Source organism: Streptomyces sp. NPDC050549 (assembly GCF_040655035.1).
Taxonomy (GTDB): domain Bacteria; phylum Actinomycetota; class Actinomycetes; order Streptomycetales; family Streptomycetaceae; genus Streptomyces.
Genome location: NZ_JBFAJD010000041.1, coordinates 1 through 57,207 on the forward strand (window position 1 = coordinate 1; position 57,207 = coordinate 57,207).

48 protein-coding genes (1 of these 48 only partly in view) are annotated in these 57,207 nt (G+C 70.9%); 23 read left to right on the forward strand and 25 right to left on the reverse strand.

The features are described 5' to 3' along the window. Positions 1-116 precede the first annotated feature (116 nt). Complete coding sequence (locus AB0I51_RS39195; RefSeq protein WP_362983157.1) at positions 117-467, reverse strand: PRC-barrel domain containing protein; 351 nt, start codon at positions 465-467, stop codon at positions 117-119. Positions 468-719: 252 nt separating this feature from the next. On the opposite strand from AB0I51_RS39195, the gene AB0I51_RS39200 reads away from it, so the two are divergent. After that, entirely contained in the window at positions 720-2,303 is a 1,584-nt protein-coding gene (locus AB0I51_RS39200; protein WP_362983158.1) for an FMN-binding glutamate synthase family protein, read from the forward strand. Positions 2,304-2,858: 555 nt separating this feature from the next. Here the strand turns inward: AB0I51_RS39200 and AB0I51_RS39205 are convergent. Beyond that, positions 2,859-4,136 carry a multidrug effflux MFS transporter gene (locus tag AB0I51_RS39205; RefSeq protein ID WP_362983159.1) on the reverse strand — a complete coding sequence of 426 codons (1,278 nt, stop codon included), beginning with the start codon at positions 4,134-4,136 and terminating at the stop codon, positions 2,859-2,861. Positions 4,137-4,234: 98 nt separating this feature from the next. Here AB0I51_RS39205 and AB0I51_RS39210 point away from each other — a divergent pair, with 98 nt between their 5' ends. After that, positions 4,235-4,729, forward strand: a complete 495-nt coding sequence (locus tag AB0I51_RS39210; RefSeq protein ID WP_362983160.1) for a MarR family transcriptional regulator — start codon at positions 4,235-4,237, stop codon at positions 4,727-4,729. A 28-nt stretch (positions 4,730-4,757) separates the two neighbouring features. Here AB0I51_RS39210 and AB0I51_RS39215 read toward each other — a convergent pair whose 3' ends face one another. Further along, positions 4,758-5,933, reverse strand: coding sequence for a cytochrome P450 (locus AB0I51_RS39215; protein ID WP_362983161.1), 1,176 nt, complete (start codon positions 5,931-5,933; stop codon positions 4,758-4,760). A 517-nt stretch (positions 5,934-6,450) separates the two neighbouring features. Between AB0I51_RS39215 and AB0I51_RS39220 the strand changes: the two genes are divergently transcribed. Both AB0I51_RS39220 and AB0I51_RS39225 read left to right on the forward strand, forming a co-directional pair. Further along, positions 6,451-8,994 (forward strand): SpoIIE family protein phosphatase, encoded by a 2,544-nt coding sequence (locus AB0I51_RS39220; RefSeq protein ID WP_362983162.1) that lies wholly within the window; start codon positions 6,451-6,453, stop codon positions 8,992-8,994. Between the two features lie 76 nt (positions 8,995-9,070). Next, on the forward strand, positions 9,071-11,797 hold the full coding sequence (locus AB0I51_RS39225) for a SpoIIE family protein phosphatase (protein WP_362983163.1): 2,727 nt from the start codon (positions 9,071-9,073) through the stop codon (positions 11,795-11,797). A gap of 3 nt (positions 11,798-11,800) precedes the next feature. Here AB0I51_RS39225 and AB0I51_RS39230 read toward each other — a convergent pair whose 3' ends face one another. From AB0I51_RS39230 to AB0I51_RS39240, 3 genes are all read right to left on the reverse strand, one after another. Beyond that, positions 11,801-12,190 (reverse strand): hypothetical protein, encoded by a 390-nt coding sequence (locus tag AB0I51_RS39230; protein WP_362983164.1) that lies wholly within the window; start codon positions 12,188-12,190, stop codon positions 11,801-11,803. Between the two features lie 61 nt (positions 12,191-12,251). Continuing rightward, complete coding sequence (locus AB0I51_RS39235; protein ID WP_362983165.1) at positions 12,252-13,739, reverse strand: esterase; 1,488 nt, start codon at positions 13,737-13,739, stop codon at positions 12,252-12,254. 125 nt (positions 13,740-13,864) lie between these two features. Next, the gene (locus AB0I51_RS39240; RefSeq protein WP_362983166.1) at positions 13,865-15,700 is read right to left on the reverse strand and encodes a glycoside hydrolase family 15 protein; all 1,836 of its coding nucleotides are present in this window, start codon (positions 15,698-15,700) and stop codon (positions 13,865-13,867) included. A 153-nt stretch (positions 15,701-15,853) separates the two neighbouring features. Here AB0I51_RS39240 and AB0I51_RS39245 point away from each other — a divergent pair, with 153 nt between their 5' ends. The 4 genes from AB0I51_RS39245 to AB0I51_RS39260 all read left to right on the forward strand — a co-directional run bounded on the left by AB0I51_RS39245 (position 15,854) and on the right by AB0I51_RS39260 (position 20,192). Beyond that, on the forward strand, positions 15,854-16,051 hold the full coding sequence (locus AB0I51_RS39245; RefSeq protein ID WP_362983167.1) for a hypothetical protein: 198 nt from the start codon (positions 15,854-15,856) through the stop codon (positions 16,049-16,051). A gap of 69 nt (positions 16,052-16,120) precedes the next feature. Continuing rightward, positions 16,121-17,524 (forward strand): Si-specific NAD(P)(+) transhydrogenase, encoded by a 1,404-nt coding sequence (gene sthA / locus AB0I51_RS39250; RefSeq protein ID WP_362983168.1) that lies wholly within the window; start codon positions 16,121-16,123, stop codon positions 17,522-17,524. Positions 17,525-17,749: 225 nt separating this feature from the next. Further along, positions 17,750-19,222, forward strand: coding sequence for an APC family permease (locus AB0I51_RS39255; RefSeq protein ID WP_362983169.1), 1,473 nt, complete (start codon positions 17,750-17,752; stop codon positions 19,220-19,222). Between the two features lie 10 nt (positions 19,223-19,232). Further along, a complete protein-coding gene (locus AB0I51_RS39260) occupies positions 19,233-20,192 on the forward strand; it encodes a hypothetical protein (RefSeq protein ID WP_362983170.1) in 960 nt (319 codons plus the stop codon). A gap of 4 nt (positions 20,193-20,196) precedes the next feature. On the opposite strand, the gene AB0I51_RS39265 is transcribed toward AB0I51_RS39260, so the two are convergent. The 3 genes from AB0I51_RS39265 to efeU form a co-directional block, all read right to left on the reverse strand. Continuing rightward, positions 20,197-21,360, reverse strand: coding sequence for a HoxN/HupN/NixA family nickel/cobalt transporter (locus AB0I51_RS39265; protein ID WP_362983171.1), 1,164 nt, complete (start codon positions 21,358-21,360; stop codon positions 20,197-20,199). Positions 21,361-21,494: 134 nt separating this feature from the next. Next, the gene (efeB, locus tag AB0I51_RS39270) at positions 21,495-22,766 is read right to left on the reverse strand and encodes an iron uptake transporter deferrochelatase/peroxidase subunit (RefSeq protein ID WP_362983172.1); all 1,272 of its coding nucleotides are present in this window, start codon (positions 22,764-22,766) and stop codon (positions 21,495-21,497) included. A 50-nt stretch (positions 22,767-22,816) separates the two neighbouring features. Continuing rightward, complete coding sequence (efeU, locus tag AB0I51_RS39275) at positions 22,817-24,841, reverse strand: iron uptake transporter permease EfeU (RefSeq protein ID WP_362983232.1); 2,025 nt, start codon at positions 24,839-24,841, stop codon at positions 22,817-22,819. Positions 24,842-25,037: 196 nt separating this feature from the next. Between efeU and AB0I51_RS39280 the strand changes: the two genes are divergently transcribed. The 3 genes from AB0I51_RS39280 to AB0I51_RS39290 are packed head-to-tail and all read left to right on the forward strand — an operon-like array spanning position 25,038 to position 27,015. After that, on the forward strand, positions 25,038-25,706 hold the full coding sequence (locus AB0I51_RS39280) for a DedA family protein (protein WP_362983173.1): 669 nt from the start codon (positions 25,038-25,040) through the stop codon (positions 25,704-25,706). Continuing rightward, entirely contained in the window at positions 25,706-26,308 is a 603-nt protein-coding gene (locus AB0I51_RS39285; protein WP_362983233.1) for a phosphatase PAP2 family protein, read from the forward strand. The genes AB0I51_RS39280 and AB0I51_RS39285 overlap by 1 nt, the downstream gene beginning before the upstream one ends. After that, a complete protein-coding gene (locus AB0I51_RS39290; RefSeq protein ID WP_362983174.1) occupies positions 26,305-27,015 on the forward strand; it encodes a phosphatase PAP2 family protein in 711 nt (236 codons plus the stop codon). The genes AB0I51_RS39285 and AB0I51_RS39290 overlap by 4 nt, the downstream gene beginning before the upstream one ends. Before the next feature lie 192 nt (positions 27,016-27,207). Here the strand turns inward: AB0I51_RS39290 and AB0I51_RS39295 are convergent, their stop codons facing one another. From AB0I51_RS39295 to AB0I51_RS39315, 5 genes are all read right to left on the reverse strand, one after another. Further along, the gene (locus AB0I51_RS39295; RefSeq protein WP_362983175.1) at positions 27,208-29,319 is read right to left on the reverse strand and encodes a glycoside hydrolase family 36 protein; all 2,112 of its coding nucleotides are present in this window, start codon (positions 29,317-29,319) and stop codon (positions 27,208-27,210) included. Between the two features lie 32 nt (positions 29,320-29,351). Beyond that, entirely contained in the window at positions 29,352-30,206 is an 855-nt protein-coding gene (prcB, locus tag AB0I51_RS39300) for a proteasome subunit beta (protein WP_362983176.1), read from the reverse strand. Between the two features lie 73 nt (positions 30,207-30,279). Further along, positions 30,280-31,233, reverse strand: coding sequence for a lysylphosphatidylglycerol synthase domain-containing protein (locus tag AB0I51_RS39305; RefSeq protein ID WP_362983177.1), 954 nt, complete (start codon positions 31,231-31,233; stop codon positions 30,280-30,282). Continuing rightward, positions 31,230-32,729, reverse strand: coding sequence for a hypothetical protein (locus tag AB0I51_RS39310; RefSeq protein WP_362983178.1), 1,500 nt, complete (start codon positions 32,727-32,729; stop codon positions 31,230-31,232). Before AB0I51_RS39310 ends, AB0I51_RS39305 begins: the two co-directional genes overlap by 4 nt. Before the next feature lie 296 nt (positions 32,730-33,025). Next, the gene (locus tag AB0I51_RS39315) at positions 33,026-33,433 is read right to left on the reverse strand and encodes a hypothetical protein (protein ID WP_362983179.1); all 408 of its coding nucleotides are present in this window, start codon (positions 33,431-33,433) and stop codon (positions 33,026-33,028) included. Positions 33,434-33,656: 223 nt separating this feature from the next. On the opposite strand from AB0I51_RS39315, the gene AB0I51_RS39320 reads away from it, so the two are divergent. After that, entirely contained in the window at positions 33,657-34,040 is a 384-nt protein-coding gene (locus AB0I51_RS39320; protein ID WP_362983180.1) for a BlaI/MecI/CopY family transcriptional regulator, read from the forward strand. Further along, a complete protein-coding gene (locus AB0I51_RS39325; RefSeq protein ID WP_362983181.1) occupies positions 34,037-34,930 on the forward strand; it encodes a M48 family metalloprotease in 894 nt (297 codons plus the stop codon). Before AB0I51_RS39320 ends, AB0I51_RS39325 begins: the two co-directional genes overlap by 4 nt. Positions 34,931-34,950: 20 nt before the next feature. Here the strand turns inward: AB0I51_RS39325 and AB0I51_RS39330 are convergent, their stop codons facing one another. Then, the gene (locus AB0I51_RS39330; RefSeq protein WP_362983182.1) at positions 34,951-35,736 is read right to left on the reverse strand and encodes a LysR substrate-binding domain-containing protein; all 786 of its coding nucleotides are present in this window, start codon (positions 35,734-35,736) and stop codon (positions 34,951-34,953) included. A 58-nt stretch (positions 35,737-35,794) separates the two neighbouring features. Here AB0I51_RS39330 and AB0I51_RS39335 point away from each other — a divergent pair, with 58 nt between their 5' ends. From AB0I51_RS39335 to AB0I51_RS39345, 3 genes are read left to right on the forward strand one after another with little or no spacing between them, the layout of a single operon-like run. After that, a complete protein-coding gene (locus AB0I51_RS39335) occupies positions 35,795-36,178 on the forward strand; it encodes a DUF5997 family protein (protein ID WP_362983183.1) in 384 nt (127 codons plus the stop codon). A gap of 39 nt (positions 36,179-36,217) precedes the next feature. Beyond that, positions 36,218-36,448, forward strand: a complete 231-nt coding sequence (locus tag AB0I51_RS39340; protein WP_362983184.1) for a hypothetical protein — start codon at positions 36,218-36,220, stop codon at positions 36,446-36,448. Further along, positions 36,388-36,975, forward strand: coding sequence for a GntR family transcriptional regulator (locus AB0I51_RS39345; protein WP_362983185.1), 588 nt, complete (start codon positions 36,388-36,390; stop codon positions 36,973-36,975). Before AB0I51_RS39340 ends, AB0I51_RS39345 begins: the two co-directional genes overlap by 61 nt. Positions 36,976-37,542: 567 nt before the next feature. On the opposite strand, the gene AB0I51_RS39350 is transcribed toward AB0I51_RS39345, so the two are convergent. Then, complete coding sequence (locus AB0I51_RS39350; protein WP_362983234.1) at positions 37,543-38,121, reverse strand: TetR/AcrR family transcriptional regulator; 579 nt, start codon at positions 38,119-38,121, stop codon at positions 37,543-37,545. A 245-nt stretch (positions 38,122-38,366) separates the two neighbouring features. Between AB0I51_RS39350 and AB0I51_RS39355 the strand changes: the two genes are divergently transcribed. Continuing rightward, positions 38,367-39,242 (forward strand): LLM class flavin-dependent oxidoreductase, encoded by an 876-nt coding sequence (locus AB0I51_RS39355; RefSeq protein WP_362983186.1) that lies wholly within the window; start codon positions 38,367-38,369, stop codon positions 39,240-39,242. A gap of 42 nt (positions 39,243-39,284) precedes the next feature. Here AB0I51_RS39355 and AB0I51_RS39360 read toward each other — a convergent pair whose 3' ends face one another. Then, the gene (locus tag AB0I51_RS39360; RefSeq protein WP_362983187.1) at positions 39,285-39,680 is read right to left on the reverse strand and encodes an SgcJ/EcaC family oxidoreductase; all 396 of its coding nucleotides are present in this window, start codon (positions 39,678-39,680) and stop codon (positions 39,285-39,287) included. A 112-nt stretch (positions 39,681-39,792) separates the two neighbouring features. Here AB0I51_RS39360 and AB0I51_RS39365 point away from each other — a divergent pair, with 112 nt between their 5' ends. Beyond that, positions 39,793-40,458, forward strand: a complete 666-nt coding sequence (locus AB0I51_RS39365) for a nucleoside/nucleotide kinase family protein (RefSeq protein WP_362983188.1) — start codon at positions 39,793-39,795, stop codon at positions 40,456-40,458. Positions 40,459-40,462: 4 nt separating this feature from the next. Here AB0I51_RS39365 and AB0I51_RS39370 read toward each other — a convergent pair whose 3' ends face one another. The 6 genes from AB0I51_RS39370 to AB0I51_RS39395 form a co-directional block, all read right to left on the reverse strand. Next, positions 40,463-42,298 carry a hypothetical protein gene (locus AB0I51_RS39370; protein WP_362983189.1) on the reverse strand — a complete coding sequence of 612 codons (1,836 nt, stop codon included), beginning with the start codon at positions 42,296-42,298 and terminating at the stop codon, positions 40,463-40,465. Positions 42,299-42,349: 51 nt separating this feature from the next. After that, positions 42,350-44,068 carry a hypothetical protein gene (locus AB0I51_RS39375; RefSeq protein WP_362983190.1) on the reverse strand — a complete coding sequence of 573 codons (1,719 nt, stop codon included), beginning with the start codon at positions 44,066-44,068 and terminating at the stop codon, positions 42,350-42,352. Positions 44,069-44,070: 2 nt separating this feature from the next. Further along, a complete protein-coding gene (locus tag AB0I51_RS39380; RefSeq protein WP_362983191.1) occupies positions 44,071-44,973 on the reverse strand; it encodes a carbohydrate ABC transporter permease in 903 nt (300 codons plus the stop codon). Continuing rightward, entirely contained in the window at positions 44,970-45,884 is a 915-nt protein-coding gene (locus AB0I51_RS39385; RefSeq protein WP_362983192.1) for a sugar ABC transporter permease, read from the reverse strand. The genes AB0I51_RS39380 and AB0I51_RS39385 overlap by 4 nt, the downstream gene beginning before the upstream one ends. Positions 45,885-46,009: 125 nt before the next feature. Beyond that, positions 46,010-47,332, reverse strand: a complete 1,323-nt coding sequence (locus AB0I51_RS39390; RefSeq protein ID WP_362983193.1) for an extracellular solute-binding protein — start codon at positions 47,330-47,332, stop codon at positions 46,010-46,012. Positions 47,333-47,606: 274 nt separating this feature from the next. Next, positions 47,607-48,749: an ROK family protein gene (locus tag AB0I51_RS39395; RefSeq protein ID WP_362983194.1), complete on the reverse strand. Its 1,143-nt coding sequence runs from the start codon at positions 48,747-48,749 to the stop codon at positions 47,607-47,609. A 295-nt stretch (positions 48,750-49,044) separates the two neighbouring features. On the opposite strand from AB0I51_RS39395, the gene AB0I51_RS39400 reads away from it, so the two are divergent. From AB0I51_RS39400 to AB0I51_RS39420, 5 genes are all read left to right on the forward strand, one after another. Continuing rightward, positions 49,045-49,944 carry a BadF/BadG/BcrA/BcrD ATPase family protein gene (locus AB0I51_RS39400; RefSeq protein ID WP_362983195.1) on the forward strand — a complete coding sequence of 300 codons (900 nt, stop codon included), beginning with the start codon at positions 49,045-49,047 and terminating at the stop codon, positions 49,942-49,944. Positions 49,945-50,163: 219 nt separating this feature from the next. Next, the gene (locus AB0I51_RS39405; protein ID WP_362983196.1) at positions 50,164-52,092 is read left to right on the forward strand and encodes a phosphatase PAP2 family protein; all 1,929 of its coding nucleotides are present in this window, start codon (positions 50,164-50,166) and stop codon (positions 52,090-52,092) included. Between the two features lie 92 nt (positions 52,093-52,184). Then, positions 52,185-53,909 carry a phospholipid carrier-dependent glycosyltransferase gene (locus AB0I51_RS39410; protein ID WP_362983197.1) on the forward strand — a complete coding sequence of 575 codons (1,725 nt, stop codon included), beginning with the start codon at positions 52,185-52,187 and terminating at the stop codon, positions 53,907-53,909. Between the two features lie 67 nt (positions 53,910-53,976). After that, positions 53,977-54,897 carry a MurR/RpiR family transcriptional regulator gene (locus AB0I51_RS39415; protein ID WP_362983198.1) on the forward strand — a complete coding sequence of 307 codons (921 nt, stop codon included), beginning with the start codon at positions 53,977-53,979 and terminating at the stop codon, positions 54,895-54,897. Between the two features lie 413 nt (positions 54,898-55,310). Then, the gene (locus tag AB0I51_RS39420; protein ID WP_019067862.1) at positions 55,311-55,685 is read left to right on the forward strand and encodes a hypothetical protein; all 375 of its coding nucleotides are present in this window, start codon (positions 55,311-55,313) and stop codon (positions 55,683-55,685) included. 227 nt (positions 55,686-55,912) lie between these two features. Here AB0I51_RS39420 and AB0I51_RS39425 read toward each other — a convergent pair whose 3' ends face one another. Next, entirely contained in the window at positions 55,913-56,563 is a 651-nt protein-coding gene (locus AB0I51_RS39425) for a peptidoglycan-binding protein (RefSeq protein WP_362983199.1), read from the reverse strand. A 78-nt stretch (positions 56,564-56,641) separates the two neighbouring features. Then, positions 56,642-57,207, reverse strand: the 3' portion of a protein-coding gene (locus AB0I51_RS39430) for a hypothetical protein (RefSeq protein WP_362983200.1). 271 nt of this gene lie beyond the right edge of the window; only the last 566 of its 837 coding nucleotides appear in the window; its start codon lies beyond the right edge, outside the window — the gene reads right to left on this strand; it ends in the stop codon at positions 56,642-56,644.

Genomic DNA, 57,207 nt, shown 5'->3' on the forward strand with positions numbered 1-57,207 from the left:
GACGTGGCGGAGCGGACGGTCCACGTCGGCCGCACCAAGGACGAGATCAAGAACTCCCCCGAGTTCGACAAGGACAAGCACGCCGGTGCCCGCCCCTCTGTGCCACTGAGCGACGGTCAGGCTCGGTGGTCTCCGTAGTAGCCACCGACCTGCTCGTGGTAGCCGGCGTCACCGATGTGCTTGTCCTTGTCGAACTCGGGGGAGTTCTTGATCTCGTCCTTGGTGCGGCCGACGTGGACCGTCCGCTCCGCCACGTCGACGGACGAGATGACACCGGCCGGGAGCAGCACCTGCTTGCCGAAGATCCACACTCCGGTGTCGACGACGATGTACGCGGCTCCGACATCCTCGGAGTGCTTGTCGACCTTGCCGATCGAGCCGTCGCTCGCCTCGACCTTGAACCCGGTCAGGTCCATCCCGGGCTGGTGGCCGGACTCGGCCTGGTAACCCCACATATTGTCCGTCATACAAAAACCTCCCCTTGCAATGCGTGAATACCGAGGAAGCCCGTCCGGTATTTCGGTGGGCGACCCTCGGCAGGTCGGGTGCCCATCGTTTTCCGTCCCACACCTCCATCCATTCATTGATGGCGTTCCTCGCGCCATCGAATACCGGGGCAGGACAAGTACAAAAATCAACATAACCGCGTTGCCGGCGCGGAATGCCCGGTCGGCGCGGTCGGTCCGCATGAGACAGGCCAAGCGGGTTACTCGGGGGACGTGCTGAGAACCGGAATCGTCGCGGTGGTCGTGAGTGCCGCACTCGCAGTTGTCGTTGTTGCCGTGGCGGTATCGCCCTGGTGGTGGGTGGCCGCCGTGCCACTGGCCGCGCTCGGCGTGATCGGTGTGTGGGACCTGACCCAGCGGCGGCACTCGGTGCTGCGCAACTACCCGGTGATCGGGCACGCCCGCTTCCTGCTGGAGCGCATCCGTCCCGAGCTCCAGCAGTACTTCGTGGAGCGGAACTTCGACGGCCGGCCCTTCGACCGGGACATCCGCAGCATCGTCTACGAACGGGCCAAGGGCACCGCCGCCGAGGAACCGTTCGGCACCGAACGCGACGTGTACCAGGCGGGATACGAGTACCTGGTGCCCTCGATGGCTCCCCGTCCGGTGCCCGAACACCCGCCGCGCGTACGGATCGGAGGCCCGGACTGCACCCGGCCGTACGACATGGCACTGCTGAACGTCTCCGCGATGAGCTTCGGCTCACTGTCCGCCAACGCCGTCCTGGCGCTCAACCAGGGCGCCGCGGCGGGCGGTTTCGCGCACGACACCGGTGAGGGCGGGCTGTCGGAGTACCACCTGCGCCCGGGCGGTGACCTGGTCTGGGAGATCGGCACCGGCTACTTCGGCTGCCGGACCCGCGACGGGGACTTCGATGCCGGGGAGTTCGCCGAGAAGGCGTCGGGGGAGAGCGTCAAATGTGTGTCGCTGAAGCTGTCGCAGGGTGCCAAACCCGGGATCGGGGGCGTACTGCCCGGGGCCAAGGTCAACGCTGAGATCGCCCGGGTGCGGGACGTCCCCGAGGGAGAGACGGTCGTCTCACCGCCGTACCACCGGGTCTTCTCCACGCCCCGTGAACTGGTCCGCTTCATCGCGCGGATGCGGGAGCTGTCCGGCGGCAAGCCGGCCGGTTTCAAGCTGTGCGTCGGGTCGCGGCGCCAGTTCCTGGCCGTGTGCAAGGCGATGATCGAGGAGGGCACCGCGCCGGACTTCATCATCGTCGACGGCGCGGAGGGCGGCACGGGTGCCGCCCCGCTCGAATTCGCCGACCACATCGGCACACCGCTCACCGAGGGCCTGATGACCGTGCACAATGCACTGGTCGGCGCGGGCCTGCGGGACCGGATCCGGATCGGCGCGAGCGGCAAGATCGCCACCGGAGCCGACCTGGTCAAACGTCTGATCCAGGGCGCCGACTACGGCAACGCGGCCCGCGCCATGATGTTCGCGGTCGGGTGCATCCAGGCCCAGCGCTGCCACACCAACACCTGCCCCGTCGGTGTCACCACCCAGGACCCGCGACGGGCCCGTGCGCTGGACGTCGGCGACAAGGCCGCGCGCGTACGTCGTCTCCAGGAGGCCACCGTCGGCAGCGCCCTCCAGATCATGGCCTCCATGGGAGTTACCGACCCCGCCCAGCTCCACCCGCACATGCTGCGGCGGCGCATCGACCCGCAGACCGTGCGCTCCTACGACGTGCTGTACGAGTGGCTCTCCCCCGGCCAGCTGCTGGTCGAGCCGCCCGCCGACTGGGCGGCCGACTGGAAGGCCGCCGACCCCGACCACTTCACCACCTGAGTGGACAGCCGCCGCGCTCCGAAATGTGAATTCGTGCACCGGAAATGGCCACGCCCGCCCGGGATCCGAGAAATGCGATCCGGGGCGGGCTGTGGTCATGGCTGACCGTGCGGTACAAGAGGCACGGGTCAGCGACGACGCAGCATCATGACGACAGCGACGATGACAATGATGAGGACGACAGTACCCAGGCCTATGTACACGATTTTCTCTTTCCGTCGGGGAGCGGCACCCACCGGCACCGCACAAACCCGAGTGCCCCCGACAAAGCATTTCAGGCCGCCCAGGTGAATCTGTTGCGCAGGATTCGGCTCGGCACGCGCCGCACCCCGGGTCCACGCCTCCACTCCACTGGCTCGTCCGACGCCGCTGTGGCGCGCACAACGGCTGGGGCGTCGGGGCGGTGTTCGGGGGCAGGCGGTGTGCGATGGGTGAATTCCCGGCCCTGTTGTCCGCCTTGTGCTTCGGTGCCACGCACTTCGTCAACGGCCTGCCGTCCCGGCGGATCCACGGGACGACCGTCGCCCTCCATGCCGGACGATCCGGTGACCGTCGCTACCCAGTTGCCGCCGGTTCCCCCAGCCCCTCCCACGGCCTGGCCAGCCCCACCAGCGCAACTCCCGCCGCCGCCACCGCGATCAGCATGATCACCGCCATCGGCAGCGAGCTGTCCTCACCGAACAGTCCGACCAGGGGCGCGGCGAGGGCGCCGAACAGGAACTGGAGGCCGCCGAGGAGGGCGGAGGCCGCGCCGGGGGCGGTGCGGCCGAGGGTCTGGCCGATGCTGAGGGCCGACGGGAAGACCATGCCGATGCCGCCGGCCGTGACGAACAGGCTGATCCAGGTGCCGGCGAGGGTCTCCCCCACGGTCAGCACCAGTACGACCTGCGTGAGCGCACCCAGCGCGGCGACGCCGACCGCCGCCATGAGCAGGGTGTTCAGCCGTACTCGTCCGGCGAGTCGGGAGAAGGCCGCGCCGGCGATCAGCATGGCGACGGCGTTGCTGGCGAAGATGAGGGAGTACGTCGTGGCCGACACCCCGTGCAGGTTCTCGAAGACGAAGCTGGAGCCGCTGATGTAGGCGAACAGCGCCGCCGAGACGAAGGCGAGGACGAGCACGCACCCCATGAAGGTGCGGCGGCCGAGCAGCGCGCCCATCGCGCGGAAGGTGTTCGTGATACCGCCGGTGTGCCGTCGCTCCGGCGGCAGGGTCTCCGGGACCTTGCGCAGGACGCCCAGCAGCAACAGCCCGCCCATCGCGGTCAGTACGACGAACACCGCGCGCCAGGTCGACACGGCCAGGATCGCCCCGCCGAGGACCGGTGCGACGACCGGTGCGACGCCCATGATCTGGGAGAGCACCGCGAAGTAGCGCGGAAGTTCGGCGCCGTGGAAGCGGTCGGTGAGCACGGCGCGGGCCAGCACCATGCCGGCCGCGCCCGCCAGTCCCTGGAGGAACCGGGCGCCGGCGAGCAGACCGACGTTGGGGGCGAGGGCGCAGGCGACGGAGAAGACCGTGAACGCCGCCGTCCCGGACAGCAGCAGCCCGCGGCGGCCGAGGCTGTCGCTCACGGGGCCGATGAGCAGCTGTCCCACGACGAGTCCGGCCAGGAACGCGGTCATCGTCAGCTGTACGGCCGAGCTGCTCGCGCCGAGCGCGTCCCCCATGGCGGGGAACCCGGGGACGTACTTGTCGGTCGCGAGCGGGGCGACCGCGGTCAGCGCGGCGAGGACGGCGACCAGGGCTACGGCGGCGCGCCGGGAAGGGTCGCTGGAGTCGGCCGGTGCCGCGGGGTGCGCGGCGGCTGGACGGAAGGGGGACGGCGATACCATGACCGTAACGGTAACTGATGGTTCACCGGTTAACAATGACAGATCCCTGCAGCCCCGACCGAAGTCCCTGAAGTCCCGGAAGCGAGAACAAGAGCCGCATGTCGCCCTCCCCCGCCGACGTCCGCGCACAGTGGACCGAGCACAACCCCGGCCTCGACACCTCCCCCATGGAGCTGATCGGCCTGCTCAAGCACGCCACCGGGCTCCTGAACCGGGCGGTGGAACCCCTCTACGCGGGAGCCGCGCTCACCGCCCCAGAGGTCGACATGCTGATCCCCCTGCGCCATGCCACCGAACCGGTGATCGCCCGCCGGCTCGCCGAGCGGCTGGGCCTGTCCCGTGCGGGGGTCAGCAAGGCCCTGGGCAAGCTGGAGAAGCGCGGCCTCATCGCCCGCACCCCGAATCCGGCCGACCGGCGGGCCGCGCTGGTGACCATCACCCCGGCCGGAGCCAAGGCCGTGGACGAACTGTTCCCCCGCCAACTCGCCGCCGAAGTACAGCTGTTGGCGGGCCTGGGCGAGGACCGGGGCCGGGTGCTGAACGCGCTGGAGCGCCTGGTGGAGGTCATGGAGCGTCAAGTAGGCAGCGACTGAAGGGCTCCTGACGCTCCGTCACTCCCTTTCAGGTCGCGCTGTCCCACCGCACATGAAGCGTCGGCGGCTTGCGGAAGACCAGCCCCTGCGGGGCCGTCGGGTGGTCCGGGTCGAGGCGCAGGGACGGGAGGCGGTCGAGCAGGTGACGGAGGGCGATACGGGTCTCCAGGCGGGCGAGGTGCGCGGCGAGGCAGTAGTGCGGGCCGTGGGCGAAGGCGAGTTGGAGACGGGCGTTCTCCCGGCGGACGTCGAAGCGGTCGGGGTCGGGGAAGACCGCCGGATCACGGTTGGCGCCGGCGAGCGAGACCGTGACCAGGTCGCCCTCACGGATCGTGGCCGGGCCGAGGACGGTGTCCCGGGTGGCGTAGCGATCCACGACGGCCGCGCCGGGTTCGAGGCGCAGCGATTCCTCGATCGCGCCGTCGAGCAGCCCCATGTCGGCGCGGACGCGGGCGAGTTGGTCGGGGTGGCGAAGCAGGTGCAGCAGCGCGTTGGTGATCATCGCTTCGGTGGTCTCGATGCCCCCGAACATCAACACGGCGGCGTTGGAGGCGACTTCGGGCACCGTCAGCTGCCCGGCGGCCGAGACCAGGAGTGAGGCTCCGCCCCGGTCGGCGACGGTGGCCTCGACGGCCGCGCGCAGTTCCGCGTAGGCGGCCGTACCGGCGGCTCCCGCCGCGTGTCCGGCGGTGATGTCCGAGACCGACCGCACGATGGCGTCGTACCAGGAGAGCACGGTGGACGGGGTGGTGCCGGTCAGTCCGAGCGCCTCGGTCACGACGGCGACCGCCAGCGGACCGGCGAAGGCGCGGCGCAGTTCGCCGGCGCCCGCCGGTCGCAGCACGGTGACGAGCCGGTCGGTCTCCCGCTCGATGAACGAGGCGAAGCCGTCCCGTACTTCGCGCGGCCGGAAGGGCGCGGTGAAGGGTTCGCGGTGGCGGGTGTGCCGCTCCCCGTCGAGGGACAGCATGCTCGGGCCGACGACCTGGGCGGTAGAGAAGCGGGGGTCGTCCACCGTGAAGGTGGCCGCGTCCCGCATCACGCCGAGCGCGAGGTCGCGCCGGGTCACCAGCCAGCCGTCCAACTCGGGCAGCCAGGACACGGGTTCGCTCTCGCGGAGCCGCGCCAGCCGTGGATGCGGGTCGCGGGCGAGTTCGGCGAGCGTCGTCCCGGCGCCGAGCGGGTAGGCGGCGACCGTACTCATCACGCTCCAGGTCGGGGCGGAGGGAAACTGGCCATGGCCGAGGCTAACAATTCGGGCGCGACCGCCCGCGGGTGGGGCCGCCCGACGGGACGGCCGTAACCGCATGGCACGTACTGGTCACCGTGTGTCGCGACGTCCCGTCCGTCGCCGCCGACGAATGCGGGCAACAGATCGAATTCGCCCCGCGAGAGGCGGAGTTTGCGCCATCCTGAACGCCACGAGACGCGGACCCGGTCACAGAAGCACGTCGGGCCTCAACTCCCCTGTCACAACCGCCCACTCACGCCCTGATCCGGCTCCCTCGGCCCGACCCGACGACACCGCACCGCACCCGGCTCCCGCCACCGAAACCGACACCGACACTTGAGTCACTCTTGATCACTTCATCAGACACCGACGGACCGGCGATACCCGTGCCTCTCCAGCCCATCCCGTCCGCCCAGGTGACCCCAGCCGCGTCCTGGCGCATTCTTGCTGTGTCACCCACCCGGCGCCACAGGGACGAGGTAGAGCCCCGATGACTGGGAGTGCCCAGCGCGAGAAGGGGACGCCCGGACGGCTCGCCGAGCTGCTCATCGACGCCTCGACGGAGGCGATCGACGCGGCCGGCGGCCACTCCGGGGGCGTCTACCTGCGGTCGAGCACGCCCGGACTGCTGCGCCTCGCCGTGCTGGCGGGGCTGCCCGGGCCGCTGTTCCGCCCCTGGAACCGGCTGAGCGTCGACAACAAGTTCCCCGTCGCGGACGCCTACCGGCTCGGCGTCCAGGTGGTCCTGCCGAACGCCGCGGAGTGCATGCGCCGCTACCCCCAGTTCGCCGCCAGTCTGCCCTTCCAGTTCGGCTCGCAGTACGTGCCGGTCATGAGCGGGTCGACGACGTACGGCGTGCTCACCGTGTTGCGGCCGTCCGCCGCGGACACCACCGAGGTGCTGTCCGGCCTCGACCACATGACCCGGCTGGCCGAGGAGCTGGGCGCGGCGCTGCGGGACCTGGAGGACGAGCACAAGGACGAGGACGGGCCGTGCGTCGCCTGGGACGGCGAGCCGGTGTGCGTCCGGACGGCGGCCACCCATCGCCCCGAGGGCCGGATGGCCCGGTTCTCCTGGGACCCGGCGACGGCCGTCGTGACCGGGGACGGGGCTCTGCACACCCTGCTGGGCGTCGAGCCCGGCCAGTCCCCGGGAACCGCCCGGGCCATGGCGGACGCCCTCGCCCCGGGCGACACGTACCAGGTCATGGCGGCGCTGCGCGCGACGGCCGCCGGGAAACCCCCGCCGCTGCCCCTGCGGGTGCGGGCGGCGGACGGCTCGCCCCGGCTGCTGGACCTGTGGACGCCCGCCACCGGGCCCGTCCCGCCCGCCGGCGGACACCCGGTCAGCGGTGTCGTCCTGGACCCGGGCCCCGCGCCGGTCGCCGACAGCGCAGCCGATCTGCTGCCCGACGGCGTGTTCTGTCTGGACCGGCTGGGACTGGTCACCTACGCCAATCCACGCGCCGCCCAGCTGCTGGGCACCCCGCGCGAGGAGCTGCTCGGCCGCCCGCTGTGGGAGGGCGTGCCCTGGCTGAACCAGATCGGCTGCGAGGACCAGCTGCGCGGCGCCCTGCTGTCGCTGGGGCCGGTGCACTTCCACGTCCGGCGTCCGGAGGGGCAGACGCAGCCGCCGGAGCCGTACGAGGGTGACTGGCTCGCGCTGGCGGTCCATCCTGGCCACGACCAGCTGACCTGCACGGTTGCGCCGTCCACCCGAGTGTCGGGCCCGCCGATCCCGCTGGTGCCGGTGCACCCCGAGGGAGCCGAGGCCCCGGGGAACGGTGTCACCTCGCTCGCCCCGCTGTACCGGCCGATCGTGCTCGCCATCGCGCTGACGGAGGCCGTCACCGCCCGCCAGGTGTCGGCGGTGGTGATGAAGGAGCTGCTGCCCGCGTTCGGCGGCCGGCGGCTGGCGATCTACCTGCTGCAGGAACGGCATCTCTACCTGGCCTGGGAGACCGGCTTCCCGCAGGGCTTCCTCGCCCCCTTCGACGGGGTCGGGCTCGACGCCCGGCTGCCCGGCGTCGAGACCCTCACCACCGGGCGCCCGCTCTTCTTCGACTCCATGCAGCAGCTCGCGGAGGCCTATCCGGGCATCCCGCTGGACGCGGAGGTGGGGGCCCGCGCGTTCCTGCCGCTGATCGCGTCCGGGCGCCCGGTCGGCTCGGCCATCCTGGGCTTCGACCGGGCCCGCAGCTTCAGCTCCGAGGAGCGCGCGGTGCTGACCGCCCTCGCCGGGCTGATCGCCCACGCGATGGAGAAGGCCCAGCGCTACGACTCGGAGGCCGCCCTCGCCCGCGGCCTCCAGCAGGCCCTGCTCCCCCGCCGGCTGTCGGCCCACCCGCAGGTGGAGACCGCCGGCCGCTATCTGCCGGGCACGCAGGGCATGGAGGTGGGCGGCGACTGGTACGACGTCGTCGAGTCCGGCGACGGTCTGGCCCTGGTGATCGGCGATGTCCAGGGGCACGGTGTCCAGGCCGCCGCCACCATGGGTCAACTCCGCAGCGCAGTAAGGGCGTTCGCCCTCGGCGACCGGCCGCCCGACGAGGTGATGAGCGGCACCAACCATCTGCTCATCGACCTCGACCCCGGCCAGTTCGCGAGCTGCTGCTACCTCCGTCTCGACCCGGCGAGCGGACTGGTCCAGGTCGCCAGGGCCGGGCATCCACCGCCGCTGATCCGTACCCCGGACGGCCGCACCCGGGTCTGGGACATTCCCGGGGGCGTAGTACTCGGGGTGGACCCGCACGCCCAGTACCCCGTGACGGAACTCCAGCTGGAGCCCGACTCCATCCTGGCGCTCTACACCGACGGCCTCGTCGAGCGGCCCGGTGTCGACATCGACGACGGCATCGCGGCTCTGCGCGTCGCCCTCGCGAAGGCGGGCGGGCCCGCCGCACGGCCGGGCGGGCGTTCCCTCGCCGGGGTCGCCGACCGGCTCACCACGGCCGCCCGGCACGCGGCCGACCGCCCCGACGACATCGCACTGCTGCTCGCGGCCAGGCGCGCCAAGCCCGGCAGGCACCCTTGATCCCGGTTGGGCCCCGGCCTGCCACCGGGTGTGACGCCCCTCGCCTCCTGAGGTCGGGCAGTGTAGACATGGGCACATGGTCCGCCTGACGGGTCGGCCAAGGGCCCGGTCGACCCACCGCCCCGACGGTCTGCGCGCGCAGCGCCCGTACGACCGTGCCCGTCGGGCGCGCGAACACCGGCACCGGCGGACCGGTCTGGCCGACCGCAGCGTCGCCGGGCAGGTGTTCGTGCTGCAGCTGGTGATCGTGCTGCTGCTGGTCGTGTCGGCCGTGGTGGCGCAGGTCCTCCAGGTGCGGCACGACAGCACCCAGGAGGCCCGCAACCGGTCGGTGGCCGTCGCCGAGACCTTCGCCAACGCGCCGGGCACGGTCGCGGCCCTGCACAGCGCGAACCCCACGGCGATCCTCCAGCCGCGCGCCGAGGCCGCGCGCAAGGCGTCCAAGGTCGACTTCATCGTGGTGATGAACACCGACGGGATCCGCTACACCCACCCCAAACCGGACCGCATCGGCAAGAAGTTCGTCGGGGACATCGCGCCCGCGCTGGCCGGTCACGTCGTCACCGAGGAGATCATCGGCACCATCGGACCGCTGGTGCAGGCCGTGGTGCCGGTCAAGGACTCCGGCGGCAAGGTCGTCGGTCTGGTGTCGGCCGGGGTGACGAAGGCGAACGTCGGCGGCGCCGCCGACCAGCAGCTGCCGCTCCTGCTGACCGCCGCGGGGGTGGCGCTCGCCCTCGCCCTCGGTGGCACGGCCCTGGTCACCAGACGCCTCCAGCACCAGACCCACGGCCTGGGCCCGCACGAGATGACCCGGATGTACGAGCACCACGACGCCGTGCTGCACGCCGTGCGGGAGGGCGTGATCATCGTCAGCGGTGAGGGCCGGCTGCTGCTCGCCAACGACGAGGCACGCCAGCTCCTCGACCTCCCCGAGAACGGCGAGGGACGCCTGGTGCTCGACCTCGGGCTCGACGCCGAGATGACCGCCCTGCTGGCCTCCGCGCGGGTCGCGACCGACGAGGTGCACCGCGTCGGCGGCCGGCTCCTCGCCGTCAACCAGCGCCCCACCGACCTGGAGGGCGGCCCGCCCGGCAGCGTCACGACCCTCCGCGACTCCACCGAACTGCGCGCCCTCTCCGGCCGCGCCGAGATCGCCCGCGAACGCCTCAACATGCTCTACGACGCCGGAGTGGGCATCGGCACCAGCCTGGACGTCACCCGCACCGCCGAGGAACTCGCCGAACTGGCCGTGCCCCGCTTCGCGGACTTCGTCACGGTCGACCTCTACGACGCCGTCCTGAGCGGCGAAGAGCCCCAGCCCGGCACCGAACTGCGCCGCACGGCGTACAGCGGGGTCAGGGACGACGCGCCGCTCTACCCGGTCGGCAAGCAGATCCAGTTCGTGGACTCCGCCCCGCAGGCGCGCAGCCTCGACACCGGTGACGCCGTCGTCGAACCCCGGCTCGGCGAGGCACCCGGCTGGCTCACCCAGGATCCGGAGCGCACCGCGCAGGTCGTGGAGTACGGCATCCACTCGCTGATCACCGTGCCGCTGCGGGCCGGGGCGCTGATCCTGGGCGTGGTCAACTTCTGGCGCTCCGACAAGCCCGAGCCCTTCGACTCGGAGGAGCTGGCCCTCGCCGAGGAACTGGTCGCCCGCGCCGCCGTGTCCATCGACAACGCCCGCCGCTACACCCGCGAGCACGGCATGGCGGTGACCCTTCAGCGCAGCCTGCTGCCCCGTCGGCTGCCCGAGCAGACCGCGCTCGACGTCGCCTACCGCTATCTGCCCGCGAAGGCCGGGGTGGGCGGCGACTGGTTCGACGTACTGCCCCTGTCCGGCGCCCGGGTCGCGCTGGTCGTGGGCGATGTCGTCGGCCACGGCCTGCACGCGGCGGCCACCATGGGACGGCTGCGCACCGCGGTCCTGAACTTCTCCGCGCTGGACCTGCCGCCGGACGAACTCCTCGGTCTGCTGGACGAGTTGGTCGGCCGCATCGACCAGGACGAGACGACCGAGGACAGTGTCGCCCCGGTCACCGGAGCGACCTGCCTCTACGCCATCTACGACCCGGTGTCCCTGCGCTGCACCGTCGCCCGCGCCGGCCATCCGCCGCCGGCGCTGATCCGCCCGGACGGCACCGTCGAGTTCCCCGACGTCCCCGCCGGTCCGCCGCTCGGTCTCGGCGGACTCCCTTTCGAGACCGCCGAGTTGAAGCTCGACGAGGGCAGCCGGCTGGTCCTCTACACGGACGGACTGGTCGAGGACCGGGAGCGCGACATCGACGTGGGCCTGGAGATGCTGCGCACGGCACTCACCCGGGCCGGCGACTCGCCCGAGGACACCTGCCGGGCCGTCCTCGACTCGGAGCTCTCCGTACGGCCGAGCGACGACATCGCCCTGATCGTCGCCCGCACCCGCGCCCTCGGCGCCGACCGGATCGCCGAATGGCAGGTGCCGTCCGACCCCGCGGCCGTCTCCGACATGCGCGCCTCGGTCACCCGCCAACTCACCCACTGGGGCCTGGACGAGCTCACGTTCACCACCGAACTCATCCTCAGCGAACTGGTCACCAACGCCATCCGCTACGGCAACGACCCCGTCCGCGTCCGCCTGTTGCGCGACCGCACCCTGATCTGCGAGGTCTACGACGGCAGCACCACCTCGCCCCACCTCCGCTACGCGGCGATGACCGACGAGGGCGGGCGGGGCCTGTTCCTGGTGGCCCAGCTCTCCGAACGCTGGGGCACCCGGTACACCCCGGCGGGCAAGGTGATCTGGGCCGAACAGGCGTTGTGAGTCCTACACCTCGCCGAGACTCGGCGCCATCACGTCGAAGTCGTTCACGAAGACGGCGATGAGCAGCGGCTCGCAAGCCGCCTCGTACTCCAGGATCCGGGACGAGGGGTTGACCGCCAGCGCCTCGCGCCACCAGGTGGGTTCGCGTGTCCTGGTGCGGCGCAGCCCGGCCGGCAGGGCGACCTCGACACCACGCGGCGCGGGCGTCCAGGTCAACAGGCCGTCCGCGCCCTTCGCGAGCCGTCCGGGTCGCCAACGGCCTTCCCTCTCGGGCCACTTCAGCATGCAGACGGGTCCTCGTCCGGACGTCACGGCCCGGCGCGGTCGCATCCTGCGCGTGATCCGGTCGGTGACGAAGCCGCCCAGCACGAGGACCACCAGTGCCACCACCATGCGCACATCCAACCAGGTCGGAAGCGGCGCCCGCACCGACCGCGGGCGCCGTCACGCTCCCCTACTCGTCGATCGCCGCCCCGAACCGGGCGGCCTTCGCCGCGCCGCCGAGGTCCGCGGCGCCGTACAGCGAAGAGCCTTCCGCGAGCAGGCCGCCCGGGCCCGCAGGCAGCAACCACACATAGCCGTCACCGGAGTTCTCGCCCGGTGCGGAGGCGACGAGTTCGGCGCGGCCGTCACGGTTCGTGTCGGCCAGGCGGACCTGGGAGCCCCAGGCGTCGTCGGCCTCGGCGGTGCCGGGGATGTTCGCGGTGTTCTGGTCGAAGGACTGGGCGCCGGTCGCGGTCAGGCCCTCGTGCGAACCGCGCAACAGCCACACCGCGCCCGCGTCCTGGACGGTGCCGATGTCCTCACCGGGCGCGCCGACGGCCACGTCCGCGTAGCCGTCGCCGTCCACGTCGCCCACGGACAGGTCGTTGCCCCAGGCGTCGCCGTGCTCCGAAGTGCCGGGCACGCCCGGGGAGTTCTGCGACCACCAGTCCGCGGGGCCGGCGGGGCCTTCCGAACTGCCGTAGTAGACGGCGATCTTGCCGCCGTCGTCGCCCTCGGCCTTGTCGTCGGCGCTGCTGAGCTGGCCCAGCACCAGGTCGTCGTAGCCGTCGTGGTTGATGTCGCCGGAGGCGGTGCCGAGGCCGCCGTTGAGGTCCTGACGGTAGGTCAGCGAGGTCTCGCCGCCCGCGTAGAGGGCCGACCAGCCCTGCTGGTAGTCGTCGTCGGGGCTGTAGCCCGAGATGACCAGGTCGGCGAAGCCGTTGCGGTCGTAGTCGCCGGTGGTGAGGTAGGCGGGCTGGAGGCGGTGGCCGCCGGGGTGGGTGGTCGTGTTCAGGGCGCCCATCGTGTGCAGGATGCCGGTGTGGTAGGTGAAGATCTGGGCGCCGTTGTCGTCGAGTACGGCCATCTCGTCGGTGTCGGTCGCCCCGGTGAAGCGGGCCGCCGCCACGGACTGGCCGAACCGGGCGCCGGCGGTGGGCGTGGCGGAGGTGAAGGAGTCGTTCGTCTCGGCTCCGAGGCCCGCCTTGGAGCCGTAGAGGACGGTGACGCGGCCCGCGTTCTCGACGGTGCCCTCGTCCTCGCCGGGCGCGCCGATGATCGCGTCGTCGTAGCCGTCGCCGTCCACGTCGCCGGTGGCGATCGCCTGGCCGAAGGAGTCGTAGGTCTCCGAGGTGCCGGGGACGCCGGGCGTGGACTGGCTGATGACGGCCGTACGGCCCTTGGGGACCGTGTTGTTGGTGGCGATGCCGTTCGGGGCGCCGTACTGCACGGTGACGTATCCGGCGCCCTCCTTGCCGTCGACGGTGCCCGACGGGGCGCCGATCAGGACGTCGTCGTAGCCGTCCCCGTTGAAGTCGCTGTTGCGGTCGACGGCGCTGGTGCCGCCCGGGACGCCCGCGTAGCTGGCCGGCGCGGCGACGATGCCGGCGCCGGCCAGGAGCAGGAAGGTCGCGGACGCGACGGCGGCGGAGACCTTCTTGCGTGACACGTTCGTCATGATGTGTTCCCCCGTGAGTCAAATCTGTTGCGGTCAACGGGTTCGACACGGGACATGGCGCGGGAGTTGTGGTGCCTCGGTGTGCTGTGACACCTCGGTGACAACTGTTGCGTGGCACAGACGGATCAGCCGAGCGCCCGGTCCAGGTTGAACGCGGCGCTGATCAGGGCGAGATGGGTGAACGCCTGGGGGAAGTTGCCCTGTTGCTCGCCGGTGCGGCCGATCTCCTCGGCGTACAGGCCGAGATGGTTGGCGTAGGTGAGCATCTTCTCGAAGGCGAGCCGGGCCTCGTCGACGCGGCCCGCCCGGACCAGGGCCTCGACGTACCAGAAGGAGCAGATCGAGAACGTGCCCTCGTCGCCGCGGAGTCCGTCGGGGCTGGCCTGCGGGTTGTAGCGGTAGACGAGCGAGTCGGAGACCAGTTCCTCGGTCAACGCGTCCAGTGTGGAGAGCCACTTGGGGTCGGTGGGCGCGATGAACTTCGCCAGCGGCATCATCAGCAGCGCGGCGTCGAGGACGTCGCTGCCCTCGTACTGGACGAAGGCCTGACGGGTCTCGGACCAGCCGCGGTCCATGATGCGGCGGTAGATGGTGTCGCGGCAGCCGCCCCAGTACGGCAGGTTGGCGGGGAGTCCGCGACGGCTGGCGAGGCGGATGGCGCGTTCGATCGCCACCCAGCACATCAGCCGTGAGTACAGGAAGTTCTTGCGGCCGCCGCGGGTCTCCCAGACGCCCTCGTCGGGCTGGTCCCAGTGGACGCAGACCCAGTCGACCAGGGCGCACACGTCGTCCCACTGGGCGCTGGAGATGGGCTCGGCCCACTTGTCGTAGAGGTAGATGGAGTCGATGAGGGCGCCGTAGATGTCGAGTTGGAGCTGGTCGGCGGCGGCGTTGCCGACGCGGACCGGGGCGGACTTCTGGTGGCCCTCCAGGTGGGGCAGTTCGCGTTCGGTGAGTTCGGTGCGGCCGTCGATGCCGTACATGATCTGGAGCGGGCCGGAGGGGTTGCCGTCGCCGGGGCTGATGTAGCGGGACACGAACTGCATGAACGCCTTCGCCTCGCCGGTGAAGCCGAGGCGCAGCAGCGCGTAGACGCAGAAGGCGGCGTCGCGGATCCAGACGTAGCGGTAGTCCCAGTTGCGCTCGCCGCCGAGCTGTTCGGGGAGGCTGGTGGTGGGGGCGGCGACGATCGCGCCGGTGGGGGCGTAGGTCAGCAGCTTGAGGGTGAGGGCGGAGCGGTGGACCATCTCGCGCCAGCGGCCCCGGTAGCGGGACTGGGACAGCCAGCGCCGCCAGTACGCGACGGTCGAGTTGAACTCGTCCTCGGCCTCCGTGCGGGCGCAGCCCCGGGGTGTGACGTCGCCGTCGACCTGGTCGAGGGCGAACACCTCGGACTCGCCCTCGTCGAGTTTGAAGTCGGCCCACACGTCGACCTCGTCGCACTCCAGGGGCACGGTGGCGGTGAGCGCGAGGGATTTCTCGGCGGACTCGAAGAGGGCCACGTCGCCGAGCATCCGCGCGGTGTGCGGGCTGGCGCCGTAGTCGAACCTGGGCGCGACCCTGGTCCGGAACGGGACCGAGCCGCGCACGCACACCACGCGGCGGATCAGGCGGTGCCGGGCCGCCTCGTCCGACTCCCCGGTCACCGGCATGAAGTCCTGGACCTCGCCGACGCCGTCCTCGGTGAAGAACCTGGTGATCAGGACGTTGGTGTCGGGGAAGTAGAACTGCTTGGTGCGGGCGGGTACGGCCGCGGCGAGCTCGAAGGAGCCGCCGCGCTCCGCGTCCAGGATCGCGGCGAAGACGCTGGGGGCGTCGAAGGACGGGCAGCAGTACCAGTCGATCGTGCCGTTGGTGCCCACCAGGGCCACGCTCCGCAGATCGCCGATCAGTCCGTGCTCGGCGATGGGCAGATATCCGGGTCCGGTGGGGGTGTCCTGGTGGGACGGGATGTCGACCATCGCGGCAGCCTCCCTGGTTCGGGCCCGCGCGGGCCATGTCCAGCTTAGGTTCAGGTTCTCCGTCGGCCACTCTTCCGGATGCACACTGGAGTCGGGCACGGAATCGTGGGAGTGGGACCAACGGCACGTGCCCGGTCTCGACGAGGAGGCACCATGTCGACAGCGCGACCCCATGAAGGCTCCGAACGCGCCACTCCGGATGCCCTGCTGCACACCCGCACCGGTACCGAGGTGGCCCCGGAGGACCTGGTCCTGGCCACCGGCCGGGACGTCACGCCCGCGAACCTGGAGTGGGCCAGGCGGAAGATCGAGGCGGAGGGGGCGGCCGCGCTGGACAAACTGCTCCCCTAGCCGTCTCCCCGGCACCTGGTTGCCCGTTCACCCTTTCGGAGAGGGTGCTCCGGCTGACAGACTCCGGAGGTGCCCGACTTCGACATGCTTGTGATCGGTTCAGGACCGGGTGGCCAGAAGGCCGCCATCGCCGCGGCCAAGCTCGGCCGCCGGGTCGCCGTCGTCGACCGCCCGAACATGGTGGGCGGCGTCTCCATCCACACCGGGACCATCCCCTCCAAGACCCTGCGCGAGGCGGTGCTGTATCTCACCGGCCTCACCCAGCGCGATCTGTACGGGCAGAGTTACCGCCTGAAGGACGACATCACCGTCGGCGACCTCACCGCGCGGACGCAGCACGTGGTCAGCCGTGAAGTGGACGTCATCCGCAACCAGTTGTCCCGCAACCAGGTCTCGCTGTTCGCCGGCACGGGCCGCTTCGTCGACCCGCACACCATCGCGCTGACCGAAGTCACCGGCCACGAACGGCTGTTGTCCGCGGAGAACATCATCATCGCCACCGGTACGCGCCCCGCGCGGCCGGACACCGTCGAGTTCGACGGGCAGACCATCATGGACTCGGACAACGTCCTGGACCTGCCCAAGGTCCCGCGGTCCATGGTCATCGTGGGGGCCGGTGTCATCGGCATGGAGTACGCCTCCATGTTCGCCGCCCTCGGCAGCAAGATCACCGTGGTCGAGAAGCGCGCCGGCATGCTGGACTTCTGCGACCTGGAGGTCATCGAGTCGCTCAAGTACCACCTGCGGGACCTCGCCGTGACCTTCCGCTTCGGGGAGACCGTGGCCGCAGTCGAGCGGCACACCAACGGCACGCTGACGGTCCTGGAGAGCGGCAAGAAGATCCCGGCCGACGCGGTGATGTACTCCGCGGGCCGGCAGGGCCTGACCGACGAACTCGACCTGGACAAGGCCGGGTTGTCCGCCGACCGGCGCGGCCGGATCGACGTCGACGAGAACTACCGCACCGCGGTCCCGCACATCTACGCCGTCGGCGACGTCATCGGCTTCCCGGCGCTCGCGGCGACCTCGATGGAACAGGGCCGTACGGCCGCGTACCACGCCTGCGGTGAGCCGGTGCACCGGATCGACGACCGGCAGCCGATCGGCATCTACACCATTCCGGAGATCAGCTTCATCGGGAAGACGGAGGATCAACTCACCGAGGAGTGCGTGCCCTTCGAGGTCGGTATCTCCCGCTACCGCGAACTCGCGCGCGGCCAGATCATCGGCGACTCGCACGGCATGCTGAAGCTGCTGGTCTCCCCCACCGACCGCACCCTGCTCGGCGTGCACTGCTTCGGCACCGGTGCGACGGAGCTCATTCACATCGGCCAGTCGGTGATGGGCTGCGGCGGAACGGTCGACTATCTCGTGGACGCGGTCTTCAACTACCCGACGCTGGCGGAGTCCTACAAGGTCGCCGCCCTCGACGCGACGAACAAACTGCGGCAGATCGACCGACTCGGCGACTGATCGTTCACAGGAGATTACTCGCTGGTCAATCTTGAAAGGTCAAGAGCTACGGCTATCATCACACCCACACACGGTGTGACCGTCCGCCGACGCAGCGGTTAAGCGGTATCCACCATTCCCTATCTGTTGTTCCGACCGGCCACTCGACCCGAGGCCACCCCTCTCCGGGTCCGGGGCCGGTCCGCTCAACTCCGCACGTCGTGCAAGACGGAAAGCAGCGCATCCATGAGCAACAACAGGGGCAGAGGGCTGCAGGCCAACGCCCTCGGTACGTTCGACACCGTGGTGATGGCCGTGGCGGGCAGCGCCCCGGCGTACTCGATCGCGGCGACCACCGCGGTCCTGGTCGGCGCGGTGGGCCTGGCCAGTCCGGCCGCCCTCCTCTACTGCGCGATACCCATGCTGGGCATCGCGCTGGCCTTCAGCTACCTCGGCCGCATCGACGTGAACGCGGGCGCCAGTTACTCCTGGGTGGGGCGCACCCTGCACCCCTTTCTGGGCTTCATCAGCGGCTGGGCGCTGGTGATCTCCGCCACCATCTTCATGGTCGCCGGGTCACTGCCCGCCGGGTCGATGACCCTCTCCCTCTTCGACCAGGGCCTCGCCGACAACACGGCGTTGTCGACGGTCGTCGGCGCGGCCTGGTTCGTGATCATGCTGCTCGTGGTGCTCGGCGGCGCCCGGCTCACCGTCCGGGCCCAGCTCGTCATGTCCGGTGTCGAGCTGGGGATCCTCGCGCTGTTCGCGGCACTCGCCATCGTCCACACCGACAACGCCCGCGTCTTCGACTGGTCCTGGCTGGGCCTCAGCCACTTCGACGGAGTGTCCGGCTTCGCGTCGGGCGCGCTCATCGCCGCGTTCTACTACTGGGGCTGGGACGTCACCAGCAACCTCAGCGAGGAGACCCGCAACAGCCGTCGTACGACCGGACTCGCGGGTCTGATCGGTGTCGGCATCGTGTTCCTGCTGTTCGAGGTGTTCACCATCGCGGTGAACGTCATCCTGTCCTCGCGGCAGATCGAGAGCAACGACGCGAATGTGCTGGCCGTGCTCGGTGACGAGATCTGGCCGGGCTGGGGCGGCAAGCTGCTGATCGTTTCGGTGATGCTGTCCACCATCGCGACCCTGGAGACCACGCTCATCCAGGTCACGCGGTCGCTGTTCGCGATGGGCCGCGACCGTACGATGCCGGCCGCGCTGGGCCGGGTGCACCGCACCTGGAACACGCCCTGGGTGGCGATCGTCGTGGTCGGCGGGGTGGCGCTGGCGATGTTCATCGCCTCCAACGCGCTCGGTTCGGTGGGCGAGATCCTCGCCGACGCGATCTCGGCGATAGGCCTTCAGATCGCCGTGTACTACGGTCTGGCGGGCCTCGCGGTGGTCGTCGCCTACCGCAAGATGCTCTTCAAGTCGGCAGGGAACTTCCTCTTCGGCGGGCTGTGGCCGCTGTTCGGCGCCCTGTTCATGTTCTGGATCTTCGTCGAGTCGCTGAGCAGCCTGAGCACCGCCGCGATCGCCATCGGCATCGGCGGACTGGCCGTGGGCCTGATCCCGATGCTCTGGTACTGGAAGCAGGGCAGCGACTACTACCGGCCCTCGCGGCTCGACGCCACGCACACCGTGGAGACGGACTACGTCCCCGACGACTTCGTGCCCGAACAGTCCCGGGTCCACCAGGGTCTCCCGACGGACTTCTGAGGGGCACCCGATGGCGCGAGACCGTTTCACCCCCGACTTCGATCCCGACTGCGGGGACGCGCCCCTCAGTTCAGCCCGGCACGACATCGTCATCGGCCGCTGGCAGGGGCTGCGGGACCTGCTGCGGAACACCGGTGCGCACTGGCTCGCCCGCGGCCACCGCGTCCGGATGCTCGCACAGGCCTGCGCGAGCAGTTCGACGGTGGAGTCGTGGCTGGCCGCCGAACCCGGCAGCGGCGACGCGCTCACGCTGCGGGCGGCCACGGAGACCGCCCGGGCCTTCAACCTGGCCATCGCGGCGGGCCGGGGCGTGCCCATCGACCGCAACCGTATCGACACCGCCGTCATGGCCTGCCTCCAGGCCGCGGAGATCTATCCGGACGACCCCACACCGTGGATCTCCCTGATCTCCGTCGCCCGCCTCTACCCCGCGGGCGTACGGCGGCAGGAACTCGCCCGCTGGTGGGACGAGTTGCACCGGCGCGACCCCTACAGCGTCGAGGGCCACCTCCAGGTCCTCCACTACTACTCCTCCCGCTGGCACGGCAGCCACGGCCTGATGTACGACTTCGCCCGCGACGCGGCGGGCGTGGCACCACCCGGCTGCCCACTGCCGGTACTGGTGCAGTACGCGCGGGTCGAGGAGTACCGCTACGTCCTCGACGCCGCCAAGGGCCAACAGGCCGCGGTGGGCCTCGGCCAGCACTGGACGCACGACGGCGCCGTCAGCGACGTACGCCGGACCTGGCAGCGCTGGATCGCGGCCCGGGAGGAAGGCGCGATCCCGCCCGGCGAACTTCGCGACCTCAACTACCTTGCCCACGCGGCCTGTTACGCCGGGACGAGGGACGTGGCGGCGGCCGTGGTCGGCATGATGGGGCGTCGGGCGACGCCGACCCCCTGGTCGTACACCGGGGACGCGGAGAAGCAGGTCGTGAAGTGGCGGAAGGAGTTGGGGGTCCGCTCCTGACGGGCTACTCGGCGGGCTGCTCCGCCGGCTGGGCCAGGTCCGCCGTCCACTTGTCCTCGATGCGGCCGAACTTCCACACCAGCAGGGCCACGGCCCAGGTCGCGAAGAAGAGGCCGACGATGACGAAGCCGATGACGTTGAGGTCGAGGCCCGCGATCCAGTCCCAGAAGAAGCCGTGCAGGTCGAGCTTCTCGGCGAACAGGCCCAGGAGTTCGACGGTGCCGATGATCAGGGCGACGGCGACGGACAGACCGGTGACGGTGAGGTTGTAGTAGACCTTGCGCACCGGCTTGGAGAAGGCCCAGCCGTAGGCGAAGTTCATGAAGGTGCCGTCGATCGTGTCGAGCAGCGACATGCCCGCGGCGAACAGCACCGGCAGGCACAGGATCGCGTACCAGGGCAGGCCGGACGCGGCACCCGAGCCCGCGAGCACCAGCAGCGCGATCTCGGTCGCCGTGTCGAAGCCCAGACCGAACAGCAGGCCCAGCGGGTACATCTGCCACGACTTGGTGATCGACTTCATGAAGCGGCCCAGGATGCGGTTCATGAAGCCCCGGTTGTTCAGGTGCTCCTCAAGTGCGGCCTCGTCGAAGTCGCCCGAGCGCATCTGGCGGAACACCTTCCAGATACCGGTCAGGATGACGAGGTTGATGCCGGCGATGACGTAGAGGAAGGTTCCCGAGACGGTCGTACCGATCAGGCCGGTGACGTCGTGGAGCTGGGAGTTGTCGTCGCGGACCGGGCCAGCCAGCGCCTTGACGCCGAGGGAGAGCAGGAGCGTCAGGCCGAAGACGATGCTGGAGTGGCCGAGCGAGAACCAGAAGCCCACCGACAGGGGCCGCTTCCCCTCGCTCATCAGCTTGCGGGTCGTGTTGTCGATGGCCGCGATGTGGTCCGCGTCGAACGCGTGCCGCATGCCGAGTGTGTACGCGGTGACGCCCATGCCGATGCCGAAGGACTTCTCGCCGACGCTGTAGTGCCCCGGCGCGACGATCCACACGAGCGTGAACCAGCCGATCACATGCAGCGCCAGGATGAAGCCGGCCATGCCGCCGACCCTGGTCCACTCCTGCCGCGTCATGGACGTACGGACGCGGTGCCAGACCGACGGCCGCGGGGTCGCGGCCGTGACGGGGAGGGTCGGAGCGGACTCGGGGGCGGCCGTCATCGAGGGGGTCTTTCTGCCGGGGACGAGGTCGCGGACTACAACCTCGTGCCATCCTCCCGTACCTGCAACCTATATGCAGTAACGGTCGGCAAAGCCCACGGCAGGTCTTACCCAAGGAAAGGAAAAGTACCTGTTCAGGCGGCCATCAGACCCCGCCCGAGCCAGTCCTTGGCGTCCCGCACACCGGGCAGCGCGAAGAAATAGCCGCCGCCCGTCGGGGAGATGTAGTCGACCAGGGGTTCGTCGATCAGCCGGGTCTGGGTCGCCTCGAACTGCCGCTTCACGTCCTGCTGGTAGCAGCAGAAGACCAGGCCCATGTCGAGGTTGCCGACGGTGTCGATGCCCCGGTCGTAGTTGTAGCCGCGGCGCAGGATGCGCGAGGTGTCGGTGGCCGCGGTGCGCGGATTGGCGAGGCGGATGTGGGCGTCGAGCGGGATCGCCGTGCCCTTGGGATCCTTGGCGTAGTGCGGGATGTCGGTCTCCTTGGCGCCGTCCAGCGGGGCGCCGGTGTCCTTGCGGCGGCCGAACATCAGCTCCTGTTCGCTGAGCGAGACCCGGTCCCAGAACTCGACCAGCATGCGGATGATCCGGATCACCTGGTAGCTGCCGCCGCTCGCCCAGGCGGGCTCACCCTGTCCGTCGCCGACCCAGACCAGCCGGTCGGTCTCACGGGCGGACTTCACGTCCGGGTTGGCTATGCCGTCCTTGAAGCCGAGCAGATTGCGCTGGGCGCCGGTGGGGCGCGGGGTGTTCTGGAAGCCGTCGATGCGCCATTTGATCTGCATCCCACCCCGCGTGTGCCGGGCGATGTCGCGCAGCGCGTGCAGCACCGTGTCCTGACGGGCACCGCACACCTGGAGCGACAGGTCGCCGTGGCATTCGGCGGCGCGCAGGTTGTCGTTCGGGAAGGTCCTCATCGGGGTCAGCCGGATCGGCTTGGCTCTGGCCAGTCCGTAGCGGTCGTCGAAGAGGGAGGCGCCGACACCGACGGTCACCGTGAGGGCGTCGGCGGGGACCTCCGGTCCGAGGATGCCGTTGTCGGCGGGCGGCGCGCCGACACCGGGGTCGGCGGGGGTACCGCCGGAGGTGAGGAAGCGGACCCGTTCGGTGATCGTGCGCAGCAGGTCGGCCAGTTCGGCACGGTTGTCGGCGATCACGTCGAGGGACACGAAGGTCGCGGCGGCAGGGGCGGGGGTGAGGATGCCCGCCTGATGGGTGCCGTGGAAGGGCACCTTCGCCGCGTTCGTGGTGTCCGCGGCCTGCGCCTGGGCCGTGCCACCGGTCTCGGCGAGCGCGAACGCCCCGCCGGCCAGCACCGCTCCGGCGGCCCCGGCACCGAGCGCCGTCCGGACGAAGGAGCGACGGCCGGCTCCGGCCGGGCAGACCGGGGTTTCGGCAGTGGACATCGGACGGTTCCCTTCACTACGGCCAGTGCTGTTCGTGTTCTCGGCGCTCATCAGGCGGACTTCCTGATCTCCAGCAGGTCCGGCACCGGGGCCAGATCCTCCAGCAACTGCCCGGTGGCGCCGTCGAGTCGGGCTCTGTCCGCCTGGCTCAGCTGCTCGACGGGGGTCCAACTGCCGCCTTGGTGCGCCGAGTCGAGCAGCCTCTGCAGCCGGGCGAGGGCGGCGTCGATCGTCGGGAGCAGCGTCGGGGACTCCTTGGTCAGCAACGGCTTGAGCACGGTGAGGAGTTCGCGGGTGCCGGCGAGGTTGCTGTCGACGGTCGCGAGATTGGTCCCGCTGCCCTCGTCGGTGTCGCCCGTCAGCTCGAACTGCAGGGCGTTCTCCAGGATTTCGTGGGCCCGCAGCGGCAGGTCGCCCGGGTCGAAGTCCTGGGTGGGAAACGCCTTCCGCAACCCCACGACGGAGGTGGCGAGTTGCTGCGCGGGCACCTTCAGCTCGCTTGCCGACTGCCCGTGCCACAGCCCGTACTCGATGCGGTGGAAGCCCGCGAAGTCCTTGTCGTCGACTCCCCCGGCCAGCCCGTCGGCCCGGCCGTTGATCTTCTGGTCGAAGTCCTCGAAGGTCCCGTAGGCGGCACCGAGCGAGGAGTAGGTGCGGTGTGCCGTCAGCCAGTCGGTGCGCGCCTTGCCCAGGTGGTTTCCGGCGATGTCGGCGCCGAGCTGCCGGGTCTGGGTTTCGAGGGTGGCCAGGCCCTGGTCGACGTACACCTTGTAGGCCTTGAGGGGCGCGGCGAGGTCGTTCTCGGAGACGGGGACGACCGCCTTCGCCGCCCCGCCCCCGCCGCTGACATGCACGGTGGCGGAGGTGACGGCCTTGGCGCCGGTGGGGACGCAGCGCCAGGCGTACGAGCCGCCCGCGACGGTGGCGACCAGGTCCCGGGTGGTGCCCGGCGCCAGGCCCTCGACCTCGCCGTAGACCGCGCCCGTGGTCGGGTCGATGAGATACACCTCGGCCGTCTTGTCGCCGGTGTTGTGCATCTGGAAGGTCTGGCGTCCGGTGCCGGGCGCGGAGAAGCCCTTGCCGCACTCCGTCTCGGAGACGGCGACCGTCTCGGAACTCGCGGGCTTGGGGCGGGCGAAGGCGACGACGAGCCCGGCCACGACGGCGGGTACGGCGACCACGGCGACGGGGACCACCCAGACGGGGCGACGGCGCGGGGACACCTCGGGTGCGCGCACTTCGGCGGGCTCCGGCGCGGTCGTCCTGGTCCGTACGCCAAGCACGAACAGGGGCATCACCACGGCGAGATAGCCGACGTAGCCCACCACCTGGAGCCAGGTCATCGTGGGCATCAGGTTGAACACTCCCTGGACGAGGGTGCTGTACCAGGAGCCGGCGTCGACGCTGCCGCCGAGGTCGAAGGCGTACGTCGTCAGGCCGGGCAGGACGCCGCCCTCCTGGAGGTCGCGCAGGCCGTAGCCGAGGACGCCGGCGGCGATGACGACGAGAACGACGCCGGTGGCGGTGAAGAACTTCGTCAGGTTGATCCTGAGGACCCGGCGGTACAGGCCCCAGCACAGGCCGGCCGCGAGGACGAGGCCGATGGCGGCGCCGGCCAGGGGGCCGGAGGACTCGCCGGCCGCGCGGGCGGTGGTCCACAGGAACAGGGCCGTCTCCAGGCCCTCGCGGCCCACCGCGAGGAACGAGGTGAGCATCAGGACGCCCGCGCCCATGCCGAGCGCGCCGGTCACCTTCTCCCTGATCTCGCCGGAGAAGGTGCGGGCCGAGCGGCGCATCCAGAACACCATCGCGGTGACGAAGGCGACGGCGATCACGCTGAGGACACCGCCGAACGTTTCCTGGGCGGTGGCGGAGAGGTTCGCCGCGGTGAACGTGAGCACGGCGCCGAAGCTCAGCGCGAGGGCGATCGCGGCCAGCACACCGGTCCACACCTGCGGCAGCCGGGACTTGGCATCGGCGCGGACGAGGGTGGCGACCAGGATCGAGACGATGAGTCCCGCTTCCAGCCCCTCCCGCAGCCCGATCAGAAAGCTCGGAAACGCGTCGTCCCACATCGGGTGCGACCCCTCCTGGGTTAGTGAAGGCATGCCTTACTTCGCGGACCATCATGACTACATGCATGTAGTCAACCGGTCATGAATCGGTAACGGCCGGGCAAAAGAGCGGAACTTCCCCCGTGCCGCGATCGTCTACAGTTGAGTAGACCGTCTACAGATTTGTAGTCAGAAATCGGCGAAGGGGCTCACGACGATGACCACACCCTTGGACCTGGCGTCCCAGCTCGCCGTCAACGTGCTGGACGCCAAGTCGCTGCTGGCCGCCTTCGGTGCGCTGGGGGTCGGCGTGGTCATGTTCGCCGAGACGGGCTTGCTGATCGGGTTCTTCCTGCCAGGCGACTCCCTGCTGTTCACTGCGGGCCTGCTGTGCACGGGCGGCGCGGACCGAGCCGTGAAGCTGTCGCTGCCGCCCCTCCTGGTCGCGGCGGCGGTGGGCGCGCTCGCCGGGGCGCAGTGCGGCTATCTGCTCGGCCGGAAGGCGGGCGGCGCGCTGCTCACCCGCAGCCGCTCGCCCCGTCTGCACGAGGGCGCCCGGCGGGCCGAGGAGTTGCTCGACCGGTACGGCCATGCGAAGGCGGTCGTGCTGGCCCGCTTCGTGCCCGTGGTACGGACGGTGCTGAACCCGATGGCGGGCGCGCTCGGGGTGCCCGTCCGGACGTTCACCGTCTGGCAGGTGGCCGGCGGTCTGGTGTGGAGCCTGGGACTGACCCTCGCCGGCTACGCGCTCGGCTCCTCCGTCCCGAACGTCGACAAGTACCTGCTGCCCATGGTCGCCCTGATCGTGGTGGTGTCGCTGCTCCCCCTCGCCGCCGAAGTGCGCCGCTCCCGCCGGGAGGGCCGGGCCGGGGAGGCGCGCGGATGATCCTCGTCGCCTTCCAGGGGTCCTCGATCGACGGCTCGGCCTACGAGGACGTGGTCGACTTCGCTCGGCACGCGCCCGATTGGCTGGACGACACGATCTCGGTCTGGTCGACGTACGGGCTCGTGGTGTTCGCCGTGCTGATGTTCGTGGGCTGGTGGCGGGCGCGCCGGGTGGGTGCCGAGGCGGCGCTGACGGCGCTGGCCGTGCCGCTGGTCGTGGTGGCCGTGTACGGGATCGACTCCCTGCTGAAGTCGGTGGTGCGGGAGAACCGCCCCTGCCAGACCCTGCGGGTGGTGACACTGGAGGCGTGTCCGGCGCGGGGCGACTGGTCCTTCCCCAGCAATCACGCAACGATCGCGGCGGCCGCGGCGGTCGCCCTGTTCTTCGTCTCCCGCCGGCTCGGTGCGCTCGCGGCCGTGGCCGCACTCGCGATGGCGGTGTCCCGGGTGTGGGTCGGGGCGCACTATCCGCACGACGTCGTGGCGGGCATCCTGATCGGCGCTCTCCTCGCGTCCGGCGCGATGGTCCTCGTGCGGCACCGGCCGAAGTCCCTGGCACAGCGGATCACGGCGGGCCGACTGCGACCGCTGGTGCTGTCGTGAACCGCAAGGACGTGGCCGAACTGGCGGGCAGCGTGGGTGTGGGTGCCTGGACCGCGTTCGGTGTGCTGAGCATGGTCGTGATCGGGCGCGAGGGCGTTCCGCTGTTCACGGACGAGGATCTGCTGTCGTGGTCCGTCGCCCACCGCCCGGACATGGCGTCGGCGGTGGCACGCGGTGTGACCGCGACCGGCACGGGTGTCGTCCCGTACGCCCTCGTCGTCCTCGCCGGACTCCTCACCGGCCGCACCGTGCGTCGGCGGCTGCTCGCCGCGGCCCTGGCCACGGCCTGCCTCGCCGTCGGGGAGGGACTGCGCTACGGCGTGATGACACTGATCGCGCGGCCCCGCCCGGTGCGTGCCGACTGGGCCGGACACGCCTCGGGCTGGTCGTTCCCCTCGGGCCACACCACCACGGCGGCGGTCACCGCCGGGCTGGTGATCCTCGCGATACTAGTGCGCGCCCCGCACGGACGGACCGCGCTGTGCCTGGCCGTCGGCTGCTGGGGCGCACTGGTCGGGCTGACCCGGGTGTATCTGGGCGTGCACTGGTTCACCGATGTGATCGGCGGCTGGCTGTTCGCCGTGGGCTGGCTCGGCGTGTGTCTGTGCGCGGCAGCCTGGTGGCTGCCGGCATGGCTGCTCACGGACCCGTCGGACGTAGTCGTGCCACCACGGGAGGAGCATGTGTCCCGGGGTGAGGCGTCGTAGCCGGACGTCGTCTCCGGCCAGGGCCGGACCGGGGCCGGGCGCCGATGCCGGCCGTGCCGGCGGGCGGGACGTGGACGAAGCGCCCACAGCCCGGCACTGCCGGTGGAAGGCGCGACTTTCCGACGGATTACGTGCGGAGTCCGTTCCCCGACGATCAGCAATGGATAGTCCGGGCCACGACGGATCGTCGGGTCAACCGCCGCTGAGCCGCACGAGAACGGCGGTACCGGGTCGGGGCAGCGACACCGTCAACCGCCCCTCGGCCGGATCCCACTCCACCCCGGCATCGGCGGTCGCCGGATACAGCACCACGGGCCGGACACCGACGCCGCGCAGGTGGGGGACCGCGAGCACGCGGTCGACGGCGCCGGGCCCGTCAGCGTCCGACTCCCGCCGCCAGGCGGTCACATGGGTGGACCGTGCGCCCCGGAGCCCCTGCGCGATCCATTCGTCGTCCCAGCCGGGCAGGCCCAGCGGCCAGAACGGGTACGCGGCGCCGATCTCCGCCCTGATGTCCTTGTAGACGGAGAGCGCCGAGCGGACGAGGCCGAACCGCTCCTCGTCCATGCGGTTGAGAAAGCCGGAGAGGTGGATACGGCCCAGCAGCGCACCGGTGAGGGTGAAGGCGATCTCGTCCGGGCTCTGGTCGGGCTGGGGGTAGGCCCACACCGCGGCCTGCTCGGGTGCGGCGGCGGTACCGGCCGAGGCGGCGATGGGCGGGTAGCGCCGCGGGTCCTGCTGGTCGCTGGTGGACTGGATCTGGGCCACGGCGAGTTGGGCGTAGTCCATGCGCAGGCCGCCCGATCCGCAGTTCTCCAGGGCCAGTTGGGGATGACGGTCGAGCAGTGCGGCCATCCAGTCGAGGTGGGCGCGGTGGTGCCCGAGCAGTCCGGCTCCCGCGCTCTCGGAACCGTTCTCGGTTCCCGGGCCGATGTTGATGTTGTAGTCGAGCTTCAGATAGCCGACGCCCCACTCGCCGACGAGCCGGTCCACGACCTCGTCGAGGTGGGCGCGGGCGGCCGGGTGCCGCAGGTCCAGGTGGTGCCGTCCGTGTTCCGTGACGCGCAGGCCGCCGCGCCGGAAGAACGCCTCGGGCGGCAGCGTGCGGGCCAACGGGCTCCGGACGCCGACCACTTCGGGCTCCAGCCACAGACCCGGAGTCATTCCGTGCTTCCTGATCGCGTCCAGGACCTCCTGGATACCGCCAGGGAAGCGGTCGGGGGCGGCCTCCCAGGCGCCTACGGAGTCCCACCAGCCCTGCGCGTCGTCGTCGTACCAGCCCGCGTCGATCACGAACACCTCGGCCCCGGCGCTCGCGGCCGCCTCGACGAGGGGCAGGAGCCGTTCGGTGGTGGGGTCGCCCATCAGGGTGTTCATGTAGTCGTTGTAGATCACCGGGAGTTGGCGATGGTCGGGGTGGTCGCGCCGGATGCCGCGGCGGTGGTCCGTGAGTGCCGCGAAGGCGGCGTCCAGACCGCCGCTCTCCGCGCGGACCAGAACGGCCGGGACGGTACGGAACTCCCCGCCCGGGGCCAGGGTCTGGTGCCACTGGTGGTGGGCGTCGTCGGGCCCGAACAGGGCGACATAGGCCGCGCCTTCACGCTCTCCGGTCTCGAAGCGCCAGCCCGCGCTGGACTCGATCTGCCACAGCCAGGCCTGACCGTCGCGGTCGGTGAGCGCGGCGACCGGCAGGTGACGCCCGGTGGACCAACTCCCTTGCGAATAGCGCTCGAAGCAGCCGCGCCCCTCGTGTCCGTGCGCGGCCCGGTTCAACGGCACGGCCTCGTCGCGGAACCGGGTCCGGTGCCAACGGCATTCGGCGAGCCAGCTGTTGTCCGCCCAGTGCAGGGTCAGGCCATCGACTCCGGTGCCGGGATCGGAGATGCCACCGAGGGTAAGGGTCGTGACGCTCTCCAACCGGACCGGCTCGGCACCCTCGTTGACCAGCCGTACCCGCGAGCGCAGAAAACGCGAGCCGGCACCCGTCTCCAGGACGACCTCGGTGGCAAGCCCGGTCACGGGGTCCGTCAGCCGGATCGTCGTACGCTCCGCGCTTCCGTCCCGTACGGTCTCGTGGTCGCGGTAGGCGAGGCGTTCGCCGATGGCCGTCTCGATGAAGCGCTCCCCCGACCACAGCCGCCCGTGGCCGGTCGCGGTGACCTCGACGAGCGGCACCAGGCGGGCCCAGTCCTGGCCGGGCGCTCCCAGCCGGACCGCTCCGGCGGCATCGACGAGGGCATGCAGCCCGAGTGTCGGGTGCGACCAGACACGGGACGGCCCGGTTGTTCCTACCGCACTGGTCAACGCGTTCTCCGCTTCCACCCGGACAGTCTCGCTCAGGGCGCGACGGTCGGTCCGTCCGGGTGGCTCCGACGCTGTTCGACCATCTCGCGGGTCAGCGCCTCGGTCTCCGGCTCCGGAAGCCGCTCGAAGCCGTCCTCGGTGATGACCGACACGATGGGGAAGATACGGCGGTTGATGTCGGGGCCGCCGGTGGCCGAGTCGTCGTCGGCCGCGTCGTACAGGGCCTGCAGCGCGGCCAGGGCCGCGTCGCGCCGTGACATGCCCTGGTGGAACAGCTTCTTCAGGGCGCCCCTGGCGTACGGGGAGCCGGAGCCCTCGGCGTGGAAGTCCGGCTTCTCGTAGGTACCGCCGACGACGTCGAAGGTGAAGATGCGGCCCTTGGCGCCCTCGGGAGCGGCGGGGTCGTAGCCGACGAGGAGCGGTACCACGGCGAGGCCCTGCATGGCCTGGCCGAGGTTCTGCCGGATCAGGCCGGCCAGGCGGGTGGCCTTGGCGTTGAGGGTCATCGGGATGCCCTCGATCTTCTCGAAGTGCGTCAGCTCGACCTGGTACAGCTTCACCATGTCGACGGCGAGCCCCACCGTGCCGGCGAAGGCGACCGCCGTGTAGTCGTCCGCCGGGTGCACCTTCTCCAGGTCGCGTTGCGCGATGACGTTGCCCATGGTGGCCCTGCGGTCGCCGGCGATCAGTACGCCGTCCCGGTAGGTGAGCGCCAACACCGTGGTGCCGTGCGGGAATTGGTCGTCTCTCGCGCGGACACCGCGCGGGAAGGGGCGGCGGGTGGGCAGCAGCGTGGGACGGTGCGCGGCCAGGAAGTCGGTGAAGGACGAGTTTCCGGGAGTGAAGAACTCCTCGTCCAACCGGCCGTCGGTCTCATTCCCCGCCATGCAACTCCCCTTCGCCGGTGGGTCAATAACGATGTCCTACCTGAACCAGCCGTGCCGAAAACACCGGTTGGGGTCAGAGGTTCTTACGACGGACGAGTACCCCGAGCACCAACAGGCCGGGGATCAGCGGCAGCCACATGGTGAGCAGTCGGTAGCCGAGGACGACGGAGGCGGCGGCCGACGCCGTGGTTCCCGAGGCGGTGAGGGCGAAGACCAGGGCGGCGTCGAGGGAGCCGATACCGCCCGGGGTGGGCAGCAGGGCGGCGGCGCTGCTCGCGGCGAGATACAGCAGCGCCACCCGGGCCGGGGACAGCGGCAGTTCGACGGCCTGCGTGACACAGATCAGCACCAGCGAGTGCAGCGCGGCGAAGGCCAGCGAGCCGCCCCACAGGGCCACCGCCCGCTGCGGCCTGGCGTGCACGGCCCGGATGTCGGTCAGTACGGCCGCGAGGGCACGCCGACACCGGGGCCACAGTGGGCAGTTGAGCAGTACGGTCACCAGCACGACGACGGCGAGTACGACGCCGACCACGCCCAGGGAGACGCGCGGGACGCGCAGCACACCCGGGCAGGCCGCCGCGAGGACGCCGATGAGCACGATCCGGACGACCACACCGGCGGTCGCCTTCACGGCGAGGGCGCTGGCCGAACGGCCGACCGGGAGCCCGCAGCGCATCAGGAAGCGCAGGTTGACCGCGCCTGCGCCGAGCCCGGCGGGCAGCACGTGGTTGGCGGCCGACGCGGCGAGCTGCGCGGCCACCAGCCGTCCCCCGGGCAGCCGTTGGGGCACCGCGCCCTGCTGGGCGAGCGCCGAGGACACCCAGGTCCCGAGCGCGGCCGTCCCGGCCACCAGCAGCCACCCCTGATCGGCGACGGCGAGCCGGCCGGCCCCGCTCGCGAGCACGGGCCAGTGCCGCCGGAGCAGACAGACCACGGCCACGAGCACGCAGAGCGTCGACGCCGCCTGCCAGTAGGCATGTCGGCGACGGGTGCCGGTCGTCGCGGTGAGGTCGGGAGGTGCCGTCATGCGCCTCCGTCCCGCTCGGTGGTCGGGGCGACACGCAGATCCAGCGTGCCGTAGTGATGGACGGGCCAGTCGTGGGCGTACGCGGGCGGGCGGCTGCCGGCCGGTGTGATGTCGGCGACGGGCATACGGCGGGCGGTCCGGTCGATGACGGTACGGCTGGAGTTGGCGTTGTGGCCCCCGGTCGCGGCGGAGGCGCAGCCCGTGTAGAAGGCGACCGGGATGGCGTCCTGCCCGGTGAGCAGGCAGGGTCTGAGCACACCGAGGCGGTGGAGTTCGGCGGCGGTGCGGGACCAGTCGCGGTGCTGGGCGTTCGTACGGCTCACCGTGTGTTCCAGGACGGCGAGTTGGATCGCCAGATGCCCGGCGAGCCCCACCGCGAGCAGGGTCACCGCGACCCGCCGCCAGGCTCCGGTCGGCCCGGTGACCAGGTGGATCAGCGCGTCGGCGACGGGGATCGCCGCCAGCGCGTAGGCGGGCAGCAGGAAGCGCGGGGCCGCGTAGCCGATCATGAAGAGGTACGGGAAGGCGGCCGTCGCGGCACAGGCGAAGGGCACGAGGGTGGGCGCGGTGCGCCGGGCACGGACGGCGACAGTCAGTCCGACGACGGCGAGGACGGGCAGCACGAGCCACCAGACGTCGACCGCCGGGTTGGGCATGCCGCCCGTGCACGGGCGGCACAGGGCGCGTCCGCCCAGGCTGCGCAGCTGGTCGACGACCGCGAGGTGCCAGCCGAGTCCGCCCTCGATCCCCGAGGCGTCGTGCAGCCGCTGCGTCAGACCGCCGTAGCTGACGTACGCCTCGACCACCCATTCCACGGCGCCGGACGCGAGCCCGGCGAGGAGGACGGTGAGCAGCCGCCAGTGGCGTGCGACGAGGCAGAGCGCGAGGAGGGGCAGGGTCACCCACACCGCGTCGGTCGGCCGCATCCAGGCCATCAGGGAGGCGCTCGCCGCCAGGCCCCACAGGGCGTTCCGGCCGGAGTGATCAGTCCCGGCGTCGCGGTCGGCGCAGGCCCGCAGGAAGCAGCCCGCTGCGGCCAGGGCGCCCACGGCGACCCAGTAGTTGGGCATGGCCTGCGGGCCGTAGAACAGCGTCACCCAGAGGGAGGCGAAGAGGGTGCCTGCCAGGGCCAGGACGCGGACGGGGAACAGGGTGCGCCAGGTGCGGAGTGCGAGGAAGAGGGCGAGGCCGGAGAGGGCTGCGAGGTAGACGCGGAGCAGGGTGGTGGACGAGGACCAGGAGGTGACGGGTACGACCAGGAGGGAGATGCCACGGGCCCTGGGTGCGCTGAAGAAGGCGGCGGGGGCGTGCGCGCTGATCTGGCTGACGTACACGGTCTCGTCCCAGCCGAGGCCCAACCCTGGTCGTACGAGCAGCAGTTGGGCCAGGGTGAAGGCGCCGGCCACCAGCGCGAGGGGGTACTCCGAGCGGCCGGACGCGGTCGGCGATCCGGGCCGCCGGGTCCCGGCGAGTGTGGCGTACGTGCTGCCGGACATGCCCCACCCTCCCCCCTACAGTTTGTAGGGTTACCGGCACCCTACAACCTGTAGGACTGGAGAGACGGGAGCCGGGGAAAACATGGACAAACTATCCCGCCGCCGCTGTGGTCGCGGCCTGCAATTCGGCCAAGCGACTGACAGCCCGGGGCGCTCGGCCTTGGACACCCGTGCCGCCCCGGCAGATTGGGCGGCCCCTGAATGCCGAACGAGCCGCCTTGGCCGCAGTGGAGCACCGTGGAGGTCCGTCCGGCGATCACCTTGACGAGTAACCACTCCGCCGGGCCGGAAGACGGTCAGAGCAGGGTCGCGTACTGGACCTGCAAGCCCCAGTCGGCGGAGTCCGCGGGATTGCTGTCGCCGAAGATGGTGTCGATGGAGTTCGCGTTGGCCACCACGCCCAGATCGCGGATGTGCTCGAACGCCTTGGTCGGCTGGCTGTTGTTCGCCGACACCGCGATCTTGCCCAGGTGGTGATCCTCGCTGTCGCAGGTGAAGCGGAACCCGGTGAGCACGAAGACGAAGTCCCCGGCCGGCCGGGTGAGAAGCGTCCGGGTGCACTGCCCCGCGCAGTCCCCGTGGAACGTCGCCTGCACGATGCCGGTCGGATCGACCCACTCGTGGGAGACGCGGTAGTTGTCGTTGTCGTCGCCGTTCAGGTCGGCGAAGGCGATCTCGACCGCCGACTGCTGCGCCAGAGGCATCGCCTCGACCTGGCGGATGTGGTGGTCGCTGTGCGCTCGCCGGTCTATGGCCGGATTCAGCGCACAACCGTGCGTACTTCCGCAGGACCTCCCGGGCTCCGTCAGGGGAGAAGGCACAAGCGCGAGGCTCCCAGGTGTACTGATCGACCCCGACCAGACAAAAGAGCCAGGTCAGAGCGTCAACGGTAGACATGTCGCACCCTACAAGCTGTAAGGTGAGGCCATGGCTGGCACAGACTCGCGGGTCCGGGCGGAACGGCGCAGCGCCGGTGAGCTGGAGAGCGAGGTCCTCGCCGCACTCTGGGCGACCGACCGCCCGCTGACACCGGCCGAGATCCAGGCCGAGATCGACGGCCCGCTCGCCTACAACACCGTGCACACGATCCTCAAGAGGCTCTACGACAAGGGGCTCGTCCTGCGGGACGCCGCCGGGCGGCGCGGGGCGTACCGGCCGGCGAAGAATGCCGCCGAGTTGACCGCCGAGGCGATGCACGAGGCGCTGGACCGGGGGCCGGATCCGATCGCCGCGCTCCAGCAGTTCGTGAGCGGTCTGCGGCCCGAGGAGGAGAAGGCGCTGCGCGACCTGCTGGCCGGGGACGCGGTATGAGGTTCGACGTCTACACGCCGTTGCCCCTGTCGGTGCTGCTCGCCCTGATCAGCCCGGCGATCGGCAGCCGGGTGGCTCCGGCGCTGGCCGCACGGGTGCTGACCGCCGCCGCCGTGGTGACCGCGGCGGCCACCTGCTGGTCGCTGTTCCTGCTGGCGGCGACGCTCGTCGGTGACGCTCCGCCGATCGTCGCCGAGGCCCGGCAGGACGGGCTCCGGCTGGCCGAACCGGTACCCGAGGTCATCGGGATCGCGGCCGGTGTCGCCCTCGCCGTGCTCCTCGTGTCCGTCCAGGGTGCGGTGAACGCCGACCGCCGTACGCGGCGGGCGCTGCGGCGGCTGTGCGAGGGGCACCCGGCGGACACCGAGTTGATCGTCGCCGCCTCTCCCGAGGCACACGCGTTCGCCATCCCCGGCACACCTGGCCGGATCCTGGTCACCGCCGGCATGCTGAGCGCCCTCGAACCGGCGGAACGCCGGGTCCTGCTCGCCCATGAGCGTGCCCATCTCGCCCACCGGCACGCCCTGTTGGTGACCGCGACGACGCTCGCCGCCGCGGCCAACCCGCTGCTGCGGCCCGTGCGGGGCACGGTCGCCTTCCTGGTGGAACGGTGGGCGGACGAGCGGGCGGCGGACGCGGTCGGCGACCGCGCCACCACCGCCCGCGCCCTGGCCCGCGCCGCCCTGAGCGCCGAACACGCGCGCCCCGCCTGCGCGTTGGGCTTCACCGACCGTGCGGTCACGCGGCGGATCGCGGCGCTGCAGACGACCCCGCCCCCGCGCCTCTGGCCCCTCGCGGCGGCCGTTCTCGCGCTGGGCGCGCTGCCCGCGCTCGGCGCGGCCGACGCGACGGACGACCTGTTCCGGATGCTGGCGGGAGTGCTCGTCTAAGCGGCGAGAGGCAGTTGCCGTCAGCGGCCCCGGGGCTTGCCGCGCTTCGTTCCCTTGGCGCCGCCGGAGGAACCGCGCGGGTTCTTGCCCGTCGTGCCGGTCCTGCCGGTCGCCTTGCCGGTCGTCTTTCCGGCGGCGGGCTTGCGGCGCGCCGGGGCTTCGGTGCGCTTCGTCTTCGGCTGGGCCGGTGCCGGAGTGCGGCCCCGGGTGCTGTTGACCGTACGGCCCCGGACGATGCCGATGAAGTCCTCGACGAGGTCGGTGGTCGCTTCCTCGGGCCAGGACAGGGCGACGTCCGACTGGGGGGCGTCCAGGACGGTCCGGTAGGTGAGGTCCTTGCGGTGGTGCAGCCGGGCCAGGGACTGGGGAACGTAGAGGATGCCGATGCCCGACGCCACGTGCTCCACTGCGTCCTCGGTGCTCGCGGGACGCTCGAACGCGGGCTCCCCGGGCGGCGCTTCCCATCCGAGGACGTCGTCGAGCGGGTGGAGGACCACCTCGTCGGCGAGCTCGTCGAGGGCCACTTCGTCGGCGGCGGTCACGACGTGGTCCTTGGGGGCCACGACCACCGTCGCCTCGGTGTAGAGGGGGATCGCGCTGAGGACCGTACGGTCGACCGGCAGTCGTACGAGTCCGGCGTCGGCCTCGCCGCGCCGCAGCACGTCGGACGCCTCGGCGGCCGGGACCGGCACGAGGGTCAGGGGGACGTCGGGCCGGCGCTCGTTCCAGATCCGCACCCACTTGGCGGGCGTCACCCCGGGGACGTACGCGAGCCGGAACGTGGGGGATGCTTCCGAGCCTGTCACCCCGCAAGGTTACCCGCCGTGGTCGGAGGCCTCTTACACGGTCGATACTCTTGATGGTATGAAGTCGCACCAGACCACCCAGACGATGAAGCCCGCCACGGCGGCGAAGAAACTGGGTGTGTACCTAGAGGCCACACCCGCCGAGTTCCAGGAGGGTGACGTCTCCCGCGCCGAACTGAACGAGCTGCAGGCGAACCCGCCCGAGTGGCTGCGCGAGCTGCGCGCCAACGGCCCGCACCCGCGCCCGGTCGTCGCGGCCAGGCTTGGCGTGTCCATCGCCGGTCTCGCCCGTGGCGGGGTCACCGAGCCGCTCACCACCGAGCAGATCGAGGCGCTGAAGAAGGACGGCCCCGAGTGGCTGGAGAAGGAGCGCGCCACGCAGGCCGAGGTCCGCAAGGAAGCCGAGCGGATCAAGAACAAGAAGAACGCCGACAACGGCTGACGGCCGCGGGGGCAGGCGCTCAGGACGAAGACGCGCACGGTGACGGACGACCTGTCCGGGACGGAGAAGCCCCTCGCGTCGCACCGGCAGGTGGCGGCCGACCTGGGCCGGGAGATCGCCGAGGGCAGCTACGGCTCCGGCGGACGGCTGCCCGCCGAGGGCGAACTCGCCGACGGTACGGCGTCTTCCGGGGAACGGTCCGTCAGGCGATGTTCCTCCTGCGCACCGAGGGCCTGCTCGCCTCGCGGCACGGCACCCGCCGGGTCGTGATCGGGACGCCGAGTCCGCAGGACTTCGGTGAACTCCTCAGCTCCACCCGCTGGGCACGCTCGACGGGCGCCGAGCCGGGCGGCCGGATCGCCGCCGCCACGAAGACCCGTCCCACCGAAGCCGGCGAACGACTCCGGCTGCCGGCCCGCGCCGAGATCCACGCGGTACGGCGGCTGCGCACGCTCTCGGGGCGACCGGTGATGGCGGAGGGCACCGTGTACCCGTCCGCCGTGGGCGAGTTGATCACCGGTCCGCCTCCGGACACGGTGGTCCTGGAGGAGTCGGGGGTGCCGTTCGCGGACGCCCAGCACACCATCGACCTGTGCCGGGCCTACACCGAGAACGCCCGACTGCTCGGCTGCCGGCCCGGCGACGCCTTGCTCCGCGAGCGCCGGTACGGCACCGACCCCGCGGGCACACAGATCGAACGGTCCGAGGACCGCTGTCTGCCGGCGCCGGTGGCCTGCACCGTCCACAGCTCGGCCACGTCCGGCTCGCTGGCCCGCCAGTCGGGGGACGAGGTGTGAGCGGCGCCCCGGAGAACGCCGGAGCGGATCACGGTCGCGCGCAGGCGGACTGTTTGAGGAGCCAGTCCTGGGCCACCCGCAGGACGTCGCCGCGGGCACGTGCCAGCGGGTTCCTGGCGGTCTCCTCGTCAGGTGGGATCGCCTGGTCGTAGGTACGGCCTCAGCCCGGAACAGGTCGACCTACGCAGTGCCCGTCCCCCCAGCCTCTCGACACAGAAGGCGATCCTAAGGGTGACGATCAACGGCCAGGCAACTCCCGTACGTCACTCGTCGGTCCGCAGCAGGCCCGCGAGCGACGGCCGAAAGTGTGCGAACTCCGGGGCCAGTGCGCAACCCGACCCGACCGCGCACGGGTACCGCTACGCCGCCGCGTGCAGCCGGCCCTGCGTGGCTGTGCCGGTTGTCGGTGTGCGCGGTGATCCGAGCGCCGGTGAAGGCGAGGTTGTCGGGGTCCGGTTCGACCGTACGTCGAGAAGCCGCCCGTAGTTGGTCTCACGGAACAGGCGAAGATCTCGGCCGCTGCTCGGAGTACATGGACCTGCCACCCGCACAGGAACCAGCCCGACGTCAGCCCGGCAGCAGGCGCAGGCCCGAGACGAGGACGTCGACCAGCCGGAGCGCGTCGTAGCGGTTGTCGCCCTCCGCTCCGACGCACAAGTTGCCGACACCGCGCATGAGTTCGTAGGCGGTCAGGTCTGACCGGACTTCACCGGCCGCGGCTGCCGCGTCGAACAGTTCGGCGCACACGGGCAGGAGGCGGTCGAGGAAGTAGGAGTGCAGCGACTCGAAACCGGCGCTGTCGGACCGCAGCACCGAGGCGAGTCCGTGCTTGGTGACCAGAAAGTCGACGAAGAGATTGATCCACTCCCGTAGCGCGGCGTACGGGGTGGCGCTGCTCGCGAGCAGTGCCGGGCCAGCTTCGGCGCACGCCTCGACCTGGTGGCGGTAGACCGCGATGACGAGATCGGCGCGGGTCGGGAAGTGGCGGTAGATCGTGCCGAGTCCGACGCCGGCCTCGCGGGCGATGTCGCGCACCGGCGCGTCCACGCCCGACGCGACGAAGATCTTGGCGGCCGCGTCGAGCAGGGTCTCCTTGTTGCGCCGGGCGTCCGCCCGCTTGGACTGGGCCGCGCCGCTCTCACTCACCACGCACTTTCTCCACTTCGAGACGCACCGAACAAGGCCGAACAAGGCCAATCGAGCCAGGCAGGGCTTGTTAAACGGAACAGTGTTCCGTATTGTTCCGGAACAAGGTTCCGCTTGGTCATGATGTCAGAGCCCGGCCGGGCGACCAAGCCACGCCTCCCATCCCACCGCCTCGCACCCCCTCCCATCTCCCATCTCCCAACTCCCATCCCACCATCACGCCTTGTCGAAGGACGGACGGCACCATGCCCAACACCCCGCGACCCAGCTTCGGCATCATGACCGCCCCCATGCAGGTCGGCTACCAAGACCTCCTGCGTGTCTGGCGCGAGGCGGACACCGTCCCGGAGATCGAGCACGCCTGGCTGTTCGACCACCTCATGCCGATCGGCGGCGACCCGGACGGACCGGCCCACGAGGGCTGGACCCTGCTCTCGGCACTCGCCGCGCAGACCCGCCGGCTGCGGCTCGGAGTGATGGTGACCAGCAACCGTTTCCGGCCGCCCGCAATGCTGGCCAAGATCGCCACGACCGTCGACATCGTCTCCGGCGGCCGGCTCGACTTCGGCATCGGTGTCGGCTCCCGCCCGGACCATCCGCTGGCCCGGCGCGAGTACGAGGCCCACGGTCTCCCCTTCCACGACTCCGCGCACGCGGTGGGAAGCCTCGCCGAGGCCTGCACGGTGATCCGGCGGCTGTGGACCGAGGAGCGGCCCTTCGACTTCCACGGCACCCACCACCACCTCACTGGAGCCTTCGGCAACCCCAAGCCCGTCCAGCGCCCCCACCCCCCGATCCTCATCGGCGGACGCTCGGCCGCGGCCCTCCGCCTGGTCGCCGAGCACGCGGACCTCTGGAACATCCCCGGCGGCGACATCGCGGACGCCGTCGCCCGCGGCGCGCTCCTCGACCGCTACTGCGCCGAGATCGGCCGCGACCCCGCCTCCGTCACGCGCTCGATCCACTTGTCCGTGTCGTACGAGAAGCCGGAGGTCACCGGGGACGCCATCCGCGAGGCGGTCGGCGCGGGCTTCCGCCACATCGTCCTCGGACTGTCGGCGCCCTATCCCGCCGGTGTCGCCCGTTGGGTCGCCGACGAGCTGATCCACAAGGCCGCCTGAAAGTCCCGCCCCATCAGCCGTGCCCCATCAGCCGTGCCCTCATCAGTCGTGCGGGAACGAGTGGTGCTCGTGCGCGACCCGCCAGCGGCCTTGCTCCTTGCGCAGGCCGAAGGTGAGCCGCAGGCGCAGGGTGGGGTCTTCGGCGAGTTCCTCCGGGGTGCCGCAGCGGAGCAGGGCGTGGGCGTAGGCGACATCCGTTCCGGCCGTGATGTCGAGGGTGTCGATGTCGAAGCGGGCGCCCTGTGCCTGCCATTCGAAGATCGGCGGCCAGCTGGCGCTGTAGGCGGCGAGACCGTGGATGCCGGCGTGGGGTGGCGGGACGTCGTACATGACGAGGTCGTCCGTGTGGTCCGCCAGTACGCCGTCGAGGTCGCCGCGGTGGACGGCCTCGGCCCAGTCGGTGATCAGGGCGCGGATCTGTGTCGCGTCGTCGGGCATGGACGGCTCCTGTTCCTGTCCCCCACTCCATGGTCTCTCGCTGACCGAATCCCCGATCTTCGGCGAGTCATCGCCACGGCCGGGCGACCGAGACGGATGGCACACTCTCCCTGTGCCGCTGACCTTCGACGACCTCCTCACCCGTGCCACCGCTCTCGCCCGCCCCGGCAGACGTGCCGTTCTCGGCATCGCCGGCAGTCCGGGCGCGGGCAAGACGACCCTTGCCGAGCATCTGGTGCGGGAGCTCAACGGAACCGGCGAGCCATGGGTCGCGCACGTCCCCATGGACGGCTTCCACCTCGCCGACGTCGAACTGGACCGGCTCGGCCGCCGCGAGCGCAAGGGCGCGCCCGACACCTTCGACGCGGCCGGGTACGCGGCGCTGCTGCGGAGGGTGCGGGAGGAGACCGACGAGATCGTTTACGCGCCGGGCTTCGAGCGGGTTCTGGAGCAGCCGATCGCCGGTGTGATCCCGGTGGAGCCGGCGGTTCGGCTGGTGGTGACGGAGGGCAACTACCTGCTGGTGGAGGCGGGTTCATGGGCGCGGGTACGGCCGTGTCTGGACGAGGTGTGGTTCTGCGAGGCCGGTGAGGACGAACGCGTCCACCGACTCGTCGCCCGGCACGAAGAGTTCGGCAAGGACCACGAGACGGCCGTGGCCTGGGTGCTGGGCACGGACCAGCGCAACGCGGACCTGGTGGCTACGACGCGCGGCCGGGCGGATCTGGTGATCCCCCCGGCCGCGCTGCCCTCGCCGTACGGCGTGCCCCGCACTTGAGGGCTCACGCGTGGAGCGTCAGCTCCGGCTCCCCGTGGGCGTCGCCCGCCGCGTCCCCGATCACCGCGGTGAACGCCTCGGTGCGGACGGTCAGTTCGCCGTTCTCGCCGCTCGTGAACTCGGCGGTGAGTGGCCCGGTTCCGGGGCCGTACCTGACGACGAACACGTCCAGGTCCTCCGGCGTGCCCGGTGCCGGGTCGGCCTCCAGGGCCGTGGAGGTGACCAGGTGGCTCCAGCCCTCGTCGGGGTTGCCGTAGCCGCGCGGGTCGGCGGCGAGGGCGAACGCCGCCTCCTGCTGGGAGAGTTCGGAGCGGGCGTCGAAGCGGTCGGCGCCCTCGCCGGTCGGGTGGGTGAGGCGCAGGGCGCCCGCAGAAGTGACGTCGCCCTCCGCCGTCCTGCGCACCCGGTCCCCGTCGTCCGCCGCGTAGGGCAGCCCGGCGAGCAAGTACGGTGCTCCGTCGAGCCGTTCGACGGCGACCGTCGTCCACAGGCTCGTGCCGTCGGTGACGTAAAGGGACCGGATGTGCCGCAGGACGTGGTCGCGGCCGACGACCGGCTTGGTGACCAGCTTGGCGGTGAGGCCGTCGGCGCGGAGGTCACGGACCCGTACCTCGCCCATCGGGCGGCACAGCAGGAAGCCGTCGAGCACCGGTCCGAAGCCGTGCTGACGGTTTACGGCCGCGGGCAGGTAGTACGTGCCGTCGGCCTCGACCACTGACGGAGTCATCTTGCTGTCGAAGGCCACCGACACGGTGTCGGCGCGGAGTTGATGGCGGGCCGGCTCCGTGGCAGGGGTGCGGTGCCAGGGCGTGCTGTCCTGGATCTGCCAGACCAGCATCCACGCGAAGTGGCCGTCCACTCCCCCGTCGGGCTTGACCGCGTACCGGGCCCAGCGGCTGTCGCCCCGGTAGCGGCCGATGTCCGAGCCGATACGGGCACCGAAGTAGCGCAGCCCAAGGACAGACTCGAAGGCGGAGTGCTGCTCGCTGTAGCGCGGACCGCCGTTGTCGAAGCCGCCGTTGGTGAGGCGGGCGTCGATGTAGCGGGCCAGTGCCTCTCCGTCCTCGGCGAAGACGTCCTCGCCGCTGACGATGTGGGCCTTGGCCAGGAACGACAGGGAGATCGGGCCGTAGTTGTTGTCGTACGCGCCACCGTGCTCGGGCGGGAGGAGGGCACCGCGGTCGCTCACTCGGTGGGCGCGGATCTCGTCCGCGTACACGGCGAGCGCGCGTTCGCGCACCGACTCCCCTTCCCCTGAAGGCAGATGACCGGCCAGCATCAGGCCGCCGACCACACAGCCGATCGCCTGGTTGCCCGCCTCCTGCGGGTTGAAGAAGGTCGCCTCGGTGAGCCAGCGCCAGTAGCCGTGCGCCAACTCGACGAGCGCGGTGCGCTGTTCGTCGTCGACGAGTCCGTCCGCCGCGTCGAGGACGTCGACCGCCTGGAGCAGCGCCCACACGGTGCTCGGCCAGTCGCCGATGGGGTGCGCGCCCCCCTCCAGGACGTAACGGGCGTACGGGAGACCGGAGTTGCGGACCTTCAGGTTCGGGTAGCCGGGGTTGTCCTCGGTGTAGACGCGCTCGCGGAGATGGAAGGCGAGGCTGTGCCGCACGGCCTCCGGCAGCCGCGGGTCCTTGCCGCGCTGCCAGGCGAAGGCCAGCAGGGAGGTGATCCCGAGCGAGGTGTCCCCGATGTCGTCGTAGCAGTCGGGGTGTTCGAGGTTGCCCTCCGGTGTGATGCGCCGCAGGGCCTGCTCGACGACGTCGTCGAGGACCGCGTCGTAGGCCTCCGGGGTGTCGGGGAGGTTGTGCAGCGGGCCGCGCTGGTGGAGGAGGTGCACGGGTGGATCAGCCCTTCATGCCGGAGGTGGCCGTGGCGTGGGTCGTCGGGGTCAGAAGACGGGTGCGGGGCGGCGGGCGCGCAGGGCGACGCTCAGTGTCTGGGGGCCGTTTCCACCGATGTAGACACGGTTCCCGGTCGTCGCGTCGGTGCCGCCGACCACGGTGTGGTCCTGACCCGGGTCGTACCGTAGTACGTCGTTGCGGTCCGGGCCTGCGAGGGGTTCGCCTGCCTCGACGTCGACCTCGACGCGGATCTCGTCGTCACCGACCCGGTAGGTCATCGGCCCGGTGGTGATGCACCAGCGTCCGTCGCCGATCGGTGCGGCACCCTCCGCAACTCCCCCTGGGCGGAAGGTCAGTTCGAGGCACCAGGGCACTCGTGGTCCGCTGATGTCGATGTGCAGATCGGCGCCGTCCTCCCGCAGGTCCGCTTCGACGCGGGTCGTGTGGGAGACCTCGTCGCGGGGGCGGTCCGGGAAGGCCAGCGCGGCCGAGAAGCGGCCCTCGTCCGCCATGCGGTAGACGCCGTCACCGCGTCGCCGGTCCGGTGGAAGCGGCTGGTAGTAGGCGGCCGTCAGGGTCTCGGTGAGCCGGTACCGGTTGTCGGCGAGCCGTTCCGTGTCGGCGGCGCGGAACGGGCCCAGGTCGAAGAAGCCCCGGGAGAGACGGACCGCGTCGAGCACCGCGTCGCCGACGAACAGGCGCAGGAAGGTGGGGTTGCAGGCGAGGCCCGAGCGGATGCGCCGGTGCTCGGGCACGTCCGAGCCGCCGTAGAGGACGCTGTGCGCGGCGGTGGAGGTGCGTGAGGCGAGGCGTGCCGTGGTGAAGTACCGGTGACGGGGCAGGAGTTCCGGCTCCGCTTGCGGCAGCGGGCGGCACAGGTCGGGGGTGAGGATACTCTCGGCGAGCAGGTCGGGGTCGTCGATGCCGCCGGACGCCGCCCAGTGCGCCGCTCGGCTGAAGTCGCCCCTGCCGGTGCGGATCGCGAGCAGCCGGTAGTGCGCGAGGTAGGGCGCCAGCGGGAAGCGCCCGCGCTGGTCCTGGCGCCGCGAGTGAACAGTCTCCACGGTGCCGTCCGGCCTGATGAGGTCCAGGGTCGCGGTGAGGTTGCGTTCGACGGCATCCCGCAGATCGGGGCGGTCGAGGACGTCGGCCAGAAGCAGGAGCGACGGGTTGGAGACGTGGGAGGCGTAGACGGCGCTCCGCTCCGAGTACAGCCCCTCCGCGTCGATGTCGACGCCCTCCGCGAGCCACTGCCCGACGCGGTCGAGCAGCCGGTCGTCGGGGAAGGACCGGTGCAACCGGGCCAGTGCCGCGCACAGTTCCCAGCGGTGGTTCGGGGTGTGCACCCCGCCCGCCAAAAGGCTTTCGGACGCCGCGCCGGCGATCTCGGCCAGCGCGGCCGTGACGTCGCGCAGTTCCGGACCCGCGCCCGCGGCGAGGACGTGCGCGTCGCACACGTCGTTGACGGTGAACGCGGAGTCCGGCGGTGACTGCACGTTGTCGCCGCCCGCGAAGAGGCCGGTGCCGGTCTGCGCGGTCCGGAGGGCGCCGAGGTGGGCCAGCGCGGCGGCCACGGCATACCCGCTGCCGTGCAGGGCCGAGTCCGGGGAACGGTAGGCCGCGACCAGAGTCTTCACCCGGCGGGCCAGGGCGCGGTGGGTCACGCCTCCGAGCTGCCCGTCGGGGTCGGCCGCCAGCGGGGCGGCCGACCGGTCGGCGGCACCGGCCACCGCGCGGACGAACTCGTGGTCGAGCGGGGTGGACAAGGTCAGTCCTTCAGGCCGGCGTTGATGTCTGCGCCCATGACATACCGCTGGAAGACCAGGAAGATCACGATCAGCGGGATCATCGAGATGACCGAAGCGCCCAGCAGGACCGACCAGTTGATGTTCTGCGCGCCGACGATGCTCTGGATGCCGATCTGCACGGTGAACTTGTTCGGGTCGTTCAGCATCAGCAGCGGCCAGATGTAGTCGTTCCACCGCCACTGGAAGGACAGGATCGCGAGGGTCAGCATGATCGGCCTGGAGAGCGGCACCATGATCCGCAGGAAGATCGACAGCTCCCGGGCTCCGTCGATGCGGGCGGCTTCCACGAGTTCGTCGGGGACCGTGATGAAGAACTGGCGGAACATGAAGCAGCCGGTCGCGGTGAGGACGGCCGGGAGGATGATGCCGGCGAACGAGTTGTAGAGGCCGAGGTTGCGGACCACCAGGAACTCGGGGGCGAGCATGACCTCGCCGGGCAGCATCGTGGTGGCCAGGATGCAGATGAAGAACGCCTTGAGCCACTTGTTGTCGTACTTGGCCAGCGCGTACCCGGTGCAGCAGCTGACGCCCACCGTGAGGATCGTCGTGATGACGCACACGATGGTCGTGTTGATGAAGTACTGGGAGAAGTTGGCACTGCGCCACGCCTGGGAGTAGCCCGACAGGGTGGGGTTGTGCGGAATGAAGGTCAGCGGATACGTGAACAGATCCCCGGCCGGCTTGAGGGAGCTGAGGATGAACCACAGCACCGGCAGCCCGTAGAGGCACGCCAGAACCCACAGCAGTGTCGTCGCGGGCACCGCACGCCGGAGACCGCCGTCGCGCGAGTTGCGGGGTCGCTTCTTGGAAACGGCTCGTCCGGAACCGGCGTCGACCTTGCGCGGCATGTCTGTGGTTGTCATCGGTTCTCCACCCGCCGGTTGACGATCAGCTGGATGATCGCGACGGCCATCAGGATGAGCATGAGCACGAACGACGCGGCGCTCGCGTAGCCGATCTGGCCCCGTTGGAAGCCGGTCTGATAGATGTACTGGACCAGCAGATTGTTCGACGTTCCGGGTCCGCCGTTGTTGAGGGAGACGAACACCGGGTATTCCTTCATCGCGTTGATCGTGTTGAGCAGGATCACGATGAAGGAGGTGGGCGCGATGCTCGGCAGCGTGATGCTGATGAACTGGCGCCAGGGACCGGCACCGTCGAGCGAGGCGGCCTCGTAGTACGACACCGGCACGTTCTTGATCGCGGCGATGAACAGCAGCATCGAGAAGCCCGTCCAGGCCCAGGACGCCGCGAACACCACCACGATCAGCGAAAGGTCCGCGTTCGACTGCCACGGAACGGCCGACCCGCCGAACTTCTCGATGACGTAGTTGACCAGACCGAAGTTCTCACCGAACAGCCACCGCCACAGGACACCCACGACGATGGGCGACAGCAGCCACGGGATGAAGAAGATGACACGGGCGACGGACGCGCCCTTGGCGTGCTTGTTCACCACCAGGTTGGCGGCGAGCAGCGAGAGCGCGAAGTTCAGCGGCACGAAGAGCACGGCGTACAACAGCGTCCGGGTCAGCGCGTCGTAGAAGGTGGAGTCCCCGAACAGGTTGTGGTAGTTCTCCAGTCCGATGAACTGGAACGCCCCCACACCGGTGTAGTTCGTGAAGGAGTAGACGAGCCCGATCACCGCAGGCCACACGAAGAACAGCGCGAAGAGCACGACATTGGCCGCGATGAGGACCAGCGGCGCGAGGGTGTAGGTGCTGCGTCGTTTCCTGGGCGGCCTCACGGACACGTCCGCGGCGCTTTTTGTCATCTTCCTGACTTCCGTGCTGGTGGATGGATTGCTGTGGGCCCACTCCGTGAGCCCGGCATCACGCGGGGGGGCCAGGGCCGGGCGGCGGTGTCTCGACGCCGCCGCCCGGGCCCCTGGGCCTACGATCAGCCGCCGACCGCCGTGTTGTAGCCGTCCACGATGTTCTGCAGGGCCTTGTCGACCGACTGCTGGCCGTTGATCGCCTTGCCGAGCTCCGTCTTGGTCGGGTCGGTGGCGAGGCTCTTGCCCTTCAGCACCCAGTTCGTCTGCGCGTTGTTGAAGTAGCCCGAGATCGGGGCGTACAGCGGGATCTCCTCGTTGTAGAGCTTGAACGCCGCCTGCGCCGCCGCCGACTTGAAGGGGTACTTCGGGCTCAGACCGCTCTCGACCGGGAGGAAGCCGGAGGTCTCGACCAGCTCGGTGTACTGCTTGGGCTCGTACACCCAGGACAGGAACTTCTTCGCGGCGGCGGACGCGGCTCCGTTGTTGTTGAAGCCCACCATCATGCCGCCGCTGTTGACGTCACTGGCCTGCACCGGCTGAGCCGGGGTGGGGACGCTCGCCCAGTCGAACTTCTTGATGCTGTCCGCGAAGGAGGCGACCTGCCAGACACCGGACCAGTAGGCGACGACGTCACCGCTCTGGAACATGGCCGACGGGTCGGCGCCGCTCGTCCACACCGACTTCGGCATGGTCTTGTCGTCGTTCAGTCCGACGAAGTACTTCACGGCCTTCTTGGTCGCGTCGTCCACCGAGAACTTGCCGGAGGAGTCCGCGTGGACGTACTTGCCGCCCATCTCGTACACCATGGCGCGGAGCCGGGACGGCGACTGGTCGAAGGTCAGGGAGTACTTGGCGCCGGTCTTCTCGCGGACCTTGTTGGCCGCCGCGATGAACTCGGTCCAGGTCCAGGTGTTCGAGGGCGAGGCCGGCACGGCGACGCCGGCCTTCTCGAACAGCGACTTGTTGATGAACAGGCCGGACGCGGTGACGTCCGAGGGAATGGCCAACACCTTGCCGGACGAGTCCTTGGCGAGGAAGTTGGAGTTGATGTTGTTGGCCTTGTTGCCGGTGATGGAGCTGAGGTCGATCAGCTTGCTCGACCAGATGGGGTCAAGGGCCGGCACGTCCGCCACGTCGGGCAGCGAGTTCGCCTGCGCGGCGTTGTGCAGCTTCGTCGGGTACCCGTCGTAGGGGATGTTGACGAGCTTGACGCTGACGCCCTCTTCCTTCTTGTACTGCGCCACGAGCTTCTTCCAGCCCGCGTCCTGGCCCGGGACCGTGGAGATCCAGAAGGTCAGCGACTTGGAGGTGCCGCCGGAGCTGGAGCCCGACCCACAGGCGGAGAGGAGCAGGGCTCCTGCCGTGGCCGCGGCAGCGAGAGGAACCATACGGCGCACGCCGCCGTGGACGAGTCGGCGGGAGCGCCGCGCACTCACTCTGGTCATCTTCGATCCCTTTTCTTCGTAGCGGAGGAAGCACGGCGCCATCCGAGGCGGCACAGGTGCATTCTGCAGAAAGGTTCGCTTTCCGGGGGCGTGGCCTCGCCCGGCCTCGCCGTTCTGTCGGGTGGCATCCCCGGCCCTCTCGGCCGCTGCCGCACAAGCACACCCTGGTGCGGTTGCCGTACTTCTCGTACGGGCGGGAGGCTCACTCCGAGTCGACGTCCCGGCCGACTTAGAAAGCGCTTGTCCGGACATTGGCAGACCGAGTCCGAGGCCGTCAATCCTTCACCCCCGCGGCATCGGTCACGGTTTGGACTCCTCTGGCGACCGCGAGCCGCGCGGCGCCCACCACGGTGCCGAGATCGCCGACAGTGCTGCTCACCACCTCGGTGGGCCAGCTCAGTCGTCCCAGCTCGGCCCGCACCCCGGGCAGCAGCTGCGGGTCCGTGCCCGTGCTCCCGCCGAGGACGATCAGTCCGGGGTCCAGTACGGCCGCCACGGCCGCGGCGAGTCTGCCCACGTCGGCGGCGTGCCGGCCGACCAGGGCGGACGCCGTTCGCTGCCCCTGCGCGGCCAGCGCGAACAGCTGGTCGGCGGTGTCCGGACAGGGCCCGTCCGCGTTCTTGTCGGCCCGCCAGGCCGCGGCGGCCCGGCGCAGCAGCGAGCGGGCGCCGACGTACTCCTCAAGGGCCTCGCGGCGGGGCTCCACGGCGTCGTCCCAGGGGTAGGGCAGCCGGGCCAGCTCACCGGCCGCGCCGTTCGCGCCGCGCAGCACATGGCCGCCGACGACGATGCCGAGACCGATACCCACGCCGATCCGCAGATAGCCGAAGGTGTCGCGACCCCGCGCGGCGCCCTCGTGCAGCTCGGCGAGCGCGGCACAGTTGACGTTGTTCTCCAGGTGGACGGGCACTCCGGGCGGGAGGGCGACCGTCATGGCGTCGAACACCGGGCCGGCCTTGGCGGTCGCGGGGCGCATCCCGGCGCCCGCCCGGTTCCGCGCGGCCACGTCACCGACGGCGACGACGACCGTGCGCAGCGGAGTACCTGCGGGCAGCGCGTCGAGGGCCTCACGCACGGCGTCGGCCGCGTCCTCACGGGACTCGGTGGCCTCGGCCAGCAGGGTTCCGTCGAGGGCGCAGCCGCGCACCCGGGTGAGGGCGGGGCCGAGGTCGACGGCGAGTACGGCGCCCGCGGCCGGGCCGAGCCGGTAGACGGCGGCGTTGCGGCCGGTGCCGCCGGAGGCGGTGCCGGAGTGGGCGGCGAGCCCGACGCTCTCCAGTTCCACGACGGCGGAGGACACCGTCGGCTTGGACAGACCGGCCAGGCTTGCGAGCTGCGGGCGGGTCGCGCTGCCGGCTTTGGCCAGCACCTCGAACACCGCGCTCGCGCTCTCGGTCAGCCGAGACGCCCGCGCCACGATGTGTTCCACACTTCCCCCAGTTCACAGGCCGCGCGCCCGGTGGGTGTCCATGGGCTGCGGCGACGGGATGTCCTGGCGTCACGCGGGCCCGGACGGTGGTTCCCGTTGCCTGATACGCGATGCCTCTTGACGCACTGTACTTCGTTAGTTAACTTCCTAACGAACGTCACGGTACTCGCCTGCCGTGTTCCGTCAGAAGCCCGTCCCGGGGCTTCCCTAGTGCTTCAACTTCCGTCCCCCCGGACACGGTTCGCCCACCGTCGCAGCACAGCGCAACGACGAAAGAGGTTCCGTGCAGGACTCCACGCCCCTCGTGGTCGGCATCGACGTGGGTGGCACCAAGACACATCTGCGCGCCTGCGCGGGCTCGGATGTCGTCGCCGACCACATCCGCGCCAGCAGCGGCTGGCGGCCGCACGACATCGCGACCGCCGCCGACTGGCTGACCGCACTCGTCCATGACGCCCTGCCCGCACACGCGTGCCCGTCCGCGGTCGCCGTGGGCGGGCACGCGTGCGAGACACCCCGCCAGTGCGCCGAGATCCGGGCCGCCCTGGAGAAGCGTCTCGGGATTCCCGCGCTCGTCGTGGGGGACGCCGAGCTGCTCGTCCCCGCGGCCGGGTTGGACAAGGGGGTCGGCCTGGTGGCCGGCACCGGTTCCGTCGCGGTGGGCCTGCTCGCCGACGGCAGCCGGCTCCAAGTGGGCGGCTGGGGCGCGGTACTCGGCGACGAGGGCGGCGCCGCCGGCCTGGTCCGCGAGGCGGCCCGCGCCGCCTGGGCCGCGCACGACCGGGGCGAGGCCCCGGACCGACTCGCCCTGGGACTCGTCGAGGCGTTCGCCGTGGCCGAAGTTCCTGCGCTCGGCGCCGCGTTGGAAAGCGCTTCCGACGTCTCCGCCGACTGGGGCCGCCATGCCCGCGTGGTCTTCACCGCCGCCGACGCCGGCTCGCTCCTCGCACGCGAGGTGATAGCGGAGGCGGGCCGGTCCCTCGCCGCACTCGTCGTACGGCTCGCCGAACGCGGCGTCCCCGTCGACGACGTGGTGGTCGCGGGCGGCACCGTCCTCGCCCAGCCCCGCCTGTACGACGCCTTCACCACGGCGCTCGCCGAGCGGGTGCCGGGGGCCCGGCCGCAGCCCGTCCGGGTACCGCCCGTCGAGGGCGCGGTGGCACTGGCCCGATCGATCCTGTGAACCGCACGGCCCCCGTTCACCCGGGGGTCACGCGACGGACGCCGAACCCTCTCCACCTGGACACGGCCCGCCGCAAATCTTCGCACGTACGCACCAGTTGACGAATGCGCTTTCTCACGTCGTACGGTGCACCCCGAACCACAGCCGATCGCACCACCCTTCCCTGGTCCCACGACCTCACCGGTCGCAACGGCCGTAGAACTCAAGAGAGGCACACCCATGCCGTCACCCGCCGGGCACCGCACGGACGCCGGTCGACTTGCCGTGAACAGACGTGGATTCCTCAAGACCTCGCTCGGCGCCTCGGCCGGTGTGGTCGCCGCGCCGACGCTGGTCGGCTGGCTGTCAGCGGCGGACGCCAAGGCCGCCACGGCTCCGCTCGCGTTCGTGGACGACTACAAAACGAACGTCATCGCGAACCTCACCCCCGAGACCAACGCCGTGGTCCGGGTCCTCGGCGGCATGGCCCGGATATGGAAGACGGGTGCCGCCTGGAACACCGGCACCCCGCTGCGGCCCGAGATCCTGCGCGCCAACATGCGGTACTGCATCGACCTCACCGCCCGCCGCACCGAGGCGCAGGCCAAAGAGGCGTTCCTCTACGACCGGCAGCACCAGAGCTACGCGATGATCGCGGGTCTGGGTCCCCTGGCCGACCTGTACAAGTCCGGTGCCCTGGCGGTCACTTCGATCACCAGCGCCCCGGACGGCACACCCGCCACCAAGATCGACGACGCCGTCCCGGCCGGCGCGCCCGCCGGTGCCGCGCTCGGTGCGGGATCGCACGACTCCGCGCTCGGCAAGGTCGCCGAACTCGTCGACACCCTGCGCGGCAACTACGCGTCGGGCAACCCGAGCAAGTACGCCTACCAGTACCCGCGTCCGTGGCGGATGAACGAGAGGAGCGAGGTCGTCGACACCGGTGCGGTCGACTCGCTCGGCTACCCGGTCTACGACTCCCAGGTGGTCGTCGCCCCGCAACTCCTGCGCCAGCGCAGCACTTCCCCCGTCGACGACGGCGGCTTCCCCAGCGGCCACACCAACGCCTTCCACCTGGCGGGGCTCGCCTACGCGTACGCCGTACCGGAGCGCTTCCAGGAACTGGTCACCCGTACCTTCGAGTTGAGCCACACGCGGATCATGGCCGGCATGCACTCCACGGTCGACGTCATGGGCGGCCGCATCATGGCCACCGCACTGGCCGCCGCCACCCTCGCCGACCCGGCGAACGCCGAACTCAAGGCCGCCGCCCGGGCCCAGGCCCTCGCCTACTTCGAGGCGCGGACCAGTACGACGGCGGACACCCTGTACGCCTACGCGCACTCGGCGACCACCGCGACCGACCCGTACGCGGACCGGACCGCCAACTCCCGTCTGGTGAAGCCCAAGTTCACCTACGTCCTGACCCGCAGCGGCAGCGACAAGGAGCTGACCGTGCCCAAGGGCGCGGAGGTCCTGCTGGAGACCCGGCTGCCGTATCTCGACGCGGCCCAGCGGCGTGAGGTGCTGCGCACCACCGCGCTGCCCTCCGGTTACGTCCTGCTCGACGGCTTCGAGCAGTGGGGGCGCCTCAACCTCTTCGCGGCGGCGGACGGTTACGGCTCCTTCGACTCCGATGTCGTCGTCGCCCTGGACTCAGCGGCCGGGGGCTTCGGCGCGGCCGACGCCTGGCGCAACGACATCGACGGCTGCGGCGGCCTGACCGTGCAGGGCACCGGGACGCTCACACTGACCGGGCACAACGCGTACACCGGCGGGACCGTGCTCAAGTCCGGTGCGCTGGTGGCCGGTTCGGCGCACGCGCTCGGCCACGGGGATGTGAGCGTGCTCGGCGGCACGCTGCGGGTCTCCGGGTCCGCGCAGATCCACGGCACCTACGCCCAGCAGTCCGCCACCCTGGAGATCACGCTGCGTTCGGGCCACCAGCCCGCCGTCCAGGTCACCCGGCGCGCGACGCTCGGCAGGGGCAGCGCGCTGTCCCTGCAGCTCGACGCCGAGCACCCGCCGGCCGCGGGCTCCACGGTGCGCGTCCTGGGCGCCTCGGCGCTGCGCGGCCAGTTCGACAGCATCACGCTGAACTCGGACAGGCTGCGGGCCGTACCCGTGTATACGGCGGAAGGTCTGTCGGTACGACTCCTGAAGCGGTGACGCCCCTGGTGGCGGGAGCGATGCGACAGTAGGGCCATGACCCGGCTCCGGATCGCTCCCGCCACCGAACGGCCGGCCTCACCGCAGGGCGGATGATGGCGCGCGAACAGCACTCGGTCCTCGACCCCGGCACTCTCGACGACGGCAGCGGCCCTCCTCCGCCGCGCGCCGCGGAGAGCCGGCCGGCCCGTCTCCGCGCCGGGCTGCGGCGCCACCGGCGGTGGCTGCTGCCGCTCCTGGTGGCGCTGCTCCTCGCGCAGATGGCCGCCGTGATGGTCACGACCGCCGTACAGCAGACACCGACGATCGACGAGCCGGTGTACGTGGCCGCCGCCACCGTCTATCTGCGCGAGCACAGCCTCGACTACAACCCCGAGCACCCGCCCCTCGGGAAGCTGGTGATCGCCGCCGGGATCGCCCTCGCCGATCCTCACTTCGACGCGTCCTACAAGGGCGACCAGGGCGAGTTGGGCCGCCATCTGCTGTACGAGTCGGGCAACGACCCCTGGCGGCTGATGTTCTGGGCCCGGCTGCCGGTGATCGTGCTGACGCTGCTGTTCGGGCTGGTCGTGTTCGCCTTCGCCCGTGAACTCGTGGGCGCGGCACGGGGGGTGGTGGCACTGTCCCTCTACGCGTTCTCCCCCGACGTGATCGCACACGGCTCGCTGGCCACCCTCGACGTGCCGGAGGCGGGCTTCCTGCTGACCTCGGTGTGGCTGCTGTGGCGGGCCCGGCGGCGGCCCCGGCTGTATGTCCCGCTCGCGGGCGCCGCGCTCGGTGCGGCCGTGGCGACGAAGATGAGCGCCCTGCCCGCCGTACCCGTGCTGATGCTCCTGGCCGTGGCGTCGGTGTGGTGCGCCCGCCGTCCCGCCGACCGTGACGCGCGGCGGCGGACGCTGCTCCTCGGCGCCGCGAGTGCGATGGCGGTCGCGGTGGTCGCGGTCGCCGTCGTCTGGGCCTCGTATCTGGTGGTGGACCCCCACCTGCGGTTCGCGTCCACGGAACCGGTGCACGCCGTGCACGGGCTGCGCGGGCGGGTGGTCGAACTGCTGCCGTTCCCGCGGGCGTTCCTCGACGGGATGCGCATCCAGTTCGGTCTGGAGGACTACCCGTGGCAGGGCTTCCTGTTCGGGCACCTCTACACGGGGTCCCACTGGTACTACCTGCCCGCGGCGCTCCTGGTGAAGACCCCGCTCGGCATGCTCGCCCTGTGGGCGGCCGGTGCCGTCACGGTCGTGGCGGTACGGCGGCTGCGGCCGGCGGCGCCGTATCTGCTCGTCCCGACGGCCGTGCTGCTGGCCGCGGCGATGGACGGCTCGCGGGACTTCGGTACGCGGTACGCGATCTTCGTGCCGATGTTCCTGGCGGTCGCGGCGGCCTGTGTGCCGGTGCTGCGGTGGCGCTGGGCCGCGCTGTCCACGGGGCTGCTGGTGGCGTTCGTCGCGGTCAGTTCGCTGCGGACGTTCCCCTACTATCTGCCGTACTCCAACGAGGCGTTCGGCGGTCCGGCGAAGACCTATCTGCGGCTGCACGACTCCAACGTGGACTGGGGCCAGGACCTCGGCCGGCTCGCCGACCGGCTCCGTGAGCGCTACCAGGGCGAGCGGATCTGGCTGGTCTACAAGGGCAGCGGTGTGCCGTCGTACTACGGCATCGAGTCGTCCGATCCGCGCAAGGCAGGACTGCGCGAGGTGCACGGTCTGGTGGTCGTCTCGGACACCTCGATCGACAAAGCTCAAGGCAAACTGGCCGAGTTGATCGACAGCAGTCGCCCGATCGATCAAGTCGGTCATTCGATCACCATTTACCGGCGCTGATCGCCCGCTGGTCACAACGCTCTGTGAGCTATGTTGAGTGACCGTGGGAGACAAAGGAGGCGGATCCGTGCCATCGCCGCAGCAGGCACGAGCCCAGGCATCCGCGATCACCTCGGGAAAGACCGACCCGGAAGTCGGGGCGGCGCCGACTTCCCAGCTCCGCGAACTCTTCGACGGGCCACGGCTGTCGCCCGGTCAGCGGCGCATCGCCCAGTACCTGATCGAGCACATCACCGAGGCCGCGTTCCTCTCCATCACCGACCTCGCGGAACGTGTCGGCGTCAGCCAGCCCTCGGTGACCCGGTTCGCCGCGGCGGTCGGCTTCAGCGGTTACCCGGCGCTACGGGAGCGGCTGCAGGCGATCGCCCTGCGCACCCTCGCGGGCGGCCCGGCGGCCGAGGTCAACCGCAGCAACGAACTGCAGGCCGCGGTCGACGCCGAGATCGAGAACCTGGAGAACCTGCGCCGGGACTTCGCCGACCCCGACCGGCTGATCGACGTCGGCCGCGAACTGTCGGCGTCCACTCCGCTGACCGTCCTCGGTCTGCGCATCTCCGTCTCGCTGGCCGAGTACTTCGCGTACGCCGCACGCCGTATCCACCCCGACGTACGGCTGGTCACCAGGGGCGGCAGCGTCGCCTACGACGCGATCCTGCAGTCACGCGAGGCGGGCGGCACCTGGCTGCTGGCCTTCGACATGCCGCGGCACGCGCACGAGACGCTGACCGCGATCCGGGTGGCACGCAGCGCCGGGCTCAAGGTGGCCCTCGTGACCGATCTCGCGCTCGGCGCGCTGGCCGACGAGGCCGACGTCACCTTCGCCACCGGCACCGGCTCCCGCCTGGTCTTCGACTCCTACGCGGCGCCGGGAGTGATGGCCGCCGCGCTGCTCCAGGCCATGACGGACGCCGATCCGGAGCGCACCCAGGCCCGCCTCGAGGACTACGAGCAGATCGCCGAGCAGCACCAGTTCTTCATGCGGGACTGACCCGCCACTCCCCCTCGAACAACTTCACACAGGGATGAATCCACCCATTTCACGCATGAATGTTTTCATACGCCTTGCAAAGCGGACGGCATATATAAATACTGCTCACGGATCGCGTCCGGCCCACTCCGGACCCGTTCCGCACCCGTGAGCCCAGCGCTCGCACCCGCCCCGAGAAAGCACCGGTCCGCCCATGCGCACGCCGCTCCACCTGCCGCGCCGGCGACACCCGTCCTCCGGGGCTCCTCCACGGACACCCCCAGCCGCCGTCTCCTACCCGCGTCGGCGCCAGGGGTGTTCGGTCGGGCATCGCCTGCGCGAGCGCCCAGGGCGGCCCCGGTCATCCCCTAGACCGGGGCCGCCCCACACCGTCGAACCACCCCCCGCGACGCCGCACACCGGGAAGCGATGACATGCAACTCACCACCACCCGCATCAGCCAGGACTGGCCCTGTCAGGTCAAGACGCCCGGCAGCTACGACTGGGAGCGCTCGGCCGCCAAGTGGCTGCGCGAGCTGGTGCCGGCCCGCTACGCCAGCTACCCCGCGTTCATCCGCCACCCCGTGCTGCTGGCCCGCCACGCCCAGATCCAGGTCCAGCACGAGATCCGCGTGGCCCGCACCGCCCTGCAGACGGCACGCGCCGACCTGCCCGGTCTCGGCCTGCCGGAGTCGGTCATCGAGCACACGATCAAGCTGTACGCCGCCGAGCTCCTCCAGCTGCAGCACATCGCGCGCAGCGTCCGCGCGGTGACCGAGGCACTGGTCGGACACAGCACGGGACGCTGACCGGCGCCTCGGACGCGCGGGCGTTCATCATGGGCGGTGCGGCGTCGTGGGACGACGGCGCCGCACCCCCTGCGAACCGAAGGCCATGCCGATGAGTGGCTCCCGTATTCCGGGCCTCGTACTGCCCGGAATGTTTCTGCTGGCCCTCGTCGTGGGCGTGTTCTGGTACTGGCGACACCGCGACGACGACTGAGCGGGCCGGCCGTGCCGTGGTGCGGAGGTCCGTCCTACTGGCCGTCGTCGAGTGTGGTGCGTGACTCCAGGTCCTTGCGGGTGTCGTCGCCGTAGACGCCGTTCTCGTCGCCGCGGATGCCGTACCAGAGCTGGAAGCGGGCGACCGCCTCCTTGAGGGTCGCGTCGTACCGGCCGCTGGTGGAGCCGCTCTCGTAGACGTTGGGGATCCGCAGCAGGCGTTGTTCGAGCTCGGTCACCTGGGGGCCGCTGTCCCCCTCGCGAAGGGTGCCGTCGCCGTCCGGGTCGGCGGCACCCGTGGCGGTGGCGGAGGTCACCGCGGTGGGTGTGGTGACCGGCTGCGCCGTGCTGGCCTCGCCTCTGCCGGGCAGCAGGAGGGCGCAGGCGAAGCCGACCAGGGCTGCGGCGCTGACGCCGATGGTGATGGCGGCCCGGCGGAGTCCGGGGCCGAAGGGGCTGTCGCTCGGTACCGGGAGGAAGTCGCCGCGTACGGGCGGCAGTTCCTGTGTCTCGTCGTCGGAGCCGGAGTACGGCCGGGGCAACGGAACCGACTCGAAGACGGAGGAGTCCCGGCGGGTGTCCCGCATCAGCTCCGCGAGGTTGTCGGAGCGGCGGCGGCGCAGCACACGTGCGGGTTCCAGGACCGGGCCGCCGGACGAGGCTCCCGGTTCGGGCGGTGTAGACACACTGCTCTCCTTCCGTTCCACGCGCACGGATCCGCCATCCTCTGGAGAGATACGCGCGCACGGCGTCAGGAGTTCACGTCACGCCCCGACGAACCGGCGCAGGGACGCCTTCAGCGCGGCAACGAACGCGTCCCGGCGCGTGTCGTCGAGTGCCTCCAGGGAGAGGTAGGGGTTGAGGTCCTCCAGCTCGACCAGCAGCAGTCCGCCGTCGGGGGCGCGGCAGGCGTCGACGCGCTGGATGCCGTGATCGATGCCGTTCCAGTCGATGAACCGCTGCGCGAACTCCAGGTCGGCGGAGGTGGGTTCGTACGTTTCGAGCCGCCAGCGCTGCCCGGTGTCCGGGGCGTACAGGGCGTACTGGAAGTCGTGGTCGACGAAGTAGAAGGACACCTCGTACGAGAAGTCGACGCACGGCTGGACCAGGACGCTGCCGTCGGCAAGGGCCGGGAGACGGTCCGCCGGGACGATCCGCAGACCGATCGAGTCCGCGCCGAGCTTGGGCTTGACCACATACCGGTCCGTGCGCGGGAGCCGGTCCAGGTCCTCGATCCGGTCGACGGTCGGGATGACCGGGAATCCGGCGGCAGTGAGGTCGAGAAGGTACTGCTTCCCCGCCATGTCCGCCCGGCCCGACAGCTGGTTGT

What these genes read in the sequence shown, in the direction of transcription:
- AB0I51_RS39320 (WP_362983180.1), top strand. Translation starts at nt 33,657, where the DNA reads ATGGCTGGCACAGACTCGCGGGTCCGGGCGGAACGGCGCAGCGCCGGT.
- efeB (WP_362983172.1), bottom strand. Translation starts at nt 22,766, where the DNA reads ATGTCCACTGCCGAAACCCCGGTCTGCCCGGCCGGAGCCGGCCGTCGC.
- AB0I51_RS39255 (WP_362983169.1), top strand. Translation starts at nt 17,750, where the DNA reads ATGAGCAACAACAGGGGCAGAGGGCTGCAGGCCAACGCCCTCGGTACG.
- AB0I51_RS39265 (WP_362983171.1), bottom strand. Translation starts at nt 21,360, where the DNA reads ATGACGGCCGCCCCCGAGTCCGCTCCGACCCTCCCCGTCACGGCCGCG.
- AB0I51_RS39385 (WP_362983192.1), bottom strand. Translation starts at nt 45,884, where the DNA reads ATGACAAAAAGCGCCGCGGACGTGTCCGTGAGGCCGCCCAGGAAACGA.
- AB0I51_RS39230 (WP_362983164.1), bottom strand. Translation starts at nt 12,190, where the DNA reads ATGGTGGTGGCACTGGTGGTCCTCGTGCTGGGCGGCTTCGTCACCGAC.
- AB0I51_RS39215 (WP_362983161.1), bottom strand. Translation starts at nt 5,933, where the DNA reads ATGAGTACGGTCGCCGCCTACCCGCTCGGCGCCGGGACGACGCTCGCC.
- AB0I51_RS39380 (WP_362983191.1), bottom strand. Translation starts at nt 44,973, where the DNA reads ATGACAACCACAGACATGCCGCGCAAGGTCGACGCCGGTTCCGGACGA.
- AB0I51_RS39410 (WP_362983197.1), top strand. Translation starts at nt 52,185, where the DNA reads ATGATGGCGCGCGAACAGCACTCGGTCCTCGACCCCGGCACTCTCGAC.
- AB0I51_RS39245 (WP_362983167.1), top strand. Translation starts at nt 15,854, where the DNA reads ATGTCGACAGCGCGACCCCATGAAGGCTCCGAACGCGCCACTCCGGAT.
- AB0I51_RS39235 (WP_362983165.1), bottom strand. Translation starts at nt 13,739, where the DNA reads ATGACGAACGTGTCACGCAAGAAGGTCTCCGCCGCCGTCGCGTCCGCG.
- AB0I51_RS39345 (WP_362983185.1), top strand. Translation starts at nt 36,388, where the DNA reads ATGTTCCTCCTGCGCACCGAGGGCCTGCTCGCCTCGCGGCACGGCACC.
- AB0I51_RS39420 (WP_019067862.1), top strand. Translation starts at nt 55,311, where the DNA reads ATGCAACTCACCACCACCCGCATCAGCCAGGACTGGCCCTGTCAGGTC.
- AB0I51_RS39310 (WP_362983178.1), bottom strand. Translation starts at nt 32,729, where the DNA reads ATGTCCGGCAGCACGTACGCCACACTCGCCGGGACCCGGCGGCCCGGA.
- AB0I51_RS39220 (WP_362983162.1), top strand. Translation starts at nt 6,451, where the DNA reads ATGACTGGGAGTGCCCAGCGCGAGAAGGGGACGCCCGGACGGCTCGCC.
- AB0I51_RS39360 (WP_362983187.1), bottom strand. Translation starts at nt 39,680, where the DNA reads ATGCCCGACGACGCGACACAGATCCGCGCCCTGATCACCGACTGGGCC.
- AB0I51_RS39390 (WP_362983193.1), bottom strand. Translation starts at nt 47,332, where the DNA reads ATGACCAGAGTGAGTGCGCGGCGCTCCCGCCGACTCGTCCACGGCGGC.
- AB0I51_RS39225 (WP_362983163.1), top strand. Translation starts at nt 9,071, where the DNA reads ATGGTCCGCCTGACGGGTCGGCCAAGGGCCCGGTCGACCCACCGCCCC.
- AB0I51_RS39305 (WP_362983177.1), bottom strand. Translation starts at nt 31,233, where the DNA reads ATGACGGCACCTCCCGACCTCACCGCGACGACCGGCACCCGTCGCCGA.
- AB0I51_RS39205 (WP_362983159.1), bottom strand. Translation starts at nt 4,136, where the DNA reads ATGGTATCGCCGTCCCCCTTCCGTCCAGCCGCCGCGCACCCCGCGGCA.
- AB0I51_RS39195 (WP_362983157.1), bottom strand. Translation starts at nt 467, where the DNA reads ATGACGGACAATATGTGGGGTTACCAGGCCGAGTCCGGCCACCAGCCC.
- AB0I51_RS39280 (WP_362983173.1), top strand. Translation starts at nt 25,038, where the DNA reads ATGACCACACCCTTGGACCTGGCGTCCCAGCTCGCCGTCAACGTGCTG.
- AB0I51_RS39260 (WP_362983170.1), top strand. Translation starts at nt 19,233, where the DNA reads ATGGCGCGAGACCGTTTCACCCCCGACTTCGATCCCGACTGCGGGGAC.
- AB0I51_RS39240 (WP_362983166.1), bottom strand. Translation starts at nt 15,700, where the DNA reads ATGGTCGACATCCCGTCCCACCAGGACACCCCCACCGGACCCGGATAT.
- AB0I51_RS39335 (WP_362983183.1), top strand. Translation starts at nt 35,795, where the DNA reads ATGAAGTCGCACCAGACCACCCAGACGATGAAGCCCGCCACGGCGGCG.
- AB0I51_RS39355 (WP_362983186.1), top strand. Translation starts at nt 38,367, where the DNA reads ATGCCCAACACCCCGCGACCCAGCTTCGGCATCATGACCGCCCCCATG.
- efeU (WP_362983232.1), bottom strand. Translation starts at nt 24,841, where the DNA reads ATGTGGGACGACGCGTTTCCGAGCTTTCTGATCGGGCTGCGGGAGGGG.
- AB0I51_RS39315 (WP_362983179.1), bottom strand. Translation starts at nt 33,433, where the DNA reads ATGCCTCTGGCGCAGCAGTCGGCGGTCGAGATCGCCTTCGCCGACCTG.
- AB0I51_RS39405 (WP_362983196.1), top strand. Translation starts at nt 50,164, where the DNA reads ATGCCGTCACCCGCCGGGCACCGCACGGACGCCGGTCGACTTGCCGTG.
- prcB (WP_362983176.1), bottom strand. Translation starts at nt 30,206, where the DNA reads ATGGCGGGGAATGAGACCGACGGCCGGTTGGACGAGGAGTTCTTCACT.
- AB0I51_RS39325 (WP_362983181.1), top strand. Translation starts at nt 34,037, where the DNA reads ATGAGGTTCGACGTCTACACGCCGTTGCCCCTGTCGGTGCTGCTCGCC.
- AB0I51_RS39210 (WP_362983160.1), top strand. Translation starts at nt 4,235, where the DNA reads ATGTCGCCCTCCCCCGCCGACGTCCGCGCACAGTGGACCGAGCACAAC.